Here is a 57671-nt window from a genome sequence, read left to right as displayed (position 1 = left end):
CGCTTCATTACCGCTTGCTCATAATACAACACCAGAAGATGTGGTAGAGCAAGGTAAAGCGCTTTATGCCGCCGGTGATGCTGAGCGGGGTTTAACGGCATGTATTGCATGTCATGGTCCGCGAGGTAACGGCACAGAGTTATCTGGATTCCCTAAGATCTCAGGCCAGCATGCTGATTACATTAAACTGCAGCTGGAGAAATTCAGAGACGGTAATCGTGGTAACGACATGAATGAAATGATGCGTGATGTTGCCAAGAAGTTAACTGACGAAGATATCGATGTGCTGTCGAAGTACGTTGGTGGTCTTCACTAAACAACACTCTTCCAGTCAGCTTTCCAAAGCCATGTCTTGTGACATGGCTTTTTGTTTTCCTGCAATTTTCATGAACCAGCTCACATTAGACAATACACTCCCTCCTCCTATTTTGCTCTATTCTTTGTAAGACATTTGCCATTCATATAGCTGTGAAATAAGTACCGTTTATTAAAATGGACGTTAAAACAAACCGTTAGGCATATGGTTGCTATTTAATCTGTTTTTTTTAACGAGGGTTATTGTTTATTAAGCTCCTGATCGTAAAGTATCTACATCCACACGAGGTGGTGCAGGACAATAGACTAGGATAGTCTCCATGGATGCAAGTAAGGATTACTTGGTAGATGGTAAAAGGACTGCTCGTAGGCAGGAGGCTTACATAAACAAGGATGGTTTACTCGTCTGATGGTTTAGACAGATTATGGACCAGGCTAAGGAATAGCCCATCTACAGGATGTAGAAGGAAAGCTAAAATTCATTAGGATGATGACGAACAAAACCTTTTTGGCAGGGAAAGCTCAAAAAACAAAAGGAAATTTGGAGTGCAAATTTTGCGCAACCCAGTTTCGCCATCATGGCATTTAGAAAGCGATAGTCAATCTATCGCTTTTTTTATATCTATTTTTACCGATTTGATGATTATTTGCACAATAGTGCTCCACTCTAAGAGCAGTTTCTGGTATGTTTCGCATCCCCTGTGGAGGATGTATCGATGCACGACTGTCCGCTTTGTCAAAGCAATGACACCCATCATTACTTTGAAGATAAGCTCCGTCAGTATTTAGAGTGTTCGAATTGTGCGCTGGTGTTTGTTGACCCAGCGCAACGCTTAGATGCGCAGGCAGAAAAAGCACACTATGATCTACATGAAAACGATCCTAGTGATGCTGGTTATCGCCGCTTTTTGTCTCGTATGGCAGAGCCGATTTGTCAGCGCATTTCGCCTAATTCTCAAGGGTTAGATTTTGGTTGTGGTCCTGGACCAACATTATCATTAATGTTGGAAGAACAGGGGCATGCTATGGAGTTGTACGATATCTATTACCACCAAGAAGTGTCGGTATTGGATGAAGAGTATGACTTTGTTACTGCCACAGAGGTAATAGAGCATCTGTACCGACCTGATAAGGTGTGGCAGCAATGGTTGAATTTAGTTAAGCCCGGTGGCTGGCTTGGTATTATGACCAAGATGGTTATCGATGTTGAGGCGTTTGCAACGTGGCACTATAAAAATGATATTACTCATGTGATATTTTTTAGTCATGCAACGTTTGAGTACTTGGCAGAGCGGGATAAGCTCGAACTAGAATTTGTAGGAACAGATATAATTTTACTGAGGAAAGCCCAGTAATGAGCCGTAACAAAAAAAGTAGATCAGGCGGCGGCACTGCCGACGTTATCGTTGTGCGTAACCGTACCCAGTCAGATGTAGACGGTCGCCAGCTTAAAAGAGACAAAAAGCGTAAAGGTTTAAAAACCGGTTCTCGCAATGCGGAAGTTAAGTCGCAGAAAGGTTCTGTGGCATCACAAAACCGAGACCCACGCTTAGGCAGCAAGAAGAAAATTCCGCTGATCGTAGAAGCTGTGAAAAAACCAACTAAAGTTGAACGTCGCATCAATGCTGAAAAAGAGCTAGAGATGTTAGAAACTGACGCGCAACTTAACGTATTACTGGACCGTATTGATGAAGGTGAAAACCTTGGTGCGGGTCTACAGAAGTACGTAGATGAGAAATTGGCTCGCATCGAAGTGCTGATGAAGCAATTAGGTATTTATGAAGAAGATCTAGAAGCTGATGAGGATGATTTCGAAGAGCCAGAGACGCACGTAGTTGCAAAACAAGCAAAGAAAAAACAATCATCAGATGATGATTTGTTGTCTCAATTTGAATCTTTAGATCTCAATCAATTTAAAGGATAACAGCCAGGTATGAATGTAACCTTGTTAGCCATTGCTGGTGGCATTATTGTTCTCGCCTTGGCATCTTACGCAGGTTACCTTCTTCTCCAACTGAAGAAGCAAAAGGAATTGCAGCTTAGACATCAGCAGTTGGCGATTGATAAGCGCAACGCGAACATTTTTGAAAGCGTAAACACTTTGTGTTTAGCTGGTATTCAAGGTCAGTGTGATCTCTCTGAAATCAGCATTCGTGTTTATTGCATTATGGATTATGTTCAGGGTGATGAGCGCATCGACTTTGATAAAACGTTCCCTGCAACTGCAGAGTTGTATCATGTGGTGAAAGACATGGTACGAGGTGAAGACCGCCAAACATTGTCTAAGAAAGATCGCATGCAACAAAATCTAGTTCGTCATAAAGCCGAGTCGCGCCTTCAAGATTCGATTGTTGAAGAGTTGAAAGCACTGCAAAAACAAGTGCAGCCACTGAATAATCAAATTGATATTCAAGTGCTTTAGGTCGATTGCCTAACTAAGCCTGATATCCGAGAATTGATCACTTACACTTAATAGTGAGTGACCAATTTATCAGTTCTGAGTATTTGTACTCAAAAAACGGCTTGCTTTAGTTTCTCTACCATGAAGCTATGGCAAAATAGGTCGTTAATGTAACCATGACCTTTCAGTCAAAAAATGGAATGAGCCACATGTCGCAGCAAGTCGTAGCAAGCCAACAAATTGAGTGGGATCAAACGGTTCTGGATAAATATAACTATTCCGGTCCACGTTACACGTCTTACCCTACCGCGTTAGAGTTCCATGAAGTATTTACGGCTGCGGAATTCGACATGGCATGTACGTCTTATCCAGATAGACCTCTTTCGTTGTATATCCACATCCCATTCTGCCATAAGCTTTGCTACTACTGTGGCTGCAATAAAGTGATCACCCGTCATGCGCATAAAGCGGATGAGTACTTGGATGCGTTGGAGCTAGAAATACGCACTCGTGCGAGCTTGCTTCAAGAGCGACGTGTTACTCAATTACACTTTGGTGGTGGTACGCCAACCTTCTTGTCAGAAGCACAAATTAGCCGTGTAATGGCAATTTTACGTGGTGAATTTGATTTTGAAGAGACTGCTGAAATCAGTATCGAGGTTGACCCGCGTGAAATTGAACTGGATATGCTGGATCATTTACGCAGTGAAGGTTTCAACCGTCTAAGTATTGGTGTTCAAGACTTCAATAAAGAAGTTCAATTGCTAGTAAACCGTGAGCAAGATGAAGATTTTATCATTGCTATGGTGAAGCGAGCAAAAGAGTTAGGTTTCCGCTCTACCAATCTTGACTTGATTTATGGCTTGCCTAAGCAAACCCAACAATCGTTTGCGAAAACGCTTCAACAAGTGTTAGAAATGCAGCCGGGTCGCTTGTCAGTGTTTAACTACGCTCATATGCCGCAGTTATTTGCTGCTCAGCGTAAGATAAAAGATGAAGACTTACCGCAACCATCTGAAAAAATGGCGATTCTACAACAGACAATTGACACGCTAACTGGTGCTGGCTATCAATTCATCGGTATGGATCATTTTGCGTTACCTGATGATGAGTTGGCTGTCGCGCAGCGCAATGGCATTTTGCACCGCAACTTCCAAGGTTACACTACACAAGGTGAATGTGATTTAGTTGGTTTCGGCGTTTCTGCAATATCAATGATTGGCGATGCTTACGCACAGAACCAAAAAGAGTTGCAGAAATACTACGCTCAAGTGAATGAGCAGCGTCATGCTTTATGGAAAGGTGTCTCATTAGATAGCGATGATTTGGTTCGCCGTGAAGTAATTAAGCAGTTGATTTGCAATTTTAAATTAGACAAGACATTTATTGAGCGAGAGTTCAAAGTTAATTTTAACCGCTATTTCACACAAGATTTAGAGTTGTTACAAACCTTCATTGATGATGAACTTGTAGAAGTTGATGACAGTGAGATTCGCGTGACATTACGCGGACGTTTGTTAATCCGTAATATTTGTATGTGTTTTGATAAATACCTGCGAAGCCGCGCACGCCAACAACAGTTTTCACGTGTAATCTAAAAGTAGACTAACGAATAATTTTAAAGCCACGCACTTGCGTGGCTTTTTACTTTTTCGTCGTAGAAATTAGAGGGTAATATATTTCTCTTGTGCCACTTTCCACAACGCCTTGACTAACGGGTTATCAAGCTGGGATCGCTTGCAGCACACGCCCAATTGAAACGGGGCAATGGGAGCAACTTTAAGCCGTTCTATTTTATCTCGTACTGGGCTATTGTTGATCACCACATCTGGTGCAATCCCCACACCACAACCAAGTGCTACCATACTGACAATCGCTTCATGTCCTGATACCTGAGCGTAAATGTTAGGTTTAATTTTCATAGCTTTGAACCACGTATTAGCGCGCTCTCTGGCTGTTCCTGCTTCTGGGACAATAAACGGAATTAAATTCCAATTGGGTTTTTCATTTTGTAGCTCCTGGGCAAAGTTACTCACACCAGATGGTGCAATCACTGAGAGTGGAATTTCGCTGATAGTTTCAAATTCAATCCGAGAAGGCAGCTGATCGGGCATCGCGGCAATAGCGATATCCGCATCATCAAGGAGTACTTTTTCAATCGCTTGCGCAGGGTCTCCAGTCGAGAGCTTGAATTCAATAAATGGGTGTTGTAGCCGAAACTCAGAGATCAGTTCTGGCAAATGGCTATAGCTGGCTGTGACGGAACAAAATAGGCGTATTTCGCCTTTGAGCTCGTTATCAAAGTCAGTAAATTGCGCATTATAGTTCTGCCATTCACTTAAAATATTGAGTGCTACAGGCAGTAGTTTTTTACCAGCGGGTGTTAATTCGACGCTGCGATTGTCGCGCAGAAACAGGTTTTGTCCTGTTTCTTGTTCTAATTTTTGTATTTGTCGGCTTAGGGCCGAAGGGCTGATGTGCATTGCTTCTGCCGTCTTGGCAAAGTTCTTACTCTCACATAAATGAATGAAGAGTTGCAGGCTCTTAATGTTCATATCAAGTAACGTCCATGTTGCATTTATTGCAATAACTAATTGTGAATATATCACTTTAAGCAATTCACTGTCTGTTTTAGTATCAATTCATTCGATGGGTAAACCTATCGACCACATGGACATATTTCTTAAAGGAGAGCCCACAATGGCTAACTATTTCAATACCCTAAATTTGCGTGAGCAGCTAGACCAACTAGGTCGTTGTCGTTTTATGGATCGTAGTGAGTTTGCAACAGAAGCAGACTACCTAAAAGGAAAGAAAGTAGTCATTGTTGGTTGTGGTGCGCAAGGTCTTAACCAAGGTCTAAACATGCGTGACTCTGGCTTAGACGTAGCCTATGCGCTTCGCCAAGCTGCGATTGATGAACAGCGTCAATCGTACAAAAACGCCAAAGAAAATGGTTTTGAAGTAGGCAGCTACGAAATACTAATCCCTCAAGCAGATTTAGTGGTAAACCTAACGCCAGACAAGCAGCATACCAATGTGGTTGAAACGGTAATGCCACTAATGAAGCAAGGCGCAGCACTGGGTTACTCACACGGTTTCAACATTGTTGAAGAAGGCATGCAAGTTCGTAACGACCTAACCGTTGTTATGGTTGCCCCTAAGTGCCCAGGCACAGAAGTTCGTGAAGAATACAAACGTGGTTTTGGTGTTCCCACACTTATCGCAGTACACCCAGAGAACGATCCAAAAGGTGAAGGCTGGGATATTGCCAAAGCATGGGCAGCAGCGACAGGGGGCCACCGCGCAGGTTGCCTAGAGTCTTCATTTGTTGCAGAAGTTAAATCTGACTTGATGGGTGAGCAAACTATCCTATGTGGCATGCTACAAGCAGGCTCTATCGTTTGTTACGAGAAGATGGTTGCAGAAGGTATTGACCCAGGTTATGCCGGTAAATTACTGCAATTTGGTTGGGAAACCGTAACAGAAGCACTTAAGTTTGGTGGCATCACTCATATGATGGACCGTCTATCAAACCCAGCAAAAATTAAAGCGTTTGATCTATCAGAAGAGCTAAAAGATCTGATGCGTCCGCTATATAACAAGCACATGGATGACGTCATTCAAGGTGAGTTCTCAAGCACCATGATGGCGGATTGGGCTAATGATGATGTAAACCTACTAGGCTGGCGTGCAGAAACTGGCGAAACCGCATTTGAAAACTACCCAACTACCGATGTTCAGATCTCAGAGCAAGAGTACTTTGATAACGGCATCCTAATGATTGCCATGGTCCGTGCGGGTGTTGAGTTAGCGTTTGAAGCAATGACAGCATCAGGTATCGTTGATGAGTCAGCATACTATGAATCACTGCATGAACTACCGCTAATTGCTAACACAGTCGCTCGTAAGCGTCTATATGAAATGAACGTTGTTATTTCAGATACCGCTGAATACGGTAATTACCTATTCGCTAATGTTGCAACACCGCTACTGCGTGAGAAGTTCATGCCAGCAGTGAATACCGATGTTATTGGTAAAGGTCTACAAGAAGCTTCAAACCACGTAGATAATCAGCGTCTCATCGAGGTGAATGATGCGATTCGTAACCACCCAGTGGAGTACATTGGTGAAGAGCTACGTGGGTATATGACGGATATGAAGCACATCGCCGTTGGCGATTGATAACTTGGTTTAAAGCTTCATTTCGGTGTCGAAGGTGCTCATTTACGGGTGTAAATTGCGCGCCTTCTTCTTGAACTGAAACTTTACTCCGGCGTTATAAAAATATATCTATTATGCTTAAGGGATAATTTCGTTAGCTGATGCGCTCATTTATTCTAGTAAGCGGCACGCATCATCCTAGAATTTAATTTGAGTCTAAAAATAGGCTTGGAAAAAAGAACTCCGGATAGACTGGGGTCGATAAATACAAAATAAAGTAAACACAACAAAAACAAAAGGCTTACTCCAATAGGGGTAAGCCTTTTTCTTGATTGGTATTACACACAGCGATTGGTGCGTACAGATACATTACTTGTCTGCTAGTTTTGCTTCTAAGTCAGTCAGTTTCTTTTCCATTTCCGTTAGCTTTTGACGGGTACGCAGTAAAACTTGAGTTTGCACGTCAAATTCTTCACGGCTAACGACGTCGAGCTTGTTTAACTGACCTTGGATTACTTGGCGAACTTTTTGGTCAACGTCTGCACCTAGGTCTTTCACTGGTTGAGGCATTGACTCATGAATCTGCTTAGCGATTTGCTCTAATTTTTTTGGGTCAAACATTGTGTTAACACTCCTGTATCTTTACCTCATTCTATGTAATTGATAGGCAAATGTCGCTAGTTGCCAAGCAAAAAAACGGCTGTTTCGCAGTGTTTATCATCTAAATGAGATCAATAAAAAAGGTCACCGAAGTGACCTTTTTGCTTTTAATAACTAACGCACGTTAGTTTAACTCAAAGCTTAGCTTTTGTTGGATAGCTCGCGGCAGGCCGCTTTTGCTTCATCAACTCGCGCTAACTTTTCCAGATCTTTGTCCTCTAGGAATATAGGTAGAGGTTTATGTTTTTCTGCTAAGTAGCTGTAGATGACGGGTAATACGAATAGAGTAAATAGAGTACCAATCGCCAAACCTGCCACGATTACAATACCGATACTAAAGCGTTGAGCTGCACCAGCACCAGATGCATACATCAATGGTATAAGACCTGCAATCATTGCCGCAGTGGTCATTAGGATTGGACGAAGACGTACTTTCGCCGCTTCCATTACCGCTTCCGTTCGGTTTAGCTTGTTGTGCAACTGCTCTTCTTTTGCCACCTCACAAATCAAAATACCGTGTTTGGTAATCAAACCAACCAAAGTAATCAGACCGACTTGCGAGTAGATGTTCATGGTGGCCGCGCCCCAAGCCAGAGCGATCAAGGCACCACAAATGGCTAATGGTACAGATACCATGATAACAATCGGGTCTTTTACTGATTCAAATTGAATAGCAAGTACCAAGAAGATGATGGCTAAAGCCAAACCAAATGTTGCGTATAGCGCACTGCCTTCTGTCACATATTGTCGCGCTTCACCCATGTAGTCATGGTTATAACCGCTAGGTAACGTGTTTGCTGCAACGTCTTCAAACCAAATAACCGCATCACCCATTGCAGTACCTGGTGCCGGTACTGCACCTACTGTTGCTGAGTTAAGTTGGTTGAAGTGGGGTAATGAGCGCGGCTCTGCCACTACATCGATAGTGATTAAGCTACCTAGTGGTACCGCATTGCCATCAGCTGAGCGTACATAGTAGTTATTCATCGATTCCGGGTTTAGACGATACTTACGTTCAACCTGAGGGATTACCTCGTATGAACGACCATTAAGGTCGATACGGTTAACGTAGCCATCTGCCATCATGGTACTTAGTGTGGTACCGATATCTTGCATGGTCACGCCATACGCACCCGCTTTATCTTTGTCGATGTTGATCTTCATCGTGGCTGAATCGTAGTTTAGATCCAGATCAGAGTAGACGAACATTGGACTAGATTTCACTTCAGTCAGTACTTCAGTGGCAACGGTAAACAAACTCTCAAATGCATTTGGTGTTGTGATAACAAATTGAATCGGTAGACCTGAACCGGCACCAGGTAGCTCTGGCATCTGGAATGCGGTAACTGCCATTCCTGGTACATTCGAGACTAAATCACCCACACGCTTAGCCACTTCAGCTTGGCTAGTTTCTCGTTCACTCCAAGGCACCATAGAGGCAATACCAAAGGCTTGGTTTGAGTTGGGCACACCAGTAAACACCTGCGCAAATGCTACTTCTGGCTGATCAGACAGAATCTTATTTACATCGTTCATGGTGTTTTGCATGTAGTCGAGGTTAGCGGTTGATGGTGCAGTACCCATCAACATCACCACGCCTTTATCTTCTGATGGCGCAAGTTCACTTGGAATAAACTTAAACAACACAGGCAAAGTGGCAAATACAATGACAGCGAATGCTAGAATAACAGGGCGGTGCGCCATGACTGCCTTCAGGATTTTCGCGTAGCGATTAGTCATGCCATCGAGAACATGATGCACTTTCTGTTCGAACTTACTTGGCTTTTCATTTGCCTTAAGCATTTTTGAACACATCATTGGCGATAGAGTTAATGCAACGATACCGGAAACAAAAACCGCACCAGCAAGGGTAAGGGCAAACTCTTTAAACAGTGCACCCGTAATACCACCCATTAGAGCGATTGGCGCATATACCGCACCCAATGTTAGCGTCATCGCAATAACAGGCACTGCGATTTCACGTGTACCAATAATGGCTGCACGGAATGGTGACTCACCAAGCTTAATGTGGCGGTCGACGTTTTCTAAAACAACGATCGCATCATCCACAACTAGACCGATGGCAAGCACCATGGCCAGAAGCGTCATTAAGTTCCACGAGAATCCCATCGCCTGCATCACCATTGCCACACCAATTAGTGATAGCGGGATAGTGACGATAGGAATAATGACCGCGCGGAAAGAGCCTAAGAACAAGGTAATAACCACAAGTACGATGAGCGCGGCTTCAATAATTGTTTTCACAACTTCATTGATCGACTCGTTAATCGCAATGGTGGAGTCATACATGACGTTCATCTTGATGGTGCTAGGTAGGTTACGTTCAAGTTGAGGTAACAGCTCTAACACGTCAGCCGCGATGTTGATTGGGTTAGCACTTGGCGCCGCATTTATTGCTGAAACCACTGCCTCCTGACCATTAGCACTGGCTCGATACACATCATGGCTTTTCTCTAGTGTTACTCTGGCGATGTCTCCAAGGCGAATGATGTCACCTTCTTCAGACTTCACCACAAGGTTACTTAGCTCATCAACGTTGGATACTTGCGTATCAGCACTACCGTTGTACAGTACAAATTCACCAATAGCCTGACCGGTTGCCGATTGATAGTTATTGGCATTGAGCACGCCCATGACATCGGTTGCCGTCATTTTTAATGCGCCCATTTTGGCAGGGTCTAGCCAAATGCGCAGTGCGTATTTTAAACCACCATAAAGGTCGATTTTTGACACGCCATTAACGGTAAACAGTTGAGGGTTAACAACGCGCTCAAGGTAATCAGTAATTTGGCTAGAAGAGAGTTCATCACTGGTAAAACCAATATACAACACCGCTGTTGTAGAGCCAGTTGACATGGTTACGGTTGGATCTTCCGCTTCTTTAGGTAGCTGAGATCGAACCGAGTTAGTCTTCGCCAAAATATCTGACAAGGCGGCATTGGGATCGGTGTTCAACTTCATGTTGACGGTGATGGTTGATTTACCCAACACCGATTGAGAAGTCATATAGTCAATGTTATCTGCCTGTGCGACGGCCTGCTCCAATGGCTGAGTAATAAAGCCTTGAATGAGGTCGGCACTTGCACCGTAGTAACCAGTCGAGACTGTTACTACTGTATTCGTCATTTCAGGGTATTCACGTACTTGCATTTTGAATATGGCTTGGAAACCAAGCAACGCAATCAAAAAGCTGATCGATACCGCTAAAACTGGACGCTTAATAAAAATATCAGTAAAGCGCATGAAGCCTCCAATTACAGCATGGGTGTTTCAGCTGGTGGTGTCGTTGCGTCGCTTTCAACCACGCGTACTTTCGCACCATTACTTAAACGTACTTGGCCAGTCGTTACGATGACATCGCCAGGTTTCACACCATCTAAGATGTGCGCAATATCTGCGACACGTTCACCCACTTGTACAACATGTTGCTGCACTCGCATCACGCCATCGTTTTCAGACAAGATGTAGACATTATCGCCGTATAGCGTGTAAGTAATCGCGGTTTGAGGGACGGTGACTTGATCAACTAGCTTAGGAAGAATGATATTTGCACGGGCAAACATACCGCTACGCAATTTACCATCGCTGTTTGGAATGTCGGCTTGAACTTGGATAAGACCACTTTGAACATTAACGGCAGGTTCAATTGCTGAAATGGAGCCTTTAAACGGAGTCTCTGGATAAGAATCGACGAAGATTTCAACCTGTTGATCAAGCATGATTCGTGAAATGTCTGTTTGTGGCACAGTGAAGCGCAAACGCATTACCGTGGTATCTTCTAAACGTACAATATCAGTACCGGCTTGCAAGTATTGTCCTAAATACACATTACGAATACCAATCACACCAGCAAATGGCGCTTTGATTTCGCGGCGATCAATGGCGGCTTTTAAGCTCTCAATATCCGCTTTTAGTGAGAAGTAGTCAGCACCTGATTCATCGTAAGCTTCTTTAGAAATAGAACCTTTCTTGTACAACCCTTGGTAGCGTTTGTACTTCGCTTGAGCGGCGGGCAACTTAGCTTGTGCGCTTTTCAAGTTGGCGACTTCAACTTCAGAGTCAAGGTTGACCAATGGCTGATCTTTTTCAACTTGAGTTCCGGACTCGAAGCTGATGTGATCAATTACACCGCTGGTTTCATTGGCCACTGTTACACCTTGATTTGGCTCGATGAAACCGATTGCTTCAATCATTGGCACCCAATCAACAGGCTTGATTTCTGTCACTGTGACCGGAAACTCCGGTTCAGGGCGATTTGCTAAGTACTCAGCAATTTTCTGTTGTTTGAATAGATTGAAACCAATCACGCTACCAAACAGTAGCACGACGATGACAATCATGAAGAAAGTCCACTTTTTCATTCTTGTTAGAACTCCAAGTTAGTGATTAATTACTGCATCCCAACTGGCATTGATAGCGGCTTCGAATGCCTCATCATCCAGATGGTAAAACCCCAGCGTGTGCTTTCGAGCAATGGCAACACACGCTTCAAATGTCAGACCTGACAACACTTCATTTGCAATGGGTTTAAATACCCCTTGTGCCTTGCCATCATCAAACAGCTTGTTCACCTGAAAGAATTTCAGCTTTTCTTGTGCGCGGATCTCGTTATCGGTGGTGCAAGGTAATGAGTCATATTGAACTCGGTTACTCAGCGCATTTTTATTTGAGACCGCTAAGTTCCAAGTATTGACCCACATTTTTCGATAACGAGTTTTAAGCGGTTCAGTGCCATCAATATCAGCTTGTACTGCGTCTGCGATACGTTGCGTGACATTTAGGCGAACCTCCGCGAGAAGATGCTCTTTGTCAGAAAAATAACAGTAGATGGTCCCTGCAGCGACGCCAGCTTGTTTGGCGACTTTCTGCATGGATAAGCCATGAAAACCCGACTCCGCAATAACAGTTTCTGCGGCGCTGAGAATTTGCTGCTTTTTATCTACGCTTAACTTATTAGCCATTAAATGACACACAAATGAATGAACGTTCATTCATTATAGACTAAATTGCGTGCAAAAGTTCAATAGACTATTGCACTTATTAAGTAAAAAATGTGTCAAAGTGATTTCCAGCCAACGAGTAGAAGCCTAAATTGGGTGCCAAATTTAAATATTAGCAATCGTTGTGTTGCGCCATTATTATAGGCGCCATTAATTTTTCTGGATGAGACCAACATGAAGCTGAACCCCGGACAAGAGCAAGCGGTTAAGTATGTGTCAGGCCCATGCCTAGTGCTTGCTGGTGCTGGCTCAGGAAAGACGCGAGTGATTACTAACAAGATTGCTTATTTGGTCCAGCAATGTGGTTACAAGGCACGTAATATTGCCGCGGTGACATTTACCAATAAAGCCGCCAGAGAAATGAAAGAACGTGTCGGGCAAACGTTAAGTAAGCAAGAAGCGAAAGGGCTTATGGTGTCTACTTTCCATACGCTCGGCTTGAACATTATCAAACGCGAACACAAGCACCTTGGGCTTAAGTCAGGTTTCTCTCTCTTTGATGATCAAGACCAAATGGCGCTACTTAAAGAGCTGACAGAAAAACAGTTAGATGGCGATAAAGATTTATTGCGCCAGTTACTAAGCAGTATCTCCAACTGGAAGAATGATATGTTTACGCCCGATGAGGCGAAGGCTCGTGCGCAAGGAGAGCAGCAGCAATTGTTTGCTTTTTGCTTTGAGATGTACCAAAAGCAGATGCGTGCATACAATGCTCTAGATTTTGATGATCTGATTCTCATGCCAGTATTGTTATTACGCGGTAATGAAGAGGTACGTCAGCGCTGGCAGAACAAGATTCGTTACCTTCTCGTCGATGAGTACCAAGATACCAATACCAGTCAGTATGAGTTAGTGCGTCTTATTGTTGGTGAGCGCTCACGTTTTACCGTAGTGGGAGATGACGACCAATCTGTTTATTCTTGGCGTGGTGCAAAACCGCAGAACTTAGTGTTGCTGGGCGAAGACTACCCTAATTTGAAGCTTATTAAGCTTGAACAAAATTATCGTTCGACTAACCGCATTCTGCGTTGCGCGAATATATTGATTGCCAATAATCCGCACGTTTACGAGAAAGTGCTTTTTTCACAACTACCGGATGGTGAAAAACTTAAAGTATTGCTGGCGAAAAACGAAGAACATGAAGCTGAGCGTGTGACGGGTGAAATCATTGCGCACAAATTCCTTAATCGCACTGAATATCGACATTACGCAATTTTGTATCGCGGCAACCATCAATCACGTTTGATTGAAAAATCATTGATGCAAAACCGAGTGCCTTACAAGCTCTCTGGTGGTACCTCCTTTTTTGCGCGTGCGGAAATTAAAGACATCATGGCTTACCTTAAAGTCTTGGTGAACCCTGACGACGACAATGCATTTCTACGCATTGTGAATACACCTAAGCGTGAGATAGGTCCTGTCACGCTTGAGAAGCTGGGTAGCTACGCCAATATGCGTGGCAAGAGTCTGTTTGAAGCAAGCTTTGAGATAGGGCTCGAACATCATTTAACTGGGCGTGGTTTAGAGAACTTACGTCGCTTTACTTCGTGGCTGGTGGCAATAACCGATCAAGCGGAACGTGGTAATACGGTGGAAGCTGTGCGTTCATTGGTGCGTGATATTCACTACGAAGATTGGTTGTATGAAACGTCTTCTAGCCCTAAAGCGGCCGAAATGAGAATGAAGAACGTATCTGATCTCTACTCATGGATTGTTTCTGATTTAGAAGGTGACAACTATGACCAAGAAGAGAAGACACTTAAAGAAGTAGTACTGCGCTTAACGCTTCGCGACATGATGGAGCGTAATGAAGAAGATGAAGATAGCGATGCGGTTCAATTGATGACCTTGCATGCGTCTAAAGGTCTGGAATTCCCTTATGTGTATCTGATAGGTACAGAGGAGGGCATCTTGCCTCACCAAGCCAGTATTGATGAAGATAATGTTGAGGAAGAACGCAGGCTAATGTACGTAGGTATTACCCGCGCGCAAAAAGAGCTCAACTTTACTATGTGTCGTGAGCGTCGTCAGTATGGTGAGTTGTTGAAGCCCACCCAAAGTCGTTTTTTAGATGAATTGCCATTTGATGATGTGGAATGGGAACAGACGAAGAAGCCAGTAACTCAAGAAGAGCGAATGGCAAAAGGACAGGCGCACATTGCCAATTTAAGGGCGATGTTTAATAAGAAGTAATGCAGAAATAAAAAGGCTTGGTTTATCCAAGCCTTTTTGTCAGTTATAGACCTTCGATCATATGGTCGATGGCTGCGATGATTTCATCATCTGAACAGTCCATACAAGTGCCTTTCGCAGGCATGGCATTGAAACCAACAATTGCATGGTTGTTCATTACATCTCTGCCCTGAGCGATACGTGGACTCCAATCGCCAGCATCACCAGTTTTAGGTGCACCACTAATTCCCGTTGAGTGACAAGCCGTGCAGAAAGTACCGTAAACAGTGGCACCATCGCGTGGTCCGCTTGGTTCAGCGACGACCGGCTCGCTGCCCGCGAGATAAACATCACCAACAGGTTTAATCCTTTCTGCAATAGCATCATATTGTTCTTGGCTTACACTTGCTGCAAAAGTCGCGCTAGAAAATGTTGCTGCAGCGATCAAAGCGGTTAATATTTTTCGAGACATATCCATTAAACTCACTATACATTCCTGAGGGTAAGTTCATGCTTACCTTTTAATTAGAGTGTCATTTGATAAGCAGCTAATTTTGCTGTTAAATCAATGTAAACAGTGGGTGATTATATCTCGATAAGTTGTTGCAATAAACAATAACTTCGCAATGAGTAGGGGTACATCACATCGAGGATCGACTTTTTTTAGTCTTTATTGCTGAAAAAGGCATCAAACGGTAAAAAAAGTTGAAAAAGTACTAGACGCAATAGTGTGATATCCGTATTATTCCACTCCGCCGATAGGGCACATGCGCCCGTAGCTCAGTTGGATAGAGCGTTGGCCTCCGGAGCCAAAGGTCGAAGGTTCGAATCCTTTCGGGCGTACCATACCCCGGAAGATATCGGTAAAAAATTTAGTGGTGGCTATAGCTCAGTTGGTAGAGTCCCGGATTGTGATTCCGGTTGTCGCGAGTTCAAGCCTCGTTAGCCACCCCATTATTTAGGTAGCTTTGCTTCCTTTCTTGATGAAAATCGAGATAAAATATAAGTCGGTGAATCGCGTTTTTGTAACGCATCTCGGCTCTTGGAATAATCGAGACTAGAGGTTGATCCTTTATCACGTAAACCAAGTAAAAAAATACTATGTCGGTGAATAGCGCAGCTTGGTAGCGCATCTGGTTTGGGACCAGAGGGTCGGGGGTTCGAATCCCTCTTCACCGACCACTATTTAGTTTATTGCTTTTATTATGCAGTGAACAAAAAGAATTGTGGTGGCTATAGCTCAGTTGGTAGAGTCCCGGATTGTGATTCCGGTTGTCGCGAGTTCAAGCCTCGTTAGCCACCCCATTATTCAGGTAGCTTTGCTCCCTTTCTTAATGAAAATTAAGATAAAACCTACGTCGGTGAATAGCGCAGCTTGGTAGCGCATCTGGTTTGGGACCAGAGGGTCGGGGGTTCGAATCCCTCTTCACCGACCACTATAAAAAAGCCTCGTCAGAAATGACGAGGCTTTTTTGCGTCTGCTCGTTTAATTTTTATTGTCCAAAGTTTGGTAAGAGCAGTGATAAATTTCTGCGCCAGAACGGTCAAGTTTATTGCTCACGGTGATAATTATGCCAATTAAAAGCTTGGAGTCTCCTACCTAAAAGCTGAATATTGTTTCGCCTGTTCCTTTTTCACTTCACCTATTATTCCAATAAATCGTGTTGTTTGTATTTCAATGCTGCCCTATTTTTCAATTACGATAAGACCTTAACTCGGTATATTTAATTCTTATTGGTTTTTTTAGCTGCCTATTTATTAAATTATCAATTTTGAATCTGTAATTACCCATAGAGATAGTGTTATGTATCGTTTTTGTTAATAAGTCGTCACGCCTATTTATGCAATTCGATTTCTTAGTAAGCAAGTTATAGCAATGGCTTTGGTGGACTAAACAACTATTTGCCTAAATATTTATGCATTACTTCGTTTATTACTTGCTTGAAATATGAGCAAAAGCAATTTTTTATACTGCTTTTGTTGCATTCCTGTGAGATATTTGCCAAATTGAAAGGCTTGTAACTACCAGAACATCATACTGGTATTTGAATGGATTCAGTTTTTCAGACAGGGCAGGGATCTGCCTAAGCAGTAGAGGTCTGGTAATGTCACTTTTAGAAGTTAGAAATCTTCGTATCGAGTATCCTTCTCGACACGGGGTACTCGCGGCGGTTAAGTCATTGTCGTTCAATATTGAGCGTGGCGAAATTGTCGGTGTTGTTGGCGAGTCGGGTGCAGGTAAATCGACAGTTGGTAACGCTGTTATTGATTTGCTTAGTCCTCCGGGTACGATTGCTGGAGGAGAGGTTTTCCTCGAAGGGGAAAAAGTCTCAGGTCTTTCTCCACAGCAGATGCGTAAAGTTCGTGGTTCCAAAATTGGATTTATTTTCCAAGACCCAATGACATCGCTCAACCCTCTTTTTACTGTAGAACACCAGTTAAAAGAGACTATTCACGCCAATATGAAGGTGTCGGATGAAGAGGCGTATCAGCGTTCACTTTCTTTGATGCAACAAGTTGGTATACCCCAGCCGGAAAATCGACTTAAGCAATATCCCCACCAATTTTCAGGTGGTATGCGACAAAGAGTTGTTATTGCCATCGCTTTAGCTGGTGAACCAGATCTTATTATTGCTGATGAGCCAACCACAGCGTTGGATGTCTCGATCCAAGACCAAATCCTAAGCCTTATCCGTGAGTTGTGCGTTAAGAATAATGTCGGCTGCATGTTGGTGACCCACGACATGGGTGTCGTTTCTAACGTGACTGATCGGGTTGCGGTTATGTATCGCGGTGATTTGGTGGAATTTGGTCCAACGAAGAAAGTCTTGGGTGACCCAGATCATTCCTACACGCGGAGCTTAATCTCAGCGGTACCACGTTCAGATGTGAAGCTTGATCGCTTCCCCCTCGTGAGCTACATCGAAGAAGCATCCGAGCTGAAGCCTCTCGATATTAAAAATCACTGGTTAGGGCAAAGCCAAGATCAGCGAGCCTATAATGGTGCGCTACTGCAGGTCGAAGATGTAAACCTTCGCTTTGTGACCAAGGATTCTTTGTTTGAAAGCCGCAGAGAGTATGTTCAAGCATCGAAACAGGTGAGCTTCGAAGTCTTCGAAGGCGAAACCTTTGGTTTGGTCGGTGAATCTGGCTCAGGTAAATCAACCATTGCACGTGTTATCGCGGGATTGTACCAACCGAACTCAGGACGCGTGACATTTGAAGGAATTGACCTCACGGCTTTGACGTCAGAGAAAGAGCGTCGACCAATGCGCCGTCAGATGCAGATGGTATTCCAAAATCCATATACTTCGATGAATCCGCGCATGAAAGTGTTTGATATCATCGCAGAACCTATACGTTTTCATAAACTTACGCGCAATGAAACAGAAACTCGACAGATCGTTAACGATCTTTTGGATCATGTTGGTTTGGGCGTAATGGCTGGCTTGAAGTACCCACATGAGTTTTCTGGCGGTCAGCGTCAGCGTATTTCTATCGCTCGTGCATTAGCTACACGTCCACGCCTACTGATTTGTGATGAACCGACATCTGCACTGGATGTATCAGTTCAAGCGCAAATCCTTAATCTACTTAAAGATCTGCAAGATGAGTTGAACCTCACCATGTTGTTTATCAGCCATGATTTGCCGGTTATTCGCCAAATGTGCGATCGGGTAGGGGTGATGCAAATGGGGACATTGCTTGAAGTTGCACCAACTGAGCAGTTGTTTACCGAACCTCAGCACGAATATAGCCAACATTTGATTTCATTAATGCCGGAATTTACCGGTTTAAGAGAAGAAATAAAAACAATATAAGTCGTGAGTCGCTAAAGGTTCTTAGCGAATTACAGATGCAAACACAACAACGAGGGATTGAAATCCCGCATGAAGGAGTTATGCAATGAAAACCATGAAGAGCAAAATCGCAGTCGCTTTGATGGCCGCAGGCTTAAGCTTTAGTGCAACCGCAGCTGATATTACGGTTGCGTATGATGCTGACCCAGTATCACTAGATCCACATGAGCAGCTATCTGGCGGTACAATGCAATTGTCGCACATGGTATTTGATCCGCTAGTTCGCTTTACTCAAGATATGAAATTCGAACCGCGCTTAGCAGAGTCTTGGGAGCGTATCGATAACGAAACAATGCGCTTTAAGCTACGTGAAGGCGTGAAATTCCACTCTGGTAACGAACTAACAGCAGATGATGTTGTTTGGACATTTGACCGTTTGAAGAGTTCGCCTGATTTCAAAGGTATCTTTGCGCCATTAGTCTCTTTAACCAAAGTAGATGGCTACACATTTGAAATTAAAACCGACGGCACTTACCCATTGATCGAAAACGTTGCGACTTATCTCTTCCCAATGGATAGTAAGTTCTACACTGGTAAGACAGAAGACGGCAAAGACAAAGCAGAATTGGTTAAGCATGGTAATTCGTATGCATCGACTAACGTTTCTGGTACCGGTCCTTTCATCATTACGTCACGTGAACAAGGCGTAAAGGTTGAATTTGAGCGCTTTGCTGATTACTGGGACAAAGATGCTGGTAACGTTGATAAGATCACACTCGTGCCAATCAAAGAAGATGCGACTCGTGTTGCTGCATTGCTTTCTGGTGATGTAGATATGATTGCGCCTGTTTCTCCAAACGATTACAAGCGTATCAAAGGTGCGAGTGATGTTGACTTGTACACTATGCCGGGTACTCGTGTTATCACTTTCCAAATGAACCAAAATAGCAACCCTGCGTTGAAAGACGTGCGTGTACGTCAAGCGATTGTATACGCGATCAACAACGAAGGTATTGCTAAGAAAATAATGAAAGGCGCAGCAACTGCAGCATCTCAGCAAAGCCCTATTGGTTATGCCGGATACGATGAAGGATTGAAGACACGCTTTGATCTTAAAAAAGCGAAACAGTTGATGAAAGAAGCCGGTTATGAAGATGGTTTTTCACTGAGCATGATGGCGCCAAACAACCGCTATGTTAATGATGATAAAATTGCACAAGCATCAGCAGCAATGCTATCTAAAATTGGTATTAAGGTTGATCTTAAAACTATGCCGAAAGCTCAATACTGGCCTGAATTTGATAAATGTGCAGCAGATATGTTGATGATTGGTTGGCACCCAGATACAGAAGATTCAGGCAACTTTACTGAGTTCTTAACCATGACGCGTGATGCGGATACAGGTAAAGGTCAGTACAACTGTGGTGGTTACTCTAACCCGACAATCGACAAGCTTGTTAATGATTCGAATACAGAAACAGATCTTGTTAAACGTGGTCAGATGCTGAAACAAGTGGAAGCGACATTGTACGATGAAGCTGCATTTGTTCCTCTTCACTGGCAAGATCCATCATGGGCTGCGAAGAGCAATGTGGAAATTGGTCCTATCGTTAATGGTATGAACTTCCCTTACTTTGGCGACTTAGTTGTTAAGTAAGTACTTAGTTATAAGGATTAACCAGCACGGTTAACTCCCTCCGGTGCCTAACGTTATATCAGTCGAGTTGGGCACCTAAATTAAGACTGATTGTCTATTTGCCACGAAAGTGCATATAGATTTCTATGGATAGTTAAAGGGGCAAGGAATGTTTTCGTTTCTGGTCAATCGCCTGTTTCAGGCACTGATAGTGATGTTTGTGATCAGTTTAGTGGCGTTTGCCATTCAAGATAACTTGGGCGATCCGTTACGTGAGCTTGTTGGGCAGTCTGTTTCTGAATCAGAGCGCCAAGCTTTACGTGATGATCTCGGCTTGAATGATCCCTTCATTACAAAATACACCCGTTTTGTTGGCAATGCGCTGCAAGGCGATTTAGGTACATCTTACTTTTTTAAGCGTCCTGCTGTGGACGTAATTCTGGATAAATTGGTACCAACGTTAGAGTTAGTTTTTGGTGCCGCTGTCATTATTGTTGTTTTATCTATTCCCCTTGGTGTTTATTCCGCTATCCATCCGAAAAGCTTTTTGACTAAAGTTGTTATGGCGATGAGTAGTGTGGGTATTTCTATCCCCGTATTCTTAACCGCAATTATGCTGATGTATGTCTTCTCGATCGAGTTAGGTTGGCTGCCATCCTATGGTCGTGGCGATACGGTAAACTGGCTAGGTTGGGAATCGGGCTATTTTACCTTAGATGGTTTAGCTCATTTGGTGCTGCCTTGTGTTTCATTGGCTTCAATCATGTTGCCGCTATTTATCCGTTTAGTCCGCTCTGAAATGTTGGAAGTGTTAAGTTCAGAATACATTAAGTTTGCGAAAGCAAAAGGTTTGAAACTGAATAAGATTTACTACCAACATGCACTTAAAAATACCATGCTACCTGTGCTAACCGTTGGCGGTGTGCAAATTGGCACTATGGTGGCGTACACCATTCTTACTGAAACGGTTTTCCAATGGCCGGGGATGGGCTTTTTGTTCCTTGAAGCAATTAATCGAGTCGACACTCCGTTGATTACCGCTTACGTTATTTTTGTTGGTTTAATCTTCGTTGTGACTAATACCATCGTCGATTTAATGTATGGATTAATAAATCCAACCGTGGACTTAACCGGAAAAGGAGCATAATCATGAGCCAAGCAGCAACTGCTCCTTCCCGTTGGGAGCGATTTAAACAATCGGATTTTCTGTACTACTTCTTACGCGATAAAGTGGCGATGGTCAGCTTCGCTATTTTTATGGTGTTTTTATTATTGGCGTTGGCTGCGCCAATTATCTCACCAACGGACCCTTATGATTTAAATTCGATTGATCTTATGGATTCGGAACTTCCACCATCTTGGATGGAAGACGGTGAAGAACGCTTTGTTCTGGGAACCGATGAACAAGGTCGAGATATTTTGTCGACCATTCTTTATGGTTCTCGACTCTCTCTCACCATCGGTTTTTTGGCAGTAGGTTTACAACTGATCTTAGGTATCGTGATTGGTTTATCAGCAGGCTACTTCGGTGGTCGTATTGATAGCTTCTTAATGCGTTTTGCCGATGTGCAACTCTCTTTCTCCACCATGATGGTGGCCATTATTGTTTCGGCAATTTTCAAAGCCAGTTTTGGTAGCGAATTTTATAGCCAATATGCTGTGATGATGTTGGTGGTGATTATTGGTATTGCTGAGTGGCCACAGTATGCACGTACTATTCGTGCATCGGTTTTGGCAGAGAAGAAGAAAGAGTATGTTGAAGCCGCTCGTGTGATGGGCTTTAAAGCACCACGTATTATGTTCCGTCACATTTTACCAAACTGTCTGTCGCCGATTTTGGTGATCTCGACCGTTCAAGTGGCAAACGCGATTATGTCGGAAGCGGCACTGTCTTTCCTAGGTTTAGGTTTGCCGGTAGATCAACCATCATTGGGTGCATTGATTAGTATTGGCTTCAATTACATCTTCTCTGGAGCGTGGTGGATTACAGCCTTCCCTGGTATTGTTTTGGTAACCTTAGTCTTGGTTATTAATCTATTGGGTGACTGGCTCCGAGATGTCTTTAACCCGAAAATATATAAAGGTTAACGATTTCAATAGCCAATGAAAAGCCGCGATTTATTCGCGGTTTTTTTATATCTGCTTGGGCGAGTTGATAAATATGCGATCTTCGATAGTGCTGGAATGTGACGATGTTTGGGTAAACTATTGTCTGATAGCGCGTTGGGCTGTTTAGCGGCTGATTATTGCTCTTTACTTAGTATTATGGAGGTTATTAGTCGAAGCTCGATTTTTTTGCAGACTGTCGAACTCTAAATCGCTAAACGTATGTTCGAAAGGGTGATCGAACCGATTGTTTGACATCAAAATGTGCTTAAACTGAGAGCCAAAATTTATTGCGGCTCTTTTTTTGCATCTACATTTTCTCAACAGTCATTATTTTATGATGACAAGACGCAGTTTGTTGGTGAGGTCTAGATGAATATCAAAAGCAATGTCTTAACATTAAGTGACTCTAAAAAGGGTCTATTTCATCGTCATGCCTCTCATAGTCAAACAAATAACAACAAAGGTCGATTAACCAATATGGATATAAAATTGCTGCCACTATCAACTACACGCGCCAAGTTACTGACGGTTGTCGCGCTGAGTGGAGCTTGGCTTGCATCGCCTGCTAGTGCGGAAGAATTTCTTTGTGATGCCAAACAGACATCAACTCAAGAACTTCCACTTTTGTCCTCCTCTTGCCCAATAGGCAAGGGTTTATGGGGTAAGCAGCAGCCAAAAGGTGAAAAATCGACATTTTGGATTCAATGCGGCGTATTGGCAAAGCCATTGTCAGTTGATGAAGCCAAAAGTATTTATCAGCATATTTCTACGGATGTGTGGGCAAAAATTGAAGGTAAAAATGCACGCTGTTTAATCGGTCCTTACCAAGATTTTGCTCAAGCAAGCAAAGATCTCAAAGCGGTTAAGAGCCTCAAACCTTATAAGCAGGCATTTATTCGTGAAGTTGTCGAAGGGGTAACAAAGACAAGTGGCAGTGTCATCGATAAACCAATAAAAACCAACACTCGTACTGCGGCTGCTGCAAAAGTGACTTCCGAACGTCAATCCACGACGATTATTCCCCCAGTAAAGCCCGCCAAAGTCGCGGCAAAAAAAAACACACCTGTGGTCGAATCTTCAGAGCCTGAGTCTTTAGAAATTTCAATTCGTCGTGAAGTGAAGGTTGGTAATGTGCACTATAAAGTGCCGTATTTACCATTTAGTGACGCGCAATTCTATATGGAGTATGACAAGCCATGGAATCGTTTAAATTTCGAGACTGCGACTAAGGTATGCCAACAACTCAATATGAGGTTGCCAAACAAACAACAGTGGCAGGCTCTGCTTGAAGCCAAAGTAATGAAGAGCAATCAATGGCCTATGTTCTTGCCTTATTGGGGAGCGGAGAACACAGCTTTGTTTACCAGTGGAAAAATCACCACTACTTCTGGTAAGTCACTGTTGAACGTGATGTGTGTGGGATAACATTGACGATATAGCCTGTTAAAGCAAAAGAGCCAACAGTAACAATTGTCGGCTCTTTTTATTTTAAGTGATGATTAGGGGGCTATATGGGGGTAATTAAACCACTGTTGTCTATTTATCTTGCTTGTAAAACTTATCTTGCACACCAATCGAAAGGTTGCCATTTTGGCTTCTAGTCGCTGGGTCCGACCAATGACTAAAGAAAAATCGATTGTGTATTCCCCTTTTAATTTACCCCTTTAAAGCTGGCGACATCTTTAGTTAATCCTTGCATGGAGCCAACAATGCTGTTGCAAGCTTCACGACTATTTGCCAGAAGGATCTCGCGTTGATGCCCTTGTACTGCGATGTTCTCTATGTGGCTGCTAATGTCATTGAGGCTATCGCTGCTAGAGCGAGTTTCATCGGCAATTTTTGCATTCATATCAAACAGCTTGACCAATTCTGTTCTCAACTCGCTGAGCGATTGTGATGCTTGATTCTGCTCTGTAAGACTGCTTTCACTGCTTTTGTGAATAAATGACATTTGTTCGGTCACATTTGCAGCGGCAGACATTAAGCTATTGATGATTTCTTGAATCTCCGTGGTGGAATCATGAGTGCGCTGTGAGAGGCTGCGTACTTCATCTGCTACCACGGCAAAGCCTCTACCATGTTCACCAGCTCGTGCGGCTTCGATAGCAGCATTAAGTGCAAGCAGGTTGGTTTGTTCAGAGATACCACTGATCACTTCAAGTACTTTTAGGATTCTATCGGTATGAGTATTCAAATCGTTTAGGTCTTGCTGGCTCTTTTCCATATTTGCTTGTAAGGCTTGAGTGCTGGAGACACTGCTATCCATGATGGTTTCAGTTTGAGTTAAAGATAACTGCCCATTTTCCGAAACCGCTTTGATCTCATCACAGAAGATGGCAAGACCGTCCAATGCGACGTTTATTTGTTGCGTGGTAGTGGCAATGTTGTCCAAAGATCCTTGCTGTTCTTGGGAGGCGCGATTGACTTGTTCAGAATTATTTTTCAGTGTGTAAGCGGCTTTTGCCGAGCTTTCGGTGGTATGTTTTACTTGCCGCATCGCTTCTTGCAAGCAATCTAGGAAGTAGTTGAATTGCTTTGCTACATCGCCAATTTCGGCGTTATCATCCACCTCAACATGCTTGCCAAGGTGGAGCTGTGTTGCTGTATGCTCGATACCTTCAGTAAGCTGACGAAGTGGTCTGATTAAGGCGTTAACCAGCCAGAACATCACCATAATTGCGATGGCTCCGACAACCAATGAAACAACCAGTGTTTTCCACGCCATGGTCATCATAGGCGCCATCAGCTCTGACGTTGGTGTTTCTAACACCACAAATCGTTGAATCGTAGGTACCCATTTGGTTGCGATAAATAGTTCTTTTTCGTTGACTTCACGTGTGATGATTTGGAAGTTTTGTGTTTTATCGAGTATCCCTTCAAAGGCGTAAACACTATTTTCAGGATTGATAACACTGCCTTCTGGCATGACATCAAGATTGCCCCGCTCATCAACCAGCATTGCCTTGCCACTTTGACCAATAGATTGATTCTCAACCAAAGTCACCATGCTGTTTACGTTTACTCCGAGACCGGCCACCACAAAAGGCTCGTCCGAGTCAACTTTCTGCTTGCTACTGCGGTAGTTGATGAACATAAATTTGTTGCCGTTTACTTCATCAAGGTTGAGTTCATAATCTTGATTTTTAGCAACAAACGCTTGGTAGAAGTCTCCATTTGCATAAGCTTCTAGCAACATGCGGTTAAACTCGCCACCCGCTTCAACAAAGTACTCTTGTCCATAAGCGCTTTCAGCACTTAAAAATAAAATATCGGCTTCCGATAAGCTTTTGATGTGATTGAAGCTATTTTTAATTGGTGTGGCATCTTCCGCTAAATATGGAGAGTTTAACCATTGAGCGACCTCAAGTGATTCGGTCAATGCTTGCGCGTGATTGATGGAAGGAAGTAAAGAATTGGTAATTTTTGCCCCTAAGCTATCGAGTTGCCCAGGAATAGTTTCGTTGAGCAGGGCTCGCTTTTGTTGTTTAAAATCGTGACTTGCCAAATATAAAGAAACGCTAGCAATACTGATGAGGATCAGTAGAGAAAAAGTAATAAAAATCCGAGTTCGGATCGACAGATGACTCCAGTTGCGCATAAAACTCTCCATGTAATCCATTACTGCACACTATCGATATTGATATGTGATGAGGCGCTTATAGTTTAGAAAGGTAATTGGTTACAGAATATGACAAGTTTGAACTATAAAATGGATACATGAATTGACTCGCACTAAAGTACTAGCTTTGTTTCATATTTACAGTGTCGATGCTGGTTGGTGAGTCTTGCTCTGAATAGCCCAACCTAGTGTGGATGTATTGGTGAGCTATTATGATGCATGAAATAGGGGTTTACATTGTTACAAGGGCACTGTAGGTTATTACTATCGTATTTTCGTTTAGTGGAGGTCTCTGTGTACAATTTGAATAACTTAAACCTTCGCTGTCTACTGCCTACAGCTAACTGTCGATTTAGCTTTACTCTAGTTTTTATTAACTAGGGTTAGTCGCTTTGCTGGCCCTAAAGAGGGTTGGCGGTCTAGTAATTTCAATTTCCCCATTCCTCTCTCGGTCAGATAATTTTAAACCGTAATGAGGAAATTATGAAAACAAACAAAAATCTCACCCCGTACTCTCTCTGTAATGAGAGGTCTTGAATATGTCTGCAGTTCGCCAAGGTTTCTCATCGCGTATTGGTTTCATTTTTGCGGCAGCGGGCTCTGCCGTTGGCGTTGGTAATATCTGGGGTTTTCCAACCCAAGCAGCCCAAAATGGTGGTGGAGCTTTTTTGTTGGTTTACCTTGTTATGGTGGTCATCCTTGCTTATCCGATGTTAGTGGCGGAATTGGCAATTGGTCGGTTAACTAAACGCAACCCAGTCGCGTCTTTACGTGCTTTAGGTGAATCCCCTCGTTGGCAAAAAATGGGTGCGCTGGTGGGCGTGTTGGGTATTGTCGCTCTGTCGTTGATCCTTTCTTTTTACGCCATTATTTCAGGCTGGTTAGTTGCTTTCATGGCGGCACCAATTTTTTCTCTGCTTGGTATGGAAAGCATTGCAAATTGGTTAATGGAGTTTTCAACCAGCCGTAACCTTATCATGATGCTTCTCTTTCTTGTCTTGACGATTAAAGTGGTGGGTAGAGGAGTCGCGAATGGTATTGAGCGTTGGTCTAGTCGACTCATGCCTTTATTGTTTGCATTGCTGTTATTGATGACGGCTTACATTTTGACCCTACCGGGAGCAATGGTAGGTCTAGAGATGTATTTGGTGCCAGACTTTAGCCAGGTCATGAATCCGGATTTGATAGTCAGTGCTATGGGGCAAGCGTTCTTTTCACTATCTATTGGTGTGTGCGCTTTAATGGTCTACGGCAGTTATCTAAATAGTGAAGACAATTTGCCAAGAACTGCGGCAGTTGTGGCCGGTTTGGATACTTCGGTCGCTTTCTTGGCTGGATTATTAATATTGCCAGCGATGTTTGTCGCGCAAAATAACGGTGTGCAAATATATACGCCCGAAGGCAGCCTATTATCATCGGATACATTGGTATTTACGGTGTTGCCGGCCATGTTTGATGTGATTGGAACGGCGGGCTCTATTCTTGCTATCGGGTTCTTTGCTTTGATGGTTATCGCTGCGCTGACTTCGGCGATTTCTATGTTGGAAGCACCAGTGAATACATTAACCGAAGAAACAGAGTTACCGAGAAGTCGAGCGGTGTGGGTCGTTGGTGGAGCCGTCGCAATAGTGGCAAGTATTATTGTACTTAACTTTAATAGCTTATTTGGTTTGGTCGTCACACTCACGACAGTCTATGCTCAACCACTGCTGGCACTGGTATTTGGTTTGATGTTGACTTGGGTATTGCGACGAGATCGTTTACTGCAGACGATGAAAGAAGGCAACCCAGAACTAACCGAAGGGGTGTTTTGGAAAATTTGGCCTTGGTACGTGAAGTTTGTTTGTCCGTTGATGATGTTATTAGTGTTTTTCTATTAACGTCAGATTCAGTTGAATAAAAAACTGGTTATAAACATACGATATCTATAACCAGTTTATTTGTTCTGTGATTTCGTTATTTGTTGACGCAGTTAGCGCATGGTAACAAATTCTTCAGAGCCGGTTGGGTGGATCGCGACGACAGCATCGAAATCTTCTTTGGTTGCGCCCATTTTCATTGCGACGCCAAAGCCTTGGATCATTTCATCAACGGCAAAACCAATACCGTGCAGACCAACAACTTTTTCGTCATCACCAGCGCAAACTAGTTTCATTTTACATGGTTGACGGTGCTGAGTGACAGCCGTGTACATTGCGGTAAAGCCTGAAGTGTAAACCTTCACATTTTCTTCGCCGTATTGTGCGATCGCTTCTGGCTCAGAAAGACCAATCGTGCCGATTGGTGGGTGACTAAATACAACCGTTGGAACTAGGTTGTAATCCATTTTTGCGTTGGTTTTGTTGTTGAATAGACGCTCAGATAGCTGACGACCCGCTTTTACCGCGACTGGCGTTAATTCAATGCCACCTTCCATGATATCACCAACACAGTAGATGCCCTTTACGTTGGTTTGTTGATATTCATCGACTTTTATGTAGCCACGATCGTTCGTTGCAACACCCGTTGCGCTGAGGTTGATCGCGTCTGTTGCTGGATGGCGACCGATAGCCCAAATAAGCTGGTCAACATTTTGGCTCTCACCGTTTTCTAGGTGAAGAGTTAGGCTACCGTCTGCTTCTTTGACCACTTCTTTTGGTACGGAGTGTGTATGCAGTGCCGGACCTTCTGCGTTCATCACTTCAACCAATGTTTCGATGATCATTGGGTCAAAGCTACGTAGTGGTGATTCTTTACGGCAGAATAGGTGTGTTTCTGTACCCAGTGCACTCAGCACACCAGCAATTTCAACAGCAATATAACCTGCACCCACCACAGCAACGCGTTTTGGCTGTTCAGCCAAATCAAAGAAGCCGTTTGAGTCGATGCCATATTCTGCGCCAGGAATGCTAGGGATAGTTGGGCGACCGCCTACTGCGATTAGGATATGATCGGCAGTGTACTGCTCACCGTCTACTTCAACTGTGTTCTCATCGATAAAGGTAGCAAAGCCCTTAATTACGTTTATTTTGTTGTTGCCCAGCACGCGATCGTAAGACTGGTGAATACGACCAATATAAGCTTGGCGGTTTTCAACTAACTTGCTCCAATCAAAGCCTTTTACTTCGACATCAAAGCCGTAGTCTGCAGAGTAAAGATTGATTGCTTCTGCAACCTGAGCACCATGCCACATCACTTTTTTAGGTACACAACCCACATTAACGCAGGTGCCGCCAAGATCTTTTGCTTCAATAAGAGCGACTTTAGCGCCGTGCATAGCCGCTCGGTTTGCTGATGCAATACCGCCACTACCGCCACCAATACAGATATAGTCAAAATGTGTCGTCATTACTTTCTCCAATAAGTGTTAGGGGAAGGCATTGCCTTCTGCTCCCTGCATTAATTTTTATATTCCATAATGATAATAAGGGCAGATTGGTTGAACTCAATCCGCCCTCTCAGATTTGATTTATTCCGGCACAATCCAATCGACTTTCCAGTGACCTGTCGCTGGTGCTATCGCTTCTTGTAGGAAAGGCAGAATTTCTTTTATTTGATTTTCCAGCATCCAAGGTGGATTGATTACAATCATGCCTGAGGCTGTCATACCGCGCTCGTTAGTATCAGGTGAGACACCAAGTTCGATTTGAAGTATTTTACGAATGCCAAGCCCTTCCAGCCCTTCAATCATATCTTCAATATCGCAACGGTTAACCACAGGGTACCAAATAGCGTAAATACCGGTTGCCCAACGCTTATGGCTCTGGCGAATGGCTTGCACCACATCACGGTACTCTTTGGCCAGTTCGTATGGTGGATCAATTAATACCAACCCACGACGTTCTTGAGGAGGCAAGCTTGCTTTTAATCGTTGGAAGCCATCTTCCTTGTAAATACTGACGAGAGGATCGCGATGGAACTCTTGTTCAAGTAATGGGTAATCGCTTGGGTGCAACTCTGTCAGTATCATGCGGTCTTGTGGGCGGATTTGTGCACGAGCTACACGAGGCGAACCTGGGTAGTAACGCAGAGCTTCACCGTTATTGAGCGCAGTAATCGAGTCAATATAGCTTTTGATATCTTGCGGAAGGTTGGATTTATCCCAAATGCGCGCAATGCCTTGTTTATACTCGCCGGTTTTTTCAGACCATTCGTGGGTTAAGTCGTAACGACCAACACCTGAATGGGTATCGTGGTATACAAAAGGCTTATCTTTTTGCTTTAGCGCATCAAGGATAAGGCTTTGCACAATGTGCTTAACGACGTCGGCATGGTTGCCTGCATGAAAACTGTGACGATAACTCAGCAAGGGACACTCTCAACGGTCTTTTAGACCATAGTCATAGGATTGATAATACGGCTTAGTATATACCCAAGTTTGTTGAAGATGCAGTATTTGCCGTTTGCAGTTTGATTTCGTCAAGTTAACTAATTTAGTGCCTATTTCTACAAGCTTGTGACCATAATCATCGAGACGCCTATTGAAAATCACTTAACTTACCTATATTTAACTAACATGTAATTATTAAAAAAAACGAACTCGTCAGTTCGCTTTGTGCAAACAAAAGGAATGCATTATGTCTAATCCGCTTCTTACCTTTATCGACTTACCGCCGTTCTCGCAAATTAAGCCGGAACACATCAAGCCAGCAGTCGAGCAAGCGATTAGTGATTGCCGCGACAAGATTGAACAAGCACTGGCAAACAACAGTGCTCCTACTTGGGACACAATCATTGCACCAATCGAAGAAGTGGATGACCGCTTAAGCCGCATTTGGTCACCAGTGAGTCATATGAATTCGGTGATGAATAGTGACGAGTTGCGTGAAGCATATGAAAGTTGCCTGCCAATCCTATCTGAATATGGCACTTGGGTTGGTCAGCATAAAGGCTTGTTTGATGCGTACAAAGCAATCAAAGCAAGTGAAGCATTTGTGGCATTAAACCAAGCGCAGCAAAAAACCATTACTGATGCATTACGTGACTTTGAGTTGTCAGGCATTGGTTTACCAGTAGAAGAACAGCGCCGCTATGGTGAGATCAGTAAACGCATGTCAGAGCTAGGATCTCAGTTCTCAAACAATGTGTTGGATGCCACCATGGGCTGGAGTAAACATATTACTGATGAAGCGGAGCTGGCAGGAATGCCTGAGTCTGCCTTAGCTGCTGCCCAAGCATCTGCCCAAGCGAAAGATCTGGACGGTTATTTGCTGACGTTGGATATTCCGTCTTATCTGCCAGTTATGACTTACTGTGATAACCAAGCCCTACGCCAAGAGTTGTATGAAGCGTACGTGACTCGCGCATCGGACCGTGGTCCAAATGCGGGTAAATGGGACAACAGTGAAATCATCGCCGAGAAACTGAAATTGCGCCATGAAGTGGCACGCATGTTGGGCTTTAGTTCTTACAGTGAAAAGTCACTCGCCACCAAAATGGCAGAAACGCCAGATCAGGTGTTAGGTTTCTTGAACGACCTTGCCACTAAAGCGAAGCCTCAAGGTGAGCGTGAAGCGGAAGAGCTACGCCAATTTGCTCTAAGTGATTTTGGTGTTGCAGAGCTAAACCTGTGGGATATTGGTTACTACAGTGAAAAACATAAACAACATCTTTTCCAAATCTCGGACGAAGAGCTACGCCCTTACTTCCCTGAAGAAAAAGCAGTAAGTGGTTTGTTTGAAGTGCTAAACCGCGTGTTTGATATGCAAGTAAAAGAGCGCGAAGGCATCGATACTTGGCATGAATCAGTTCGATTCTTTGATATTTTTGATGGTGAAGGTTCACTACGAGGTAGCTTCTATCTAGATTTGTATGCTCGCGAGCACAAACGTGGTGGCGCGTGGATGGATGATTGTCGTGGTCGTCGTGTTACTCAATCTGGCGAGCTTCAAAGCCCAGTGGCGTACCTTACTTGTAACTTCAATAAACCAGTAGGTGATAAGCCAGCGCTATTTACACATGATGAAGTGGTCACTTTATTCCATGAGTTTGGTCATGGTATTCACCATATGCTGACTCAAGTGGATGCGGGTGCAGTTTCCGGTATCAACGGTGTACCGTGGGATGCCGTTGAACTACCAAGTCAGTTCTTAGAAAACTGGTGCTGGGAAGAAGAAGCACTTTCGTTCATCTCTGGTCATTATGAGACAGGCGAACCGCTACCAAAAGAGATGTTAGACAAAATGCTCGCGGCGAAAAACTTCCAATCAGCGATGTTTATTCTGCGTCAGCTAGAGCTAGGTTTGTTTGATTTTACTTTGCACACAGAATACGACCCAGAAGTTGGTCCACGCGTATTAGAAACGTTAGCGGATGTGAAATCGAAAGTCGCGGTTTGGCCTGGTTTAGAGTGGAACCGTTTCTCACATGGCTTTAGCCATATTTTTGCTGGTGGTTACAGTGCAGGCTACTACAGCTACCTATGGGCAGAAGTACTCTCTTCAGATGCGTTTTCACGTTTTGAAGAGGAAGGCATATTCAATAAAGAAACCGGTTCAAGTTTTCTGAATAACATCCTAGAAATGGGTGGAAGTGTAGAGCCAATGGAGCTGTTTAAGCGCTTTAGAGGTCGTGAGCCACAGATTGATGCTCTATTGCGTCATTCAGGCATCATCGCTTAATTCTCTTCGTATTTGAGTTTTCTGCGTTGTTAGCGGCAGTTTCCGCTTCTAGTCACCGTTCTCAAAAGAATGGTTCACTATGCTCCTAGATAGCTCCAACTTTGCTGCTTAGCAGAAACTCTCAACTACTTTGAGAATGATTAGGTTTTAAGAGGCTTTGCTCTTTGGACGCCTAGCTACACCGCCAACTAGTTTGGCTTAGTTCTAGATTTGGCTGATCAGAGATAACAAAGCCTTCCTCTTGGAAGGCTTTTTGCTGTGTGATGTATTGGGGTTAGCTTTGCAGTTTGTTTTTAATGAGCTTATCAGCGGAGATTGGTCCCGGTCCCCAAACGATCACGATAAGAATCATTAATCCCCAGAGCTGGTGGTCATAGAACCCTTGTTCCCAAAGAGCAGGATAGGAGACGACGGCGATAATATTGAATACAAACAATATGGCTGCCATTGGGCGAGTCAGTAAGCCAAGTGCAAGGAATACTGGGAGGATCAGTTCGGCGGCTGTGCCCATGTAAGCGGCGAGTTCCCATGGTAAGAAGGGCACTTGGTATTCCAATTCAAACAAATATAGCGTGCTATCCCAAGTGGCTATTTTTACTAAGCCAGAATTGAAGAAAACCCAAGCAACCCATAAACGACAAAATAGCAGCAGTAGCGGTACGAACATACATTGCAGTTTGCTTATCAGGTCATCATAGGTCTCAATCATGTTTTTTGTTGTCATGGTTCTCTCCTAAATACTATTCGCTCGCCAGTTGAGGTGGTAACGAAAATCCGGCAAGCAAATTGAGTTCGATGATTTTATTCAACGCGCTGAGGCATTGTGGTTCTATGCCACCTAGCGTGAGTTGTTGGTAGAAACCATCAAGTAATTGATAGCTATTTTGATCGAGCGCTAGACTCCAGACTTCTCCAGATTCATTACAAGCACAGACACCTTGCTGAGCTTGTTGAATATCCAAACTTGAGAGTTGTTCATCGTGATGGGTTATTGCTTGTTGTAACGCATAGACGGCAAAAGGACTTGTAAGCAACACGACATCAGGGTGTAAGTGAAAGCGGATATTAGCGTGTTGCTCTGTGGGTATTTTAGCTAAGTCTACCAAGTCGTATTGAACGGAATTATTGCGTGAAAAGAGCTGTTGGCTCACATCAAGTGACCACTCAAAACGGGCGACTTCCGCAATATAAGGCGCGGCTTGCATCACTGCATCAAACTGCTTCAGTGAGTGGTCAAAGTGTTCACCGTAGTGAGTGACATCACCACGAGTTAAAGGCTGATTAAGTACGTGATGACGGGCAACTTGAGCAAAGCACTCCTCCCCGAGCAGTGCTTGTACCATGGGGTAAGTAGCCTGCAAAACTTCACTTAAGCTGATGATGAAGTTATTTCGATAGATTTGCATTCGTTCGTCAGCACTAAATACGTCGCTAACAATGGAACACTCTTCACCACTGGCTTGGTAGTGGATGGCGCGGGAAAATTGATGCTGAAGATCGGCGAGATTCATGATGCCTCCCTTGCAGCAGTAAGCTCTATGCTACGTACAATCGCACTGGCTTTTGCAGCCTCAGAAAGCAAAACCTCAGGTTCAGGAATATCCAGATCCCACTCGATTAATGTATGTCTTGCACCATGTTGAGTCACCCATGATTGAAACAACTGCCAAACTTCATCGCTGACAGGACGGCTGTGGGTATCAATCCAAATTTCGCCTTTATCGAGTTGTTTTACAGTAAAGCCTGCCAAATGAATTTCATCGACGGCATCGATAGGAATCCCAGCTAAGTATTCATTCGCGGTAAAACCATGGTTAAATGCTGAGACATGGATATTGTTAAAGTCGAGCAGCAATCGGCACTGTGTGCGTTGTTGAACCTCAGCAAGGAAGTCCCATTCAGCAATGGTAGAGTGGGTAAATTTGAGATAGCTAGATGGGTTCTCAATTAGCATTGGGCGTTTCAGTACATCTTGCACTTCCAATACATTACGGCAAAAAACATTAAGTGCCTCTTCGGTGTATGGTAGTGGCAGCAAGTCATTGAAGTAGTGACCACCGTTTTCACTCCAGCTTAGGTGATCAGAAACTAACATCGGCTCTATCTCATTTACTAGCGAGCCAAGTTGTTGAAGATGTTGGCGGTTAATGCGCTCAACACTGCCAAGTGATAAACCTATTCCATGACAGCTAATTTGGTATTGCTGACGAATTTTTCTCAATTGTTGTCGAGCAATAGAATCGGGCTTGAAATAGTTCTCACTGTGGATCTCTAACCAAGAGAGTTGCGCAGGCTCGGTTAAGAAGTAGTCCAGATGTGGTGCGCGTAGACCGATACCGATAAGAGGGTGTTGAGTGGCTGAAGTCACAAGTTGTCCCTAACGAAATGAAGTAGATTTAGAGGGCGCGCGCCGGTTGAGCAGCAGCGCGCCAAACTCATATGACGGTTACTCGGTGCTACCACCGGCAAGTTTGTCGCAAAGCCCTTTAGGAACAACTACGAATGCATCTTTTTGGCTATCTTCTTTGGCTGTACCAGCACAAGAGCTGGTTTTTGTTGCGCAGTCATTTTTGCCTGCTTTAGCCACGCCATAACACTTTTCTTTTTCTGCTGCGACTGCTGGTGCTGCGGTTAGCATAGTGCCGCCTAGAGCAATTAGACCAGTGATAGCAGCAGTTACAGCAAGATTAGACTTTTTCATAGTAATTTCCTCAGACTGATTTCCTTTGATTAAAATTGGCAATCTGTTCAATGGATTGCTCACTTAAAAAGATAGATAAGCGCGGAGAAAACTTTCAAAAAAAACTCAATGAGATTAAAAAAGCAGCAAGTTATTGATCTAATGCACTGAAACATAACGGTAAAAAAAATGAAAAAAAATTATCCGAATTGTGGTCAAATCCGACATCTGTTTAGGTTATAATCAACTTTTATGTATAAATAACCAGTAGCTTAGCCATGATGGATCCCTCTTTACTCCTCGACGGTCTGAACGATAAACAACGTGAAGCTGTTGCAGCCCCGATTGAAAACCAACTTGTTCTTGCCGGAGCAGGGAGTGGTAAGACACGTGTGCTTGTGCACAGAATTGCTTGGTTGATGTCGGTAGAGCAAGCTTCACCGTTCTCAATTATGTCGGTGACATTTACCAACAAAGCGGCAGCAGAAATGCGTGGTCGTATTGAAGAGCTTATGATGGGTAGTTCATCTGGCATGTGGAACGGTACGTTTCACGGTATCTGCCACCGAATTCTTCGCGCCCATTATCTCGATGCTAAGTTACCGGAAGATTTTCAAATCATTGACAGTGATGATCAGCAACGTTTATTAAAGCGACTGATCAAAGCGCAAAATTTAGATGAGAAACAATGGCCAGCACGACAAGTATGCTGGTGGATCAATGGCAAAAAAGATGAAGGTTTACGCCCTCAACATATTGATGCTTATCACGATCCAATCACCAAGACCTACCTGCAACTATATAGTGCCTACCAAGAGACCTGTGATCGCGCTGGTCTAGTCGATTTTGCCGAAATTTTGCTACGTGCGCACGAACTTCTACGTGATAAAAAGGCAATCCGCGAACATTATCAAGCACGCTTTAAGCATATTCTTGTTGATGAGTTTCAAGATACCAATAACATTCAATACGCTTGGCTACGCATGATGGCAGGGCCTGCGACACACGTTATTATCGTCGGTGATGATGACCAATCGATTTACGGTTGGCGTGGGGCGAAAATTGAGAATATTGAAAAATTTACGCTAGAATTCCCAAGTGTGAATACCATCCGATTAGAGCAAAACTACCGTTCGACTAAAACCATTCTAGAAGCATCGAATACCCTGATAGCCAATAATACTGAGCGAATGGGCAAAGAGCTGTGGACTGATGGTAGCGTGGGTGAGCCAATTTCTGTCTATTCTGCTTACAATGAGCTAGATGAAGCTCGCTTTGCGGTGAGCAAAGTGAAAGAGTGGCAGGAAAAAGGTGGTGTACTCAATGATGCCGCGATGTTGTATCGCAATAATGCTCAATCACGTGTATTGGAAGAAGCATTGTTGCAAGCTGGTTTGCCTTACCGAATCTACGGCGGTATGCGATTCTTCGAACGCCAAGAAATTCGTGATGCGCTGGGTTACCTACGTATTATCAACAATCGTGATAACGATGCGGCTTTTGAGCGTGTGGTTAATACTCCAACTCGAGGCTTGGGTGACAAAACGTTAGAAACGGTTCGTTTTGCTGCGCGTGATCGAGGTTGTACATTATGGGAAGCTTGTATTTCTCTGATTGATGAGCAGGTTTTAACGGGACGCTCAGCCGGTGCATTAAGTCGTTTTATTGAATTGATTAATGCGCTTGAAGACGACACATGCGAGATGCCATTGCATCAGCAAACTGACCATGTGATTAAATCTTCTGGTTTGTTTGCTATGTACGAGCAAGAGAAAGGCGAAAAATCTAAAGCGCGTATAGAGAACTTAGAAGAATTGGTTACCGCAACTCGCCAATTCGAAAAGCCAGAAGAAGCGGAAGAGATGAGTGAACTCACGGCATTCTTAACCCATGCTGCGTTAGAAGCGGGTGAAGGGCAAGCTGACGAATTTGAAGATGCTGTGCAGTTAATGACGCTACATAGTGCGAAAGGTTTGGAGTTTCCCTTGGTGTTTATGGTGGGTGTGGAAGAAGGTATGTTCCCAAGCCAAATGTCTGCTGAAGAGGCTGGACGTTTGGAAGAAGAGCGTCGTCTGTGCTACGTCGGTATGACACGTGCGATGGATAAGCTTTACATCACTTATGCAGAAATGCGCCGCTTGTATGGTCAAGATAAATACCACAAACCGTCCCGCTTTATTCGAGAATTACCAGAAAGCTGTTTAGATGAAGTACGAATGAAGGCACAAGTAAGCCGACCAACCAGTAGTGGCAGATTTAGCCAAACTGTGGTGAAAGAAAGCTTTAATGAAACTGGCTTTACTCTAGGCTCTCGCGTTAAGCACCCTAAGTTTGGTGAAGGTACCATCATCAACTTCGAAGGTAGCGGTCCACAAAGTCGAGTACAGGTCGCCTTTAATGGTGAAGGAATCAAGTGGCTCGTCACTGCTTACGCCAGATTAGAAAAGTTGTAACTAAGACAGAAATTCAAACTCAAAGGAGTGCTTCGGCGCTCCTTTTTAGTATTTGACCTATGGGTATCCAAAAGCTACCAGAGCGGTACATTAGGCAAAATTGAGTAGAGTGCTGTCTGAGGAGCAAGGGCGAGAACTGATAAACATAGCCATCTATGTGATGGAGTTTGTGAATGAAGCCAACGAAGCTAGCAACACAAAGAAGAAGACAAAAAAAGAAAAACCCCGAGGGCAAAAGCCCTTCGGGGTTATAGTCTTACTCGCAGCAATCCGGCTACTATAGGTGCTCCATGCATCAAATCCATGATAGTGTGCTGTAGTCCGTCAGCGTAATCCTTTCGTCGCCATCCTAGCGGTGTCCTTGACCTTATCCTGGTCTACTAACAATCCTCGTTAGCTCTCATCACTTGATCCCTGAGCGGTGTCCATGACATCATCCTGATGTTCAGTCCTTGCCTCGTCCAGAGGTGTCCATTTCCCATCCTTAGTAGCAACCATCCTAGTTACTATTGCGTCCGTTCAATGTCCAATTTGCTATCCGTGCCGATCATTCTTCCTGAATAACCGTATCTTCTTCCTGAAGACTACCTAATCCTTGGTAATTTCCTGTTCCGTGTCAGTATCCTTCCGACAGGTTTAATATTACGTTTTTTTTGATTTAGAACAATCTATTCAAAGCGATTCTTTATGCTGAAAACTGATCGATTACTCTTGGTCTTCTTTAAATTCAACTAGTTACGCTTTTTCTCTTTCGTTTATCTGTACGACAATACGAGATATCCGCATAGTTTTGTAAGAGATCTCTCACAAGAGGGTGGGCAGATCGATGATCACCTATGAAAACGCTATTACAGTGATATCGCTTATTGAGCTCCATAGAATCATTAAACCAATTAAAGTGAACATAATTCCGCATGTACTATCGATATGTTGGAATGGTTTTTTTTAGCTTCAATTGTAATCTAAGATTTGAGAGAGAAGATTTTGATTCGTTGTTCATTGTGGTGAAATTGCTGATGGGGACCCGCGATCAAATTGATCGATTCATTAATCGTATTGCGATAATTGGCGTGATCCATAATGAAAAAAGCTTGATGAAAATTTCATCAAGCTTATCGCTGAACAATTACAATGTCTTGAAAAAAACGATCAGGTATCGTTCTTTACATGGGCTGATTTTTTGTTGCGACGATTATTGCGTAAACCATCGAAACTGAATACAGCCAATGCTCCCCAAATAAATACGAAGGTAAAGGCTTTATCCATGGCAAAGGTTTCACCGTATACAGCGACCGCTAACAAGAACATTAGACTTGGACCTATGTACTGGAAGAACCCAAGTGTTGAAAGTTTTAAGCGAGTTGCTGCACTGGTAAAACACAACAGAGGTAAGGTGGTGATAATACCAGCGGAAAACAACAACAGGTTAAGCGAGAGTGGGTTGCTGGTAAAATCAGAGGTTGCAGAGTCAGCAATCCACACTAAATAGATCAGTGCGGCAGGTGCTAATACTAAGGTTTCAACAAATAAACCAGTTTGTGCCCCTACGCTTACTTTTTTACGTAGTAAACCATAAAAGCCGAAGGTACATGCCAACGCGATCGCAACCAATGGTACTGAACCGAATGCAATCAATTGGATTAGAACACCAACCGCCGCCAAAGCAACCGCGAACCACTGCATCTTCCTCAATCGTTCCCCGAGAAATAGCATCCCCAGTAAGACATTTATTAGTGGGTTAATATAATAGCCTAAACTGGCGTCTAACATATGATTGGCGTTGACGGCCCAGATAAAAATTAGCCAGTTGACCCCAATTAGAATGGCAGAGGTAGTGAGGTAAATAAGTTTACGTTTATCGGAAAAAATGGAGACAACGGATCCCCAGTGGCGACCAAAATGGAGTAACGCCGCTAACAAAAAGAATGACCACACGATACGGTGGCTAAGAATCTCTAGCGCAGGAACGCCACTTAGAGATTTGAAGTATATCGGTGCAATTCCCCACATGGTGTAGGCACTGATAGCAAGCAAAACGCCTTGGCGTGATTGTTGTTGTTCTTCGGTAGTCATACAAGATCACTAAGTGTATTTAATAAGTACGGAATCTATCAGTATAAGATCCGGTTAAAGAAACACCTAGTAATTTGCAGTTTAACTAACCACCATTCCCCTCTACAATGTGCTCCCAACCTCATTATGAGATAATAGAGAAAACAAATGACCTCATCATTCCTTGCCCAACCTGACGAACAGGTGCTCATCAATGCACAAAATGTGCTTGAGCAGGTGTTTGGCTATCAAAGATTTCGAATAGGGCAAGAACAGGTCATCGATTTAGCCATAGAAGGGCGTGATAGTTTAGTTATCATGCCGACTGGTGGCGGTAAATCACTTTGCTATCAGATACCGGCTCTAGTTCGCAGCGGAATCACGTTAGTCATTTCCCCGCTTATCTCATTGATGAAAGACCAAGTTGATCAGCTTAAAGCTGATGGTGTTGCAGCCGAGTGCATTAACTCAACGATGCCCAGAGAACAATTAATCTCGGTTTACAATCGTATGTATTCCGGTGAGTTAAAGTTGGTTTACGTTTCTCCAGAACGCGTATTGATGCGTGATTTCATTGAGCGATTACAAAATATTCCACTTAGTATGATTGCTGTGGATGAAGCGCATTGTATCTCGCAGTGGGGGCATGACTTTCGTCCAGAGTATGCGGCGTTAGGGCAGTTAAAACAGCATTTTGGGCATGTTCCGTTTATGGCGTTAACGGCGACGGCGGATGATGCCACCCGAACAGATATCACCACCCGTTTGAACTTAAATGACCCTCATATACATTTGGGTAGCTTTGATAGACCGAACATTCGCTATACCTTACTAGAAAAACACAAACCGGTTTCGCAGGTGATTCGTTACCTTGATACACAGAAAGGTAACTGCGGCATTATTTATTGCGGCAGTCGTAAGAAAGTCGAAATGCTGACGGAAAAATTGTGCAATAACCATATTCGAGCGGCGAGTTATCATGCTGGGATGGATGCTGACGAACGTGCTTATGTACAAGAAGCATTTCAACGGGATGATATTCAAATTGTTGTTGCGACAGTGGCATTTGGTATGGGTATTAATAAGCCGAATGTCCGTTTTGTCGTGCACTTTGATATTCCGCGAAACATTGAATCGTACTACCAAGAAACAGGGCGTGCAGGGCGAGATGGCTTACCTGCAGAAGCCGTCATGCTGTATGACCCGACGGATATTAATTGGTTACGTCGCATGTTGGATGAAAAAGATGACGGACCACAAAAACAAGTTGAGGCGCACAAACTCAATGCCATGAGTGCTTTTGCTGAAGCGCAAACATGCCGTCGTCAGGTTTTACTCAATTATTTTGGTGAATATCGCGACAAGCCTTGTGGTAACTGTGATGTCTGCTTGGACCCGCCCAAGCATTTTGATGCTACTAAAGAGGCGCAAAAAGCGCTTTCATGTGTGTATCGTGTCAACCAGAATTTTGGTATTGGCTATGTGGTAGAAGTACTTCGTGGGATGCAGAATATCCGCATTCGCGAGTATGGACATGACAAGCTCTCCACGTATGGTTTAGGGCGTGATCACAGCCATGATTATTGGGTGAGTGTATTTCGCCAGTTAATCCACAAAGGTTTGCTATTTCAAAATATCACGCGTAACTCAACCTTACAGCTAACAGAAGAAGCGCGCCCATTGCTACGAGGTGAGATGTCATTAGAGTTGGCTGTACCACGTTTGGATACGGCAACGCGCGCAGCAAAATCAGATAAATTATCGAGTAAAAATTACGATAAGAAGCTATTTGCCAAGTTGCGCAAATTGCGTAAGTCGATTGCCGATGAAGATGGTTTGCCACCGTATGTCGTGTTTAGTGATGCTACCTTGATTGATATGGCGGACATTTTACCTACCTCATATGGCGAGATGCTGGCCGTTAACGGAGTTGGCCAGCGTAAATTGGAGAAGTATGCTGATTCATTCTTAGATTTAATTCAGGAGCACATAACCCAACATGGCTAATCAGCAAACGGAATTTGGCTTGATAGATTATCAATCGGATCAGGGAAGCATCATTATTCGTGCTCCAAGCTTTGATTTTGACACCTTCCCATTAATAGGGGAGCGCCTGCTGACCACACTATCGGCTCATGTAGTCGAAAAACAGTGTGATGCGGATATTCATGTATGGTTAATTGACTTCGAAGGTTGTCAGTTATTTCTCAAAGCGGAGCACTACAGTGAAAGTGTTTGGTTTGAATCCCTAGCGGGTACCGACAGTAAAGAAGAGTTGGAATATTTAGCTAATTTGTTCGCCGTTGGTTTTGACCTTATAAAAATATGACACTAGAAAAGCATCTTGCAGAGCAAGTTGGTTACTGTATAATCGCCCGCCTCGCATGATTGCAGTGTTTATCGCTCAACGTGCACATTTTAATTTTTCATATTATTGGTAAGAATTTATTGAGATTTTTGACTGATCGCTTGTCGATAGTGAGACGTTTTAATTGATTCGATTTGGGTTCCCTCACCCCCAAACCAAACTAAAAAGGTACAGCATGAGTAACTTCACACCTGCGCAAAAGCGCAACGCCCTGATCTATCTAGCTTTATTTCATTTGATCATCATTGCATCAAGCAACTACCTAGTTCAACTTCCATTTACCGTCATGGGTTTTCATACCACATGGGGTGCATTCACTTTCCCATTTATTTTTCTAGCCACCGATCTCACCGTACGTATTTTTGGTGCTCAAATGGCTCGTAAAATCATTTTCCTAGTGATGCTTCCTGCTTTAGCGGTATCGTACTTTTTGTCGGTGGTGTTTTTTGAAGGTCAGTACCAAGGTTTTGCACAGCTTGGTGAGTTCAACTTGTTTGTGGCGCGGATAGCGATCGCGAGCTTTATGGCATACTCGTTAGGTCAAATCATGGATGTGCATGTATTTAACCGTTTACGCCAAATGAAGAAATGGTGGGTTGCACCAACGTGCTCAACACTGTTCGGTAATGCGTTAGATACTATTGCCTTCTTTGCGATTGCTTTTTATCAAAGCCCAGATCCATTTATGGCTGAGCATTGGACGGAAATTGCTCTAGTCGATTACGGTTTTAAACTCGTCATTAGCCTTGGTTTATTTGTACCAATGTACGGTGTTTTGCTTAACTTCCTCACTAAGAAGCTCACATCAACAAATCCTGATTTTAAAATTGCCGGTGCGAATTAGGCTTTAATCAAGCAAGGTAGTCGAGGATTGTGATACTAGCGAGGGGTATCACTAATGAAATTGTTGGCTATCTGTGTGGTTATATAGAATGAAAAGGCGGTGTTTAACACCGCCTTTTTTATGAAGCAAAGCTCCTTTTTAACTTGAGAACTTAAGCAATTAAGTGGGGGAACTAAGATGCATTAAGGACTGCCGTTATATCAGTTTTGATATTGTCTGATTGGGTACCAAAAATTGCTTGCAAGTTATCTCCGATTACCACGACATCGACAGCTCCAAGTGCCTTAATTTTCGGAATGTTTGCAGCAGCGATGTCTTTGAGGCTAACGCGTAAACGTGTGATGCAAGCGTCAACATGAACAATATTTTCCTTACCGCCCATTGCTGTGACTAAATCTTTTGCCAGTTCAGCAGGTACAGCTATCGCGCTCGCCAGTTTCTCTTCGGCAGATTCGTCTTCTCGACCAGGCGTTTTAATATCAAATTTTGTGATAGAGAAACGGAACAAGAAGTAATACAACGCTGCCCAAATTGGACCAATGATGAAGTAGTACGCTGCGTTTTCTGACAATCCCCAATAGAGGAAGAATTGTAATGCACCATGGGCAAAGTCGGTACAATGAAGTATTTCGAAGTAGTTGGTAATAGCAAAGGCGATACCAGTGAGTACACAGTGAGCAACATACAGTAATGGTGCCACAAATAGGAAGGTAAACTCGATTGGCTCAGTGATACCTGTTAACCATGAGGTGAAAGCGGCAGAAGCCATTAAACCACCAACCATGACTTTTTTCTCTGGTTTAGCACAGTGGTATATTGCTAATGCTGCTGCTGGTAATGCCCACATGCTATACATAAAGCCGCCAGCAAGACCTGTCGCGGTTTTGTCACCAGCGAAGAAGCGTGCCAATTCACCACGCACCACGTCACCATTTTCATTGATAAAGCTACCCACTTCAAAGTACCACACAGTATTCCAAACATGGTGTAAACCTAGAGGAATAAGAGCTCGTTCTACAAATGCGTATATGCCGAATGCAGTAGGTTGACCTAGTTGACTGATTGCATCAATACCACCGTAAATAACTTCACTGAAAAGTGGCCATACGTAACCGCCTAAGATACCTAAAAACAGCGACACAAATGCAGTTATAATTGGCACGAAACGCTTTCCGGCAAAAAACGCTAAGTAATCAGGCAGTTTGATAGTGTGATAACGATTGAAAAAAAATGCTGCCAGACAACCAATGAGTAGCGAGCCGAAGATACCAGTGTTCAAACTGCTGATACCTATCATTTCCGTCAAATAGTTTTGATGTTCCTCGATTCCACGCAGAGCAACCGTACGCCCCATTGCGGCATTGAACACCACCCAACCAGCTATTGCTGCCAAAGCGGAAGTACCATCGTTGTTTTTGGCTAGACCAATCGCGACACCGACAACAAACAACAGTGTAATGTTGCCGAAAATCATATCGGCTGATTGCATCATTACCGACCAAAATGCATCCGGTAATAATAAATGTTGAGATAACCCGAAGTTACCAATACCAAGCATCAAACCAGCTGCTGGCAGTACCGCGACCGGAAGCATTAGCGAGCGCCCGACCTTTTGTGCTTGTCCAAAAAATGAACTTAACATAACCATTCCTTCTTGAGTGGAGTGTAATTTGTCCCAATTGCAATTGGGATAAAGTGATCATAATGGCTTTGAAAACACGCTAGGTATCATTTGGATAGACTTTTGTAACGGCTCAGTTACATAGCCTAAACGGTCAAGATAAAGGCGTGAACTTGTTCGCAATATTTGCGTGACGGTGGGCTAACTCGTACTTCGCAAGCGATGATTAGACACTGCAAAAGCAAAGAGGTGTTCGATGACGTATCAAAAACGAATCTTAATTGTTGATGATAGCGAAGAGCTAAGAGAAGCTCTTAGCGCATACTTGATTAAATCAGGGTTTGCTGTCACCACTGCCGCGGATGGTGTAGAGATGCGCTCTGTGCTCGCTCAAGGTGGGCCAAGTCTTATCATTCTTGACATCATGTTACCGGGAGATGATGGTTTTATTCTGTGTAGCCAGATCCGAAAAACCTCAAATGTGCCAATCATTATGCTTACTGCTGTTACCGACGAAATTGATCGCGTTACAGGCTTAGAGCTTGGTGCAGATGATTATGTACCGAAGACGTTTAGTCCACGAGAATTGTTAGCCCGAATCAAAGCGTTGTTGAGGCGCTCTCAATTTAATCAAGGTTTAGATGGGGCGCGCTATATCTGTTTTCTTGATTGGAAACTCGACACTTTAGCCCGCGTTTTAGTTAGCTCAAGTGGTGAGGAGTCAACGCTCACGGGGGCTGATTTTTCGCTGCTAAACCTCTTCTTACGCCATCCCAATAAGCCATTAAGTCGCAATCAGATATCTGAAACAATTCGTGGTCGTGAAGCTATGCCAATGGAGAGAGGAATTGATATTCAGGTTAGTCGTTTGCGCGCAAAACTGGATGATCATGACCATCTACTGATCCGAACGTTGCGAAACGAAGGGTATATGCTGAGTGCGGATGTGATCCATGAAGCCTAACCCTGCGTGGTTAAGTAGCAGCTTGGCACGCTTATGGCCGTTGGGGCTCGCCAGCCGCACTATCTTAATGCTGTCTATCGTAATTCTTACCTCGCAAGCTTTGACCAGTGCAGTTTGGTATCACTATGGCCAACAGCAAGAGAAAGAAGGCTTAGAGAAAGCCTTAGAAAGCATTGCTGCGAATGCGGCGTTTACGGTTTCTCACTATCGCAAGCTGCCTCGAGCTAGTCGCCACCTTATTCTTGAGCAGAACCGCAGCATGGGAGGAACGCGTTTTTTTATCTCTTTAAACAGCAAGCGTATTGAAATTGATGGCTTAGAAGAGTCGTCTCGCAAAGGGGCTTTTGAACGTAGCATCGAAAGCGTTTTACGTCGAACACTTGGTAAGCAAATGTCAATCGACATTAATTTTGGTTTGCGTGATCAATTAAGAGTTTATGATGCAGAAGTATCGTTAGACGATATTCCCCATGCATTTGCTCGCTACACGATTGAAAAACTAGAGGGTGATCCGCCAGTATTAGTGATGCAATTCCAATTGCCCAGTGCCGACCGCGATTTCATTCACGGTAATCAGATGGAGCAATGGCTCTATTTAGCGACCAACCTCCCCGCGCCATATCTGTCAATTGAATCTCGTTTTATTGAACCGCGACAATTGCACTTTATTTTGCTGACTTCTGTTTTAGTGTTGCTTTGCACTTGGTTAATTGTCCGACGAGAGATTCAACCGATAAAAAACCTAGCCAGAGCGGCTAAATTAATGGGGAGCAAAATGGAAGCGCCGATCATAAAAGAGGAGGGGAGCGGAGAGTTGATTGCTGCGGTACATGCTTTTAATACCATGAATCGCCGTATTCGAGCTTACATTCGCGATCGTGATCTGCTGTTTGCTGCCATCTCACATGATCTAAAAACGCCGATTGCTTGCCTTAAATTACGCACAGAGATACTGGATGATGAAGAAGTAAAAGGTTGTTTTGAGAGATCATTGAATGAGTTGGAGTTTGTCGTGAAAGGCGCATTGCATTACATCAAAAACACCGACATCAGTGAGCAGATCGAGTGGGTTGACATCAATGAGGTGCTGCTAGAAATACGCGCTTTCTATTCCTCTGATGCGTCGCATAAAGTGACTATTGTTGGCTCAGTGACAAGTCTATTGTTATGTAAACCCGTCGCGATAAAGCGCATGCTTCACAACCTGATAGAAAACGGCATTAAATACGGTACTAATGTTGAAGTCAGCATCATGGATACGCCGCGCAATTTGGTGATAAAAATTCGAGATTATGGTCCCGGAATTCCAGATGAACTGCGAGAGCGAGTGTTTGAACCCTATTTTCGAATACGCAAAGAGAAGCAAGAGGGGACGGGGTTAGGTTTGAGTATTGTAAGGAATATTATTCGTGGTCACGCTGGGAAATTAATGCTGAAAAATCATCCTCAGGGTGGCTTAGTCGTAACCCTGTCGCTACCTAGAGAGGAGTAATAATGAAGCGAGTCATTCTTTCTGTCTTAGTGCTGATCACAAGTTTGACTGCACAAGGGGAAACTGCTGAGTTTCTTCATTGGTGGACATCTCAAGGTGAGCGACAAGCACTAGCGGAACTGCAAGCTGAATTCTTAGAGCAAGGCATCGAGTTAGAAAGCTCGCCAGTATTTGGTGGCGGAGGAGATACCGCGATGACAGTCTTGCAGGCGAGAGCGATTGCCGGAAACCCGCCAGAAATAGCGCTGGTTGAAGGTCTTGGCATTCAATCATGGGCGACGCTTGGTTTTGTGCGAGATCTCCACTCTGTTGTCACTGAGAAAAACTGGGCACAGCGATTTCCCCGTATGGCTGTGGATATTAATACTTTTCAACAACGCTTTGTTGCCGCTCCATTGAATATACATAGAGTAAATTGGTTGTGGGTAAATAAACCGATCCTCGACCGCTATGACCTGACTCCACCGACGACGTGGCAGGCTTTCTTTCCGATTGCTGAAAAGCTAAAAGCGGAAGGTATTCCTGCTCTAGCGATTGGCAATGAACCTTGGCAACTCTCTATTTTGTTCGAGTCTTTAGCCTTGGGATTGTATGGTAGTGACTACTATCGAGAATTGTTTATTGAGTTTGATCAAGCATTGGCAGCGAATCAGAAAACAGTGGACTTGTTTAAAACGTTTCGTCGCCTGAAACCCTATATGCTAGTCTCAAATAATGCACTATCGTGGGAGCAGGCAACTAAACAGCTGATGCAACAACAGGCTGCTATGCAGCTTCAGGGGGATTGGGTGAAAGGTGACCTAACTGCCATGGGTTATAAACCCCAAGTCGATTACTATTGTTTACCAGCTCCAGGGACTGCTAATACTTTTATATATAATATCGATAGCCTAGTCTTGTTTCGGCAAGGTACGGATGCCTCACAAGAAATGGTTCAAAAGCTTGCTTCAGTTATCGTATCACCTGATTTTCAAGTCAGATTCAATCAGAAAAAGGGTTCTATTCCCATACTTCGTAATGTCGACATGAGTTCATTTGATGATTGCGCCAAAACTGCCAAACAGCAATTTGATTACGCCGAGCAGCATGATAGTTTGCTGCCAAGTATATCTGACTCAATGGCTGTGGCGCCTGAGTTGCAAGAAGCAATGTTAGCGCTTATCAGTCATTACTTTAATGACGACGCCTATACGGAGAAAGAGGCAATCAAGCAACTGCTAAAAATTGCTGCTAGCGTCGGTTTTACTAATCTGGATAAATAAAAGTAAAAAAGGGCTGAATGCAATTAAGTTTAGCCCTAGACGTTTGCTTTTACCGGTGGTTAGTGACTCATTATGTTAAGAGGCCAACCTATATCGCTTTGACGGTTCGCTTCAATTTCTAGATCGGCAGCGGTTAGTGGATTATTTGCTAACCAAGCTGATGAGACGCTCAGTTTTAATTTGTCATCTTCTGACTGCAGCGATACTTGCGGTTCAAGCTCTGGGTTGCGTCGATGAGTGAGTAGTACTGCTAAGCGTAATAAACGCAACAGGCGTTTAGCGCTCGTGCTAGAAATAGCATGTTGCTCTGGTAGTGAAGTTAATTGCTCGCGGTAACGGCGAGTTACTTCAGCGAGGCAATGTTTCTGTGCACGAGTATAGCCAGGTAAATCAATATTTTTTAGTAAGTAAGCGTTATGCTCACCACCTTTTTTAAAATCGATAGCTAAACCAATTTCGTGCAGTCGCGCAGCTGTCTCAAGTAACATCTTGGCTTGTGACTCTACCAGCCAATTCACTTGGCACTGTTGTAGTAGATCATTAGCCAGAGTGGCAACTTGTTCGCCATAAGCATGATCGATTTGATAACGATTTTGCACGCTAGCAATCGTACGTGCTCGAATGTCATCTTGTTTTAGTTCATCGACCATGTCATAGACTAAGCCTTCACGTAGAGCGCCGCCAGCGAGCGTCATAGAATCAATTTTAAGCAGCTCAAAAATGGCGATCAAGATCGACAAACCACTTGGAAATACTAATGCACGTTCAAGTGTTAAACCTTCAATTTCCAGTTCTTCTAGGTGATCTGAAAACATTGCCTGCTTTTGAAGGCGTTTCAATTTGGCGTGCGTGATAACTTCATCCATGCCTTGTGCGAGCATGATCTCTTGCAAAGCTTGAACTGTGCCAGAAGCACCGACGCAGACATTCCAGCCTAAGTTGGTGTATTGCGCTAGGATAGGTTGTAAGGTCTCTTTCGCGGCTGCAATAGCTTGGTTGAAGTTGCTGCTGTTGAGTTGACGATTTTTAAAATGACGCTCTAGCCAAGTCACACAGCCCATTTTAAGGCTAGTGAGCGCTTTAGCTTCAAAGCCTTCACCAATAATGAGCTCGGTACTTGCTCCGCCAATATCGACAACCAGTCTACGCCCGCTGCCACCAGAGGTATGTGCCACACCTCTATATATAGTGGCAGCTTCTTCGTCACCGCAAATTACGTCAATGTTGTGACCAAGAATTTGATTGGCTTTTGTTAAGAAAACATCCACGTTGGTGGCGGTACGCAACGTTGCTGTGCCGACAATACGAATGTTCTCTTGGGGAATATCTTGCAGTCGTTCTGCAAACAGACTCAAGCAGTCCCATCCTCTTTGCATAGCTTCTTGAGTTAACGCATTGTTTTCGTTTAACCCAGCAGCAAGACGTACCTTGCGCTTGATTTTAGCCATGGTTTGAACGCTGCCATCAATGTGACGCACAACGAGCATATGAAAACTGTTCGACCCGAGGTCGATAGCAGCGTAAAGCGGAGAGGGAACGGCTTGGCTCACGACTTAAGAATCCTTGTGCTGACGTGGTGGACGAGAGCGATTTGGTTTACGGTTACCAGAACGAGAACCACCTGTATTGGTGCGACGTTGTTGCTGGTTACGTGTACGTAGACGGATCGGCGCAGGTAATTCTTGAATTAGTGCCGATGAGTCATATTCCGAAACCGGAATTGCGTGCTCAATATACTCTTCGATTCCTGGCAGGTTAATCGCGTATTGCTCACAAGCAAAGCTAATTGAACTGCCGCTAGCACCAGCACGACCGGTACGACCGATACGGTGTACGTAGTCTTCACAATCGTCAGGTAAGTCATAGTTGAATACGTGTGTTACTTGTGGGATGTGTAGACCACGAGCCGCAACATCAGTTGCAACTAGGATGTCCACTTCACCTTTAGTAAACTGTTCAAGGATGCGCTCGCGTTTTTTCTGCGGAACATCACCAGTCAATAGACCAACACGGTGCTTATCCGCCGCGAGGTGACCCCAAATCGATTCACAGATATGTTTAGTGTTAGCAAATATGATTGCGCGATCAGGCCATTCTTCTTCAATAATAGTTTGCAAAAGGGACATCTTATCTTCGTTAGAAGGGTAGAAGAGTTCCTCTTGAATGCGATGACCTGTTTTTTGTTCAGGCTCAACCACAACGGATTCGGGCTCGTTCATGTGCTCAAACGCGAGTTCTTGTACACGATACGAAAGCGTCGCAGAGAACAACATATTTAGGCGACTTTTTGGATCTGGCATGCGACGGAATAAGAAACGAATGTCTTTAATAAAGCCAAGATCGAACATGCGGTCTGCTTCATCCAAAACTACAGCTTGAATGCAGTTCAGGTTGAAAACACGTTGTTTGTGGAAATCAATGATACGACCAGTCGTACCAATTAGAATGTCCACACCTTGTTCCAATTTAGCTAATTGCTTCTCGTAGCTTTCGCCACCATAAGCAAGTGCCGCTTTAACACCGGTACTGTTGATTAGTGATTCAGCATCATTATAGATCTGAATCGCCAATTCTCGCGTCGGAGCCATAATAATGGCACGTGGCTGGTTTGGTTGGCGACCTTCTATCTCAGGCGTCGTCAATAAGTGGTTAAAAGTAGCAGTAAGGAACGCTAATGTCTTACCAGTACCCGTTTGGGCCTGGCCTGCAATGTCACGGCCGGTGAGCAGGACCGGCAGCGCCAGAGCTTGGATAGGGGTACAAAATTCGAACCCTTTATCTTCCAAACCCTTTGTAACTTGGGGCTGTAGCCCCAAATCGGCGAACTTTTGCTCTGTGATGTGCGTCTTCTTCATCGCTATAGAATATCAGCTTAAGCTTGCAATACGAAAGTAAATACATTCCAATAGGGCATCTCATTACTGGTTATTACCCAACCAGTACCGAAAAACACAGTGGAGTGGAAGATGAGTGATAAGATTTTGCAGCTTACTGATGATGGTTTTGATAACGATGTAATCAATGCTGCAGGCCCTGTTCTTGTTGATTTTTGGGCGGAATGGTGTGGTCCTTGTAAGATGATTGCGCCGATTCTGGCTGAAATTTCAGAAGAGTACGAAGGCAAGCTCACTATCGGTAAACTGAATATCGACCAAAACGCAGGTACTCCACCTAAATTTGGTATCCGTGGTATTCCAACGTTACTTCTTTTTAAAGATGGTAGCGTAGCAGCAACGAAAGTTGGTGCGCTGTCTAAAACTCAATTAAAAGAGTTCTTGGACGCCAACCTATAAAGGGTTGTTAAAATAAGACCGTGTGTTGATCAATGCACGGTTTTGTTTTTGAACGGCAACAAAAGATAGACTAGGCTAGTATTTAGTGATAATTTATCGCACGTTAATTAAACAGTATTCTCTTCTTGGTCGATCCTGAGACCGAATTCATCTTAAACTACAAAACAGATCCTATTTTGACTAAACAATCATCTACCACCATGAATCTCACAGAATTGAAGAACAGACCTGTGTCTGATCTTGTTAAACTTGGCGAAAGCTTAGGTTTAGAAAACCTTGCGCGCCTAAGAAAACAAGACATCATCTTCGCTATCCTTAAAGCGCATGCAAAAAGCGGTGAAGACATCTTTGGAGATGGGGTTCTGGAGATTCTTCAAGACGGTTTCGGTTTCCTGCGTAGCGCAGACAGCTCTTACTTAGCTGGTCCTGACGATATTTACGTGTCACCAAGTCAAATTCGTCGTTTCAACCTTCGTACAGGTGATTCGATTGCCGGAAAAATTCGCCCACCAAAAGATGGCGAACGTTACTTTGCTCTACTTAAAGTAAATACGGTAAACCATGACAAGCCAGATAACGCTCGTAACAAGATCTTATTTGAAAACTTAACCCCTCTGCATGCCAATGAGCGCATGGTTATGGAGCGTGGTAATGGTGCGACTGAAGATATCACTGCACGTATTCTTGATCTTGCTTCACCAATAGGTAAAGGTCAGCGTGGTCTGATTGTTGCTCCGCCTAAAGCGGGTAAAACAATGTTGCTGCAAAACATTGCACAAAGCATTGCATACAATCATCCTGAGTGTGAGCTAATGGTACTTTTGATCGACGAACGTCCAGAAGAAGTGACCGAGATGCAACGCCTAGTAAAAGGCGAAGTAATTGCATCTACATTCGATGAACCAGCATCTCGTCACGTACAAGTGGCAGAAATGGTAATTGAAAAAGCGAAACGCTTAGTAGAACACAAGAAAGATGTAGTGATCCTATTGGACTCAATCACTCGTCTAGCGCGTGCATACAACACAGTAGTACCTTCATCAGGTAAAGTACTTACTGGTGGTGTTGATGCAAACGCATTACATCGTCCAAAACGTTTCTTCGGTGCAGCTCGTAACGTAGAAGAAGGTGGTAGCTTAACTATCATCGCTACGGCACTAGTTGATACTGGTTCTAAGATGGATGAAGTAATCTACGAAGAGTTTAAGGGTACAGGTAACATGGAACTGCACTTAAACCGTAAGATTGCTGAAAAGCGCGTATTCCCAGCGATTGATTTCAACCGTTCTGGTACTCGTCGCGAAGAGCTTCTAACTAAATCAGATGAACTGCAGAAAATGTGGATCCTACGTAAGATTGTTCATCCAATGGGTGAATCTGATGCAATGGAGTTCTTGATTGATAAGCTAGCAATGACTAAAACTAATGACGAATTCTTTGATGCAATGCGTCGTCAGTAATTAGATTAATGCGATAGCGCCACCGTTTTTACGGTGGCGTTTTTGTTTGCATTCTATTTGTTGTGCTTGCACAATAAAGAAAATGTTATAAGGAGGTTAACATGCAACAAGGAATGTTGTCGTCGCTTCTCCTATCCCTGTTTTTGGCGCTAGGAATCCCCCACGCTATGGCAACTCAAATGTCCCCTGAGCGGGTTGAGTTGTGGCGTCAAAGTGATCATATGCAATCGAAAGTGGCGGAACTTTTGCAGTATGCCATGGAAGATAATATTGATACGCTTAACTTTTCCCTTGAACGCCTAGCGTTCCCTCAGCAAGAAGTCGCCCGCTATCAGTTATTGCAGAAGCTAGAACAGCAAAACGTAATTTTAACACCTAAAATGGCATTATTTGTTGAGCAGCAAAAAGCAATGGTGCCCACTTATCAGGTATTGGAACGCGGTGATGGCTATGAATTCACAATACCCGCATTTAACTATCCTGCTATCGCGAGTCGACTACTTAAACGCTGGAAACAAGACCAATCCACATTAGCTTTTGTGCTACAAGCTGAACGTCACGAACTCGAATTGCGTACATGGTTAACGGAAGGTTCAGACTATCAAACCCAAACGCGAGAGAAGCTTCTCATACGAGAATTAGATAGCTTATCGCTAGAAGCGGTGAAGGCTATCACAGATCAATTCACTGAGGAGGCGGTAGTGAGTTGGTTGCCTTCTGCTGAAGTCATGGTGCGTTTGGCTCAAGTGAGTGAAGACCCAAGTGTTTATAAACTGGTTTGGTTGATGAAAGCAAATCATCACAGTGAAAATGAGTTATTACGTTTGGGTGGGGTTGCCGATGCTTTCGCTGTACAGCAAATCATGCAAGCGGCTAGTAATCCGAGTCTTAATGAATTAGCAATAACGCAATTAGTAAAAATTAAACCCATGACTTCATCGGTGAAAAACTTTCTCATCGCTCGAATGGGCAGTGATGATCAGGCCCCTTTTGTGGTGAGACAACTTGCTGAACAGGGATACTCAACTTGGTTGGCCGAGTTAGCAAGTAGTGATGCTCGCGTTAAGCGAAGGCATATTATTAATGTCATCAGTCAATAAATGTAGGGTGAATAACCACAATTAAAAGAGGGATCGTCGATTCCTCTTTTTTGATATACTGCACGTAGTTTAACCAGCCATCAGAAGATCTATGAGTTTTAAGGACTTACGCGATTTTATCGACCAGCTAGAGCAGCAGGGAAAGTTAAAACGCATCACTTACCCAATTGATCCGCATTATGAAATGACGGAAATTAGCGACCGTACGTTACGTGCAGGCGGTCCGGCTTTGCTATTTGAAAACCCAATTGGTTATGACTATCCGGTACTCACGAACTTATTTGGAACCGCAGAGCGAGTTGCTATAGGTATGGGGCGAACGGAAGTTAAAGAGCTACGCGAAGTTGGTAAGTTACTCGCCTACTTAAAAGAGCCCGAGCCTCCAAAAGGTTTCAAAGATGCATTCGATAAATTGCCCTTATTTAAACAAGTCCTCAATATGCCCGCAAAACGACTTCGTAAAGCACCTTGTCAGGATATTGTATGGCAAGGGGACCAAGTCGACTTAGATAAAATTCCGGTGATGAGCTGCTGGCAAGATGATATAGCACCGTTGCTTACTTGGGGTCTTACCATTACTAAAGGTCCCAATAAAAAGCGCCAAAATCTCGGTATCTATCGCCAGCAAAAGCTGGGAAAAAACAAAATCATTATGCGCTGGTTAGCCCATCGTGGTGGTGCTTTGGATCTACGAGACTGGATGGAAACCAATCCGGGGGAGCTATTTCCTGTATCCGTTGCATTTGGCGCTGATCCAGCAACTATCTTAGGCGCGGTTACTCCCGTGCCGGATACTTTATCAGAATACTCATTTGCAGGTTTATTGCGTGGCAGCCGAACAGAAGTTGTAAAATCAGTTAGTAATGAACTTGAGGTTCCAGCGAGCGCAGAAATCGTGCTTGAAGGTTATATTGATCCAAATGAGTTTGCCGATGAAGGTCCATATGGTGATCATACGGGTTATTACAACGAAAAAGAAAAGCATCACGTATTTACCATTACGCACATAACTATGCGCAAAGACCCTATCTATCACAGCACGTATACCGGACGCCCGCCAGATGAACCTGCCGTGTTAGGTGTTGCACTTAATGAAGTATTTGTGCCTATTTTACAAAAGCAATTCCCTGAGATTGATGACTTCTATCTACCACCGGAAGGGTGTTCATATCGCATGGCGGTCGTGACAATGAAGAAGCAATATCCGGGTCATGCTAAACGTGTGATGATGGGAGTATGGTCTTTCTTACGTCAGTTTATGTACACCAAGTATGTCATAGTGTGTGATGCATCGGTCAATGCTCGAGATTGGAGCGAAGTGACCAAGGCGATGACTGAGACCATGGACCCGGTGCGTGACACCTTGATGATCGAGAATACCCCAATAGACTCTCTTGATTTCGCTTCGCCTGTTGTAGGGCTCGGATCTAAAATGGGATTGGACGCCACGATTAAGTGGGATGCCGAACTCGCATTATCTCCAGAAGAACCGACTACAGAATTAAGTGATGCAGATAGTAAGCTTGAAGCTATCAAACATAGCATGCCGCAAATAATTGATATTTTCCTGCCACAAGGTGCGAAATCAGGTCAGATGATAATGGTCTCGATCAAAAAGCAAAGCGTCGGAGAAGGGCGACAGGTGATCGAAGGTATTTGGTCGCAGCTTGGAGAGTTGATCGATCCTAAATTTGTCATTGTGTGCGATGATGATGTTGATATTCGTGACTGGAATGACGTTATCTGGGCGGTAACAACTCGCATGGATCCAGTTAGAGATAGCCTATTGCACACGGAATCACCGTCAGGAGTTGGGCGAATGGGGTGGGATGCTACTAATAAACTTGGCAATGAAAAGCTAAGAGAGTGGGGGATTCCGATTCAGAAAGATCCACAGTTAGTTGCGAAAATCGATTCCATTTGGCAACAATTGGGCATTTAATGTCATATAACGTTACCCTGCTACCGAGTCAGGTACAATTTGAAGTCCCTAACGGGCAAACCGTGCTGGAAGCTGCGCTCAACAATAATATAGGCTTCCCACACCGTTGCCAGGTTGGTGCATGTGCGATGTGTATGTGTAAAAAAGTGTCGGGTGAAGTGAGTTATGAACTTGAGCCGATGCTTACCGAAAAAGAACAACAACAAGGCTGGATGTTTCCTTGTCTAGCTCATACAGAAAGTCATTTAGTCCTTACTTTTGAAGAGTAAGTAAGAGGAACACCATGAGTATTCAATGTAAAGTAAAGTCAATTGAGCCTTTGGCGTGTAATACCTACCGTATTCTGCTTCACCCAGAAAACCCAGTGACATTTAAAGCTGGTCAATACTTAATGGTTATCATGGGTGAGAAAGACAAGCGGCCATTCTCTATCGCCAGTAGCCCTTGCCGACATCAAGGCGAGCTCGAACTGCATATAGGAGCTGCGGAGCATAATGCTTATGCGCTTGAAGTGGTGGAAGCCATGAAATCAGCGCTCGCGAATGATACTTCTATCATGATTGATGCCCCTCATGGTGATGCTTGGATCCGAGAAGACAGTAAAAGACCACTGCTACTGATAGCTGGCGGTACAGGGTTCAGTTACGTGCGTTCTATTTTGGATCACTGTGTTGCACAAAATAAAGAGAATCCGATCTATCTGTATTGGGGCGCGCGCGATCGTAGTCAGCTATATGCAAAAGCCGAGTTGAAAGCCATCGCAGCGAAGTTCAGCAATGTACACTTTATCCCAGTAGTAGAAGATGCTCCTCAAGATTGGCAAGGAAGGGTGGGTAACGTGCTAGAAGCGGTTAGTGAAGATTTTGTGTCACTTGAGAGCCATGATATCTATATCGCGGGTCGCTTTGAAATGGCAGGAGCGGCGCGAGAACAATTTACACAGAATAAGCAGGCAAGAAGTGACAGAATGTTCGCAGATGCCTATGCTTTTATATAGAAACAGCAAGCTATACCGGAATTGAAGAGAGCAAAATGCTCTCTTTTTCGTCTTTTTGATGATATTTTCAACGAAACATCTTTTTTTCTGGTTTTTTTGAAAAAAAGGTTGCCAATGAAGCTCAGTTATCTATAATGCGCATCCACTGACAGGGCAGACGCCATAAGGCTTCAGCGCTAGTCAGCGAAGTGAAAGCTTCTGAGAAAATAAATTGAAAAAGTGTTTGACTCTCTCAATTATCTCGTTAGAATTCACCTCCGCTTTGAGAGAAACTCTTAAAGCAAAGCTCTTTAACAATATAAACCTATCAATCTGTGTGGGCACTCGTTGATGATAATCCAATAAGTTATTCTGTTCCTTTTTATAAAGAGCGGCAATGACTGTTTCTTCGGGAACACATTGGGTTCAATGAACTGAGTGACCAATACGAATAGCTACTTTCTCTTGTAGAAAGGAATTATTTGGCACAGTCAATTCATTATCATTCTGTTGGAATGATAATAGCTTTAGAATTACATGTTTATCTTYGGATAAATATTAGTTTTGAAGTCAGTATTCATTGAGCCGAAAAAACTTTAAATTGAAGAGTTTGATCATGGCTCAGATTGAACGCTGGCGGCAGGCCTAACACATGCAAGTCGAGCGGT

Annotated in this window: 44 protein-coding genes, 5 tRNA genes and 1 rRNA gene (1 of these 50 running past the window's edge); 33 read left to right on the top strand and 17 right to left on the bottom strand. The window is 43.7% G+C overall.

Features of this window, described 5'->3' with window-relative positions; translation table 11 throughout:
• The 5 genes from L4C38_RS17690 to hemN form a co-directional block, all read left to right on the top strand.
• Positions 1-316 carry the 3' portion of a c-type cytochrome gene (locus tag L4C38_RS17690; protein WP_428798873.1) on the top strand. 302 nt of this gene lie to the left of the window's left edge, so only the last 316 of its 618 coding nucleotides appear in the window; its start codon lies off the left edge, out of view; the stop codon is at positions 314-316.
• Between the two features lie 715 nt (positions 317-1031).
• Positions 1032-1670 carry a class I SAM-dependent methyltransferase gene (locus L4C38_RS17685; RefSeq protein ID WP_428798872.1) on the top strand — a complete coding sequence of 213 codons (639 nt, stop codon included), beginning with the start codon at positions 1032-1034 and terminating at the stop codon, positions 1668-1670.
• Positions 1670-2239, top strand: a complete 570-nt coding sequence (yihI, locus tag L4C38_RS17680; protein WP_428798871.1) for a Der GTPase-activating protein YihI — start codon at positions 1670-1672, stop codon at positions 2237-2239. The genes L4C38_RS17685 and yihI overlap by 1 nt, the downstream gene beginning before the upstream one ends.
• Before the next feature lie 9 nt (positions 2240-2248).
• A complete protein-coding gene (locus L4C38_RS17675) occupies positions 2249-2737 on the top strand; it encodes a DUF2489 domain-containing protein (RefSeq protein WP_428798870.1) in 489 nt (162 codons plus the stop codon).
• Between the two features lie 188 nt (positions 2738-2925).
• Entirely contained in the window at positions 2926-4314 is a 1389-nt protein-coding gene (gene hemN, locus L4C38_RS17670) for an oxygen-independent coproporphyrinogen III oxidase (RefSeq protein ID WP_428798869.1), read from the top strand.
• A gap of 66 nt (positions 4315-4380) precedes the next feature.
• On the opposite strand, the gene ilvY is transcribed toward hemN, so the two are convergent.
• Positions 4381-5271 carry an HTH-type transcriptional activator IlvY gene (gene ilvY, locus L4C38_RS17665; protein WP_428798868.1) on the bottom strand — a complete coding sequence of 297 codons (891 nt, stop codon included), beginning with the start codon at positions 5269-5271 and terminating at the stop codon, positions 4381-4383.
• Between the two features lie 145 nt (positions 5272-5416).
• On the opposite strand from ilvY, the gene ilvC reads away from it, so the two are divergent.
• Positions 5417-6901 carry a ketol-acid reductoisomerase gene (gene ilvC / locus L4C38_RS17660; protein ID WP_428798867.1) on the top strand — a complete coding sequence of 495 codons (1485 nt, stop codon included), beginning with the start codon at positions 5417-5419 and terminating at the stop codon, positions 6899-6901.
• A 348-nt stretch (positions 6902-7249) separates the two neighbouring features.
• Here the strand turns inward: ilvC and ubiK are convergent, their stop codons facing one another.
• From ubiK to L4C38_RS17640, 4 genes are all read right to left on the bottom strand, one after another.
• Positions 7250-7501 (bottom strand): ubiquinone biosynthesis accessory factor UbiK, encoded by a 252-nt coding sequence (ubiK, locus tag L4C38_RS17655; protein WP_428798866.1) that lies wholly within the window; start codon positions 7499-7501, stop codon positions 7250-7252.
• 180 nt (positions 7502-7681) lie between these two features.
• Positions 7682-10804, bottom strand: a complete 3123-nt coding sequence (locus L4C38_RS17650; protein ID WP_428798865.1) for a multidrug efflux RND transporter permease subunit — start codon at positions 10802-10804, stop codon at positions 7682-7684.
• Between the two features lie 11 nt (positions 10805-10815).
• Complete coding sequence (locus L4C38_RS17645) at positions 10816-11922, bottom strand: efflux RND transporter periplasmic adaptor subunit (RefSeq protein ID WP_428798864.1); 1107 nt, start codon at positions 11920-11922, stop codon at positions 10816-10818.
• 18 nt (positions 11923-11940) lie between these two features.
• Positions 11941-12522, bottom strand: a complete 582-nt coding sequence (locus tag L4C38_RS17640; protein WP_428798863.1) for a TetR/AcrR family transcriptional regulator — start codon at positions 12520-12522, stop codon at positions 11941-11943.
• A 213-nt stretch (positions 12523-12735) separates the two neighbouring features.
• Here L4C38_RS17640 and rep point away from each other — a divergent pair, with 213 nt between their 5' ends.
• Positions 12736-14754 carry a DNA helicase Rep gene (gene rep, locus L4C38_RS17635; RefSeq protein WP_428798862.1) on the top strand — a complete coding sequence of 673 codons (2019 nt, stop codon included), beginning with the start codon at positions 12736-12738 and terminating at the stop codon, positions 14752-14754.
• A 43-nt stretch (positions 14755-14797) separates the two neighbouring features.
• On the opposite strand, the gene L4C38_RS17630 is transcribed toward rep, so the two are convergent.
• Entirely contained in the window at positions 14798-15211 is a 414-nt protein-coding gene (locus L4C38_RS17630; protein WP_428798907.1) for a c-type cytochrome, read from the bottom strand.
• A 291-nt stretch (positions 15212-15502) separates the two neighbouring features.
• Between L4C38_RS17630 and L4C38_RS17625 the strand changes: the two genes are divergently transcribed.
• The 10 genes from L4C38_RS17625 to L4C38_RS17580 all read left to right on the top strand — a co-directional run bounded on the left by L4C38_RS17625 (position 15503) and on the right by L4C38_RS17580 (position 23703).
• Positions 15503-15579, top strand: a tRNA-Arg gene (locus L4C38_RS17625).
• A 32-nt stretch (positions 15580-15611) separates the two neighbouring features.
• Positions 15612-15687: transfer RNA gene (locus L4C38_RS17620), tRNA-His, on the top strand.
• A gap of 151 nt (positions 15688-15838) precedes the next feature.
• Positions 15839-15915: transfer RNA gene (locus tag L4C38_RS17615), tRNA-Pro, on the top strand.
• 47 nt (positions 15916-15962) lie between these two features.
• Positions 15963-16038: transfer RNA gene (locus L4C38_RS17610), tRNA-His, on the top strand.
• 54 nt (positions 16039-16092) lie between these two features.
• A tRNA-Pro gene (locus L4C38_RS17605) sits at positions 16093-16169 on the top strand.
• Positions 16170-16838: 669 nt separating this feature from the next.
• Positions 16839-18554, top strand: a complete 1716-nt coding sequence (locus tag L4C38_RS17600; protein WP_428798861.1) for a dipeptide ABC transporter ATP-binding protein — start codon at positions 16839-16841, stop codon at positions 18552-18554.
• Positions 18555-18639: 85 nt separating this feature from the next.
• The gene (locus L4C38_RS17595) at positions 18640-20190 is read left to right on the top strand and encodes an ABC transporter substrate-binding protein (RefSeq protein WP_428798860.1); all 1551 of its coding nucleotides are present in this window, start codon (positions 18640-18642) and stop codon (positions 20188-20190) included.
• 148 nt (positions 20191-20338) lie between these two features.
• Positions 20339-21316 carry an ABC transporter permease gene (locus L4C38_RS17590; protein WP_428798859.1) on the top strand — a complete coding sequence of 326 codons (978 nt, stop codon included), beginning with the start codon at positions 20339-20341 and terminating at the stop codon, positions 21314-21316.
• Between the two features lie 2 nt (positions 21317-21318).
• Positions 21319-22257 carry an ABC transporter permease gene (locus L4C38_RS17585; RefSeq protein WP_428798858.1) on the top strand — a complete coding sequence of 313 codons (939 nt, stop codon included), beginning with the start codon at positions 21319-21321 and terminating at the stop codon, positions 22255-22257.
• Positions 22258-22647: 390 nt separating this feature from the next.
• Complete coding sequence (locus tag L4C38_RS17580; RefSeq protein ID WP_428798857.1) at positions 22648-23703, top strand: SPOR domain-containing protein; 1056 nt, start codon at positions 22648-22650, stop codon at positions 23701-23703.
• Between the two features lie 226 nt (positions 23704-23929).
• Here L4C38_RS17580 and L4C38_RS17575 read toward each other — a convergent pair whose 3' ends face one another.
• A complete protein-coding gene (locus tag L4C38_RS17575) occupies positions 23930-25876 on the bottom strand; it encodes a methyl-accepting chemotaxis protein (RefSeq protein WP_428798856.1) in 1947 nt (648 codons plus the stop codon).
• Positions 25877-26436: 560 nt separating this feature from the next.
• Between L4C38_RS17575 and L4C38_RS17570 the strand changes: the two genes are divergently transcribed.
• A complete protein-coding gene (locus tag L4C38_RS17570) occupies positions 26437-27777 on the top strand; it encodes a sodium-dependent transporter (protein ID WP_428798855.1) in 1341 nt (446 codons plus the stop codon).
• A 92-nt stretch (positions 27778-27869) separates the two neighbouring features.
• On the opposite strand, the gene gorA is transcribed toward L4C38_RS17570, so the two are convergent.
• Together gorA and L4C38_RS17560 are read right to left on the bottom strand one after the other, a co-directional pair.
• Positions 27870-29225 (bottom strand): glutathione-disulfide reductase, encoded by a 1356-nt coding sequence (gorA, locus tag L4C38_RS17565; protein WP_428798854.1) that lies wholly within the window; start codon positions 29223-29225, stop codon positions 27870-27872.
• A 120-nt stretch (positions 29226-29345) separates the two neighbouring features.
• Positions 29346-30185 carry a 23S rRNA (adenine(2030)-N(6))-methyltransferase RlmJ gene (locus L4C38_RS17560; RefSeq protein WP_428798853.1) on the bottom strand — a complete coding sequence of 280 codons (840 nt, stop codon included), beginning with the start codon at positions 30183-30185 and terminating at the stop codon, positions 29346-29348.
• Positions 30186-30453: 268 nt separating this feature from the next.
• Here L4C38_RS17560 and prlC point away from each other — a divergent pair, with 268 nt between their 5' ends.
• The gene (gene prlC, locus L4C38_RS17555) at positions 30454-32496 is read left to right on the top strand and encodes an oligopeptidase A (protein WP_428798852.1); all 2043 of its coding nucleotides are present in this window, start codon (positions 30454-30456) and stop codon (positions 32494-32496) included.
• 274 nt (positions 32497-32770) lie between these two features.
• On the opposite strand, the gene L4C38_RS17550 is transcribed toward prlC, so the two are convergent.
• The 4 genes from L4C38_RS17550 to L4C38_RS17535 form a co-directional block, all read right to left on the bottom strand.
• A complete protein-coding gene (locus tag L4C38_RS17550; RefSeq protein ID WP_428798851.1) occupies positions 32771-33220 on the bottom strand; it encodes a DoxX family protein in 450 nt (149 codons plus the stop codon).
• Between the two features lie 16 nt (positions 33221-33236).
• Entirely contained in the window at positions 33237-34007 is a 771-nt protein-coding gene (locus tag L4C38_RS17545) for an HvfC/BufC family peptide modification chaperone (protein WP_428798850.1), read from the bottom strand.
• On the bottom strand, positions 34004-34864 hold the full coding sequence (gene bufB / locus L4C38_RS17540; RefSeq protein WP_428798849.1) for an MNIO family bufferin maturase: 861 nt from the start codon (positions 34862-34864) through the stop codon (positions 34004-34006). Before bufB ends, L4C38_RS17545 begins: the two co-directional genes overlap by 4 nt.
• A 78-nt stretch (positions 34865-34942) precedes the next feature.
• Positions 34943-35197 (bottom strand): BufA1 family periplasmic bufferin-type metallophore, encoded by a 255-nt coding sequence (locus tag L4C38_RS17535; RefSeq protein ID WP_428798848.1) that lies wholly within the window; start codon positions 35195-35197, stop codon positions 34943-34945.
• 257 nt (positions 35198-35454) lie between these two features.
• Between L4C38_RS17535 and uvrD the strand changes: the two genes are divergently transcribed.
• Positions 35455-37629, top strand: coding sequence for a DNA helicase II (gene uvrD / locus L4C38_RS17530; protein ID WP_428798847.1), 2175 nt, complete (start codon positions 35455-35457; stop codon positions 37627-37629).
• A gap of 1149 nt (positions 37630-38778) precedes the next feature.
• Here uvrD and rarD read toward each other — a convergent pair.
• Positions 38779-39702 carry an EamA family transporter RarD gene (gene rarD, locus L4C38_RS17525; RefSeq protein WP_428798846.1) on the bottom strand — a complete coding sequence of 308 codons (924 nt, stop codon included), beginning with the start codon at positions 39700-39702 and terminating at the stop codon, positions 38779-38781.
• 147 nt (positions 39703-39849) lie between these two features.
• Between rarD and recQ the strand changes: the two genes are divergently transcribed.
• From recQ to L4C38_RS17510, 3 genes are all read left to right on the top strand, one after another.
• Entirely contained in the window at positions 39850-41688 is a 1839-nt protein-coding gene (recQ, locus tag L4C38_RS17520) for an ATP-dependent DNA helicase RecQ (protein ID WP_428798845.1), read from the top strand.
• Positions 41681-42010, top strand: a complete 330-nt coding sequence (locus tag L4C38_RS17515) for a DUF3630 family protein (RefSeq protein WP_428798844.1) — start codon at positions 41681-41683, stop codon at positions 42008-42010. The genes recQ and L4C38_RS17515 overlap by 8 nt, the downstream gene beginning before the upstream one ends.
• Before the next feature lie 214 nt (positions 42011-42224).
• Positions 42225-42893 carry a 7-cyano-7-deazaguanine/7-aminomethyl-7-deazaguanine transporter gene (locus L4C38_RS17510; RefSeq protein ID WP_428798843.1) on the top strand — a complete coding sequence of 223 codons (669 nt, stop codon included), beginning with the start codon at positions 42225-42227 and terminating at the stop codon, positions 42891-42893.
• A 172-nt stretch (positions 42894-43065) separates the two neighbouring features.
• Here the strand turns inward: L4C38_RS17510 and ptsG are convergent, their stop codons facing one another.
• Positions 43066-44535 (bottom strand): glucose-specific PTS transporter subunit IIBC, encoded by a 1470-nt coding sequence (ptsG, locus tag L4C38_RS17505; protein WP_428798842.1) that lies wholly within the window; start codon positions 44533-44535, stop codon positions 43066-43068.
• Positions 44536-44770: 235 nt separating this feature from the next.
• On the opposite strand from ptsG, the gene L4C38_RS17500 reads away from it, so the two are divergent.
• Genes L4C38_RS17500 through L4C38_RS17490 form a run of 3 tightly spaced genes read left to right on the top strand, consistent with a single transcriptional unit; the run spans position 44771 to position 48232 of the window.
• Positions 44771-45478, top strand: coding sequence for a response regulator (locus L4C38_RS17500; protein WP_428798841.1), 708 nt, complete (start codon positions 44771-44773; stop codon positions 45476-45478).
• Positions 45468-46970 carry an ATP-binding protein gene (locus L4C38_RS17495; RefSeq protein ID WP_428798840.1) on the top strand — a complete coding sequence of 501 codons (1503 nt, stop codon included), beginning with the start codon at positions 45468-45470 and terminating at the stop codon, positions 46968-46970. The genes L4C38_RS17500 and L4C38_RS17495 overlap by 11 nt, the downstream gene beginning before the upstream one ends.
• A 2-nt stretch (positions 46971-46972) precedes the next feature.
• The gene (locus L4C38_RS17490) at positions 46973-48232 is read left to right on the top strand and encodes an ABC transporter substrate-binding protein (protein WP_428798839.1); all 1260 of its coding nucleotides are present in this window, start codon (positions 46973-46975) and stop codon (positions 48230-48232) included.
• Between the two features lie 59 nt (positions 48233-48291).
• Here the strand turns inward: L4C38_RS17490 and gppA are convergent, their stop codons facing one another.
• Both gppA and rhlB read right to left on the bottom strand, forming a co-directional pair.
• Positions 48292-49782, bottom strand: coding sequence for a guanosine-5'-triphosphate,3'-diphosphate diphosphatase (gppA, locus tag L4C38_RS17485; protein ID WP_428798838.1), 1491 nt, complete (start codon positions 49780-49782; stop codon positions 48292-48294).
• A gap of 3 nt (positions 49783-49785) precedes the next feature.
• Positions 49786-51087, bottom strand: coding sequence for an ATP-dependent RNA helicase RhlB (rhlB, locus tag L4C38_RS17480; protein ID WP_428798837.1), 1302 nt, complete (start codon positions 51085-51087; stop codon positions 49786-49788).
• 111 nt (positions 51088-51198) lie between these two features.
• On the opposite strand from rhlB, the gene trxA reads away from it, so the two are divergent.
• The 7 genes from trxA to L4C38_RS17445 all read left to right on the top strand — a co-directional run.
• Positions 51199-51525: a thioredoxin TrxA gene (trxA, locus tag L4C38_RS17475; protein WP_428798836.1), complete on the top strand. Its 327-nt coding sequence runs from the start codon at positions 51199-51201 to the stop codon at positions 51523-51525.
• A 200-nt stretch (positions 51526-51725) separates the two neighbouring features.
• Positions 51726-52985, top strand: coding sequence for a transcription termination factor Rho (rho, locus tag L4C38_RS17470; protein ID WP_428798906.1), 1260 nt, complete (start codon positions 51726-51728; stop codon positions 52983-52985).
• Between the two features lie 101 nt (positions 52986-53086).
• On the top strand, positions 53087-54085 hold the full coding sequence (locus L4C38_RS17465; RefSeq protein WP_428798835.1) for a hypothetical protein: 999 nt from the start codon (positions 53087-53089) through the stop codon (positions 54083-54085).
• A 91-nt stretch (positions 54086-54176) separates the two neighbouring features.
• Positions 54177-56027, top strand: coding sequence for a 4-hydroxy-3-polyprenylbenzoate decarboxylase (gene ubiD, locus L4C38_RS17460; RefSeq protein ID WP_428798834.1), 1851 nt, complete (start codon positions 54177-54179; stop codon positions 56025-56027).
• The gene (locus tag L4C38_RS17455; protein WP_428798833.1) at positions 56027-56296 is read left to right on the top strand and encodes a 2Fe-2S iron-sulfur cluster-binding protein; all 270 of its coding nucleotides are present in this window, start codon (positions 56027-56029) and stop codon (positions 56294-56296) included. Before ubiD ends, L4C38_RS17455 begins: the two co-directional genes overlap by 1 nt.
• Positions 56297-56310: 14 nt before the next feature.
• Positions 56311-57024 (top strand): NAD(P)H-flavin reductase, encoded by a 714-nt coding sequence (gene fre, locus L4C38_RS17450; protein ID WP_428798832.1) that lies wholly within the window; start codon positions 56311-56313, stop codon positions 57022-57024.
• A gap of 577 nt (positions 57025-57601) precedes the next feature.
• Positions 57602-57671: ribosomal RNA gene (locus tag L4C38_RS17445) — 16S ribosomal RNA — on the top strand; the annotation flags it as partial.

The sequence above is a fragment of the Vibrio kasasachensis genome (genome assembly GCF_050337565.1).
Lineage (GTDB): Bacteria > Pseudomonadota > Gammaproteobacteria > Enterobacterales > Vibrionaceae > Vibrio > Vibrio kasasachensis.
Note: the sequence above shows the minus strand (reverse complement) of the source record. Positions and strands in the feature narration are given on the sequence as shown.

Excerpts from the sequence above, each read along its gene's own strand:
- L4C38_RS17550 (WP_428798851.1), bottom strand. The coding sequence starts at position 33,220 with ATGACAACAAAAAACATGATTGAGACCTATGATGACCTGATAAGCAAA.
- L4C38_RS17675 (WP_428798870.1), top strand. The coding sequence starts at position 2,249 with ATGAATGTAACCTTGTTAGCCATTGCTGGTGGCATTATTGTTCTCGCC.
- L4C38_RS17495 (WP_428798840.1), top strand. The coding sequence starts at position 45,468 with ATGAAGCCTAACCCTGCGTGGTTAAGTAGCAGCTTGGCACGCTTATGG.
- L4C38_RS17510 (WP_428798843.1), top strand. The coding sequence starts at position 42,225 with ATGAGTAACTTCACACCTGCGCAAAAGCGCAACGCCCTGATCTATCTA.
- trxA (WP_428798836.1), top strand. The coding sequence starts at position 51,199 with ATGAGTGATAAGATTTTGCAGCTTACTGATGATGGTTTTGATAACGAT.
- rho (WP_428798906.1), top strand. The coding sequence starts at position 51,726 with ATGAATCTCACAGAATTGAAGAACAGACCTGTGTCTGATCTTGTTAAA.
- ilvC (WP_428798867.1), top strand. The coding sequence starts at position 5,417 with ATGGCTAACTATTTCAATACCCTAAATTTGCGTGAGCAGCTAGACCAA.
- uvrD (WP_428798847.1), top strand. The coding sequence starts at position 35,455 with ATGATGGATCCCTCTTTACTCCTCGACGGTCTGAACGATAAACAACGT.
- L4C38_RS17650 (WP_428798865.1), bottom strand. The coding sequence starts at position 10,804 with ATGCGCTTTACTGATATTTTTATTAAGCGTCCAGTTTTAGCGGTATCG.
- L4C38_RS17465 (WP_428798835.1), top strand. The coding sequence starts at position 53,087 with ATGCAACAAGGAATGTTGTCGTCGCTTCTCCTATCCCTGTTTTTGGCG.
- L4C38_RS17575 (WP_428798856.1), bottom strand. The coding sequence starts at position 25,876 with ATGCGCAACTGGAGTCATCTGTCGATCCGAACTCGGATTTTTATTACT.
- L4C38_RS17455 (WP_428798833.1), top strand. The coding sequence starts at position 56,027 with ATGTCATATAACGTTACCCTGCTACCGAGTCAGGTACAATTTGAAGTC.
- L4C38_RS17630 (WP_428798907.1), bottom strand. The coding sequence starts at position 15,211 with ATGGATATGTCTCGAAAAATATTAACCGCTTTGATCGCTGCAGCAACA.
- L4C38_RS17600 (WP_428798861.1), top strand. The coding sequence starts at position 16,839 with ATGTCACTTTTAGAAGTTAGAAATCTTCGTATCGAGTATCCTTCTCGA.
- L4C38_RS17685 (WP_428798872.1), top strand. The coding sequence starts at position 1,032 with ATGCACGACTGTCCGCTTTGTCAAAGCAATGACACCCATCATTACTTT.
- ubiK (WP_428798866.1), bottom strand. The coding sequence starts at position 7,501 with ATGTTTGACCCAAAAAAATTAGAGCAAATCGCTAAGCAGATTCATGAG.
- hemN (WP_428798869.1), top strand. The coding sequence starts at position 2,926 with ATGTCGCAGCAAGTCGTAGCAAGCCAACAAATTGAGTGGGATCAAACG.
- fre (WP_428798832.1), top strand. The coding sequence starts at position 56,311 with ATGAGTATTCAATGTAAAGTAAAGTCAATTGAGCCTTTGGCGTGTAAT.
- L4C38_RS17545 (WP_428798850.1), bottom strand. The coding sequence starts at position 34,007 with ATGAATCTCGCCGATCTTCAGCATCAATTTTCCCGCGCCATCCACTAC.
- L4C38_RS17490 (WP_428798839.1), top strand. The coding sequence starts at position 46,973 with ATGAAGCGAGTCATTCTTTCTGTCTTAGTGCTGATCACAAGTTTGACT.
- L4C38_RS17590 (WP_428798859.1), top strand. The coding sequence starts at position 20,339 with ATGTTTTCGTTTCTGGTCAATCGCCTGTTTCAGGCACTGATAGTGATG.
- ptsG (WP_428798842.1), bottom strand. The coding sequence starts at position 44,535 with ATGTTAAGTTCATTTTTTGGACAAGCACAAAAGGTCGGGCGCTCGCTA.
- L4C38_RS17580 (WP_428798857.1), top strand. The coding sequence starts at position 22,648 with ATGAATATCAAAAGCAATGTCTTAACATTAAGTGACTCTAAAAAGGGT.
- ubiD (WP_428798834.1), top strand. The coding sequence starts at position 54,177 with ATGAGTTTTAAGGACTTACGCGATTTTATCGACCAGCTAGAGCAGCAG.
- ilvY (WP_428798868.1), bottom strand. The coding sequence starts at position 5,271 with ATGAACATTAAGAGCCTGCAACTCTTCATTCATTTATGTGAGAGTAAG.
- L4C38_RS17500 (WP_428798841.1), top strand. The coding sequence starts at position 44,771 with ATGACGTATCAAAAACGAATCTTAATTGTTGATGATAGCGAAGAGCTA.
- rep (WP_428798862.1), top strand. The coding sequence starts at position 12,736 with ATGAAGCTGAACCCCGGACAAGAGCAAGCGGTTAAGTATGTGTCAGGC.
- yihI (WP_428798871.1), top strand. The coding sequence starts at position 1,670 with ATGAGCCGTAACAAAAAAAGTAGATCAGGCGGCGGCACTGCCGACGTT.
- L4C38_RS17645 (WP_428798864.1), bottom strand. The coding sequence starts at position 11,922 with ATGAAAAAGTGGACTTTCTTCATGATTGTCATCGTCGTGCTACTGTTT.
- rhlB (WP_428798837.1), bottom strand. The coding sequence starts at position 51,087 with ATGAAGAAGACGCACATCACAGAGCAAAAGTTCGCCGATTTGGGGCTA.
- L4C38_RS17595 (WP_428798860.1), top strand. The coding sequence starts at position 18,640 with ATGAAAACCATGAAGAGCAAAATCGCAGTCGCTTTGATGGCCGCAGGC.
- L4C38_RS17585 (WP_428798858.1), top strand. The coding sequence starts at position 21,319 with ATGAGCCAAGCAGCAACTGCTCCTTCCCGTTGGGAGCGATTTAAACAA.
- gorA (WP_428798854.1), bottom strand. The coding sequence starts at position 29,225 with ATGACGACACATTTTGACTATATCTGTATTGGTGGCGGTAGTGGCGGT.
- prlC (WP_428798852.1), top strand. The coding sequence starts at position 30,454 with ATGTCTAATCCGCTTCTTACCTTTATCGACTTACCGCCGTTCTCGCAA.
- L4C38_RS17535 (WP_428798848.1), bottom strand. The coding sequence starts at position 35,197 with ATGAAAAAGTCTAATCTTGCTGTAACTGCTGCTATCACTGGTCTAATT.
- L4C38_RS17515 (WP_428798844.1), top strand. The coding sequence starts at position 41,681 with ATGGCTAATCAGCAAACGGAATTTGGCTTGATAGATTATCAATCGGAT.
- recQ (WP_428798845.1), top strand. The coding sequence starts at position 39,850 with ATGACCTCATCATTCCTTGCCCAACCTGACGAACAGGTGCTCATCAAT.
- rarD (WP_428798846.1), bottom strand. The coding sequence starts at position 39,702 with ATGACTACCGAAGAACAACAACAATCACGCCAAGGCGTTTTGCTTGCT.
- L4C38_RS17640 (WP_428798863.1), bottom strand. The coding sequence starts at position 12,522 with ATGGCTAATAAGTTAAGCGTAGATAAAAAGCAGCAAATTCTCAGCGCC.
- L4C38_RS17570 (WP_428798855.1), top strand. The coding sequence starts at position 26,437 with ATGTCTGCAGTTCGCCAAGGTTTCTCATCGCGTATTGGTTTCATTTTT.